Annotated in this window: 22 protein-coding genes and 1 pseudogene (2 of these 23 only partly in view); 6 read left to right on the plus strand and 17 right to left on the minus strand. The window is 72.6% G+C overall.

Going from position 1 to position 57671, the window contains the following annotated elements; all coding sequences use genetic code 11:
• Together OHS17_RS32925 and OHS17_RS32930 are read right to left on the minus strand one after the other, a co-directional pair.
• Positions 1 to 1193: the 5' portion of an acyl-CoA carboxylase subunit beta gene (locus OHS17_RS32925; protein WP_330315466.1), read on the minus strand. 427 nt of this gene lie to the left of the window's left edge; only the first 1193 of its 1620 coding nucleotides appear in the window; it begins with the start codon at positions 1191 to 1193; its stop codon lies off the left edge, out of view.
• An 857-nt stretch (positions 1194 to 2050) separates the two neighbouring features.
• Positions 2051 to 2245, minus strand: a complete 195-nt coding sequence (locus OHS17_RS32930) for a hypothetical protein (protein WP_330315467.1) — start codon at positions 2243 to 2245, stop codon at positions 2051 to 2053.
• Positions 2246 to 2399: 154 nt separating this feature from the next.
• On the opposite strand from OHS17_RS32930, the gene OHS17_RS32935 reads away from it, so the two are divergent.
• Together OHS17_RS32935 and OHS17_RS32940 are read left to right on the plus strand one after the other, a co-directional pair.
• Entirely contained in the window at positions 2400 to 3410 is a 1011-nt protein-coding gene (locus tag OHS17_RS32935; RefSeq protein WP_330315468.1) for a helix-turn-helix transcriptional regulator, read from the plus strand.
• A 118-nt stretch (positions 3411 to 3528) separates the two neighbouring features.
• A complete protein-coding gene (locus tag OHS17_RS32940; RefSeq protein WP_330315469.1) occupies positions 3529 to 4452 on the plus strand; it encodes an AfsA-related hotdog domain-containing protein in 924 nt (307 codons plus the stop codon).
• On the opposite strand, the gene OHS17_RS32945 is transcribed toward OHS17_RS32940, so the two are convergent.
• The 8 genes from OHS17_RS32945 to OHS17_RS32980 are packed head-to-tail and all read right to left on the minus strand — an operon-like array spanning position 4432 to position 15367.
• A complete protein-coding gene (locus OHS17_RS32945) occupies positions 4432 to 5292 on the minus strand; it encodes a 4'-phosphopantetheinyl transferase family protein (RefSeq protein ID WP_383168747.1) in 861 nt (286 codons plus the stop codon). The genes OHS17_RS32940 and OHS17_RS32945 overlap by 21 nt on opposite strands.
• A gap of 2 nt (positions 5293 to 5294) precedes the next feature.
• Positions 5295 to 5540, minus strand: coding sequence for an acyl carrier protein (locus OHS17_RS32950; RefSeq protein WP_330315471.1), 246 nt, complete (start codon positions 5538 to 5540; stop codon positions 5295 to 5297).
• On the minus strand, positions 5515 to 7443 hold the full coding sequence (locus OHS17_RS32955) for an HAD-IIIC family phosphatase (protein WP_330315472.1): 1929 nt from the start codon (positions 7441 to 7443) through the stop codon (positions 5515 to 5517). The genes OHS17_RS32950 and OHS17_RS32955 overlap by 26 nt, the downstream gene beginning before the upstream one ends.
• Complete coding sequence (locus OHS17_RS32960; RefSeq protein ID WP_330315473.1) at positions 7440 to 8486, minus strand: 3-oxoacyl-ACP synthase III family protein; 1047 nt, start codon at positions 8484 to 8486, stop codon at positions 7440 to 7442. Before OHS17_RS32960 ends, OHS17_RS32955 begins: the two co-directional genes overlap by 4 nt.
• Positions 8483 to 11485: a type I polyketide synthase gene (locus OHS17_RS32965; RefSeq protein ID WP_330315474.1), complete on the minus strand. Its 3003-nt coding sequence runs from the start codon at positions 11483 to 11485 to the stop codon at positions 8483 to 8485. The genes OHS17_RS32960 and OHS17_RS32965 overlap by 4 nt, the downstream gene beginning before the upstream one ends.
• The gene (locus OHS17_RS32970; RefSeq protein ID WP_330315475.1) at positions 11482 to 11772 is read right to left on the minus strand and encodes an acyl carrier protein; all 291 of its coding nucleotides are present in this window, start codon (positions 11770 to 11772) and stop codon (positions 11482 to 11484) included. The genes OHS17_RS32965 and OHS17_RS32970 overlap by 4 nt, the downstream gene beginning before the upstream one ends.
• A 35-nt stretch (positions 11773 to 11807) precedes the next feature.
• On the minus strand, positions 11808 to 13556 hold the full coding sequence (locus tag OHS17_RS32975) for an acyl-CoA dehydrogenase (RefSeq protein ID WP_330315476.1): 1749 nt from the start codon (positions 13554 to 13556) through the stop codon (positions 11808 to 11810).
• Entirely contained in the window at positions 13550 to 15367 is a 1818-nt protein-coding gene (locus OHS17_RS32980; protein WP_330315477.1) for a fatty acyl-AMP ligase, read from the minus strand. Before OHS17_RS32980 ends, OHS17_RS32975 begins: the two co-directional genes overlap by 7 nt.
• A 235-nt stretch (positions 15368 to 15602) precedes the next feature.
• Here OHS17_RS32980 and OHS17_RS32985 point away from each other — a divergent pair, with 235 nt between their 5' ends.
• The 3 genes from OHS17_RS32985 to scpA all read left to right on the plus strand — a co-directional run bounded on the left by OHS17_RS32985 (position 15603) and on the right by scpA (position 22335).
• Entirely contained in the window at positions 15603 to 18203 is a 2601-nt protein-coding gene (locus tag OHS17_RS32985; protein ID WP_330315478.1) for an AfsR/SARP family transcriptional regulator, read from the plus strand.
• Positions 18204 to 18281: 78 nt separating this feature from the next.
• Entirely contained in the window at positions 18282 to 20150 is a 1869-nt protein-coding gene (locus OHS17_RS32990; protein WP_330315479.1) for a methylmalonyl-CoA mutase family protein, read from the plus strand.
• Positions 20140 to 22335 carry a methylmalonyl-CoA mutase gene (gene scpA, locus OHS17_RS32995; RefSeq protein WP_330315480.1) on the plus strand — a complete coding sequence of 732 codons (2196 nt, stop codon included), beginning with the start codon at positions 20140 to 20142 and terminating at the stop codon, positions 22333 to 22335. Before OHS17_RS32990 ends, scpA begins: the two co-directional genes overlap by 11 nt.
• Positions 22336 to 22423: 88 nt before the next feature.
• On the opposite strand, the gene OHS17_RS33000 is transcribed toward scpA, so the two are convergent.
• The 7 genes and pseudogenes from OHS17_RS33000 to OHS17_RS33030 form a co-directional block, all read right to left on the minus strand.
• Positions 22424 to 23260: an alpha/beta fold hydrolase gene (locus OHS17_RS33000; protein WP_330315481.1), complete on the minus strand. Its 837-nt coding sequence runs from the start codon at positions 23258 to 23260 to the stop codon at positions 22424 to 22426.
• Positions 23254 to 24285, minus strand: coding sequence for a ketoacyl-ACP synthase III family protein (locus OHS17_RS33005; protein WP_330315482.1), 1032 nt, complete (start codon positions 24283 to 24285; stop codon positions 23254 to 23256). Before OHS17_RS33005 ends, OHS17_RS33000 begins: the two co-directional genes overlap by 7 nt.
• Positions 24286 to 24348: 63 nt before the next feature.
• A pseudogene (locus tag OHS17_RS33010) lies at positions 24349 to 38469 on the minus strand (SDR family NAD(P)-dependent oxidoreductase); the annotation flags it as partial.
• A 5-nt stretch (positions 38470 to 38474) separates the two neighbouring features.
• Positions 38475 to 41621 (minus strand): type I polyketide synthase, encoded by a 3147-nt coding sequence (locus tag OHS17_RS33015; RefSeq protein WP_330315484.1) that lies wholly within the window; start codon positions 41619 to 41621, stop codon positions 38475 to 38477.
• A gap of 28 nt (positions 41622 to 41649) precedes the next feature.
• Positions 41650 to 44796 carry a non-ribosomal peptide synthetase gene (locus OHS17_RS33020; RefSeq protein WP_330315485.1) on the minus strand — a complete coding sequence of 1049 codons (3147 nt, stop codon included), beginning with the start codon at positions 44794 to 44796 and terminating at the stop codon, positions 41650 to 41652.
• Positions 44797 to 44852: 56 nt separating this feature from the next.
• Positions 44853 to 45683 (minus strand): hypothetical protein, encoded by an 831-nt coding sequence (locus OHS17_RS33025; RefSeq protein ID WP_073865700.1) that lies wholly within the window; start codon positions 45681 to 45683, stop codon positions 44853 to 44855.
• 71 nt (positions 45684 to 45754) lie between these two features.
• The gene (locus tag OHS17_RS33030) at positions 45755 to 57412 is read right to left on the minus strand and encodes an SDR family NAD(P)-dependent oxidoreductase (RefSeq protein ID WP_443066181.1); all 11658 of its coding nucleotides are present in this window, start codon (positions 57410 to 57412) and stop codon (positions 45755 to 45757) included.
• A 206-nt stretch (positions 57413 to 57618) separates the two neighbouring features.
• Between OHS17_RS33030 and OHS17_RS33035 the strand changes: the two genes are divergently transcribed.
• A protein-coding gene (locus tag OHS17_RS33035) for a cytochrome P450 (protein ID WP_330315487.1) crosses the window boundary here: on the plus strand, positions 57619 to 57671 show its beginning. The gene runs 1159 nt beyond the window's last position; 53 of the gene's 1212 nt are visible here — the first part of the coding sequence; the start codon lies at positions 57619 to 57621; its stop codon lies beyond the right edge, outside the window.

Below are 57671 nucleotides of genomic sequence, written 5' to 3' on the forward strand. Positions count from 1 at the left end.
CCGTGTTCCTGGTCCACGCCCGGAAGGAATCCGGGCACGTCGACCAGAGTCACCAGCGGGATGCTGAAGGCGTCGCAGAACTGGACGAAGCGGGCGGCCTTCTCGCTGGACTCGATGTCGAGCACGCCGGCGAGGACGGCGGGCTGGTTCGCGATGATGCCGGTGACCCGGCCGTCGAACCTGGCGAGGCCGCAGACGACGTTCTGCGCCCATTGCCCGTGGACCTCGAAGAAGTCACCGTGATCGACGATCTCCTCGATCACCCGGCGCATGTCGTAGGACTGGTTGGGCTGGGAGGGGACGAGGTCCAGCAGGCGTTCGCACCGGCGGCCGGCGGGGTCGTCGGCCGGGGCGACGGGCGGAAGCTCGCGATTGTTCGAGGGGAGCATCGACAGGAGGTGGCGGACGTCCTCCAGGCAGCTCTCCTCGGTGTCGTAGGCGAAGGCGGCCACTCCTGAGACCGCGGCGTGCACATCGGCACCGCCGAGGCCGTTCTGGGAGATCTCCTCACCGGTCACCGACCGGACGACATCGGGGCCGGTGATGAACATCTGCGAGGTGCCGCGGACCATGAAGACGAAGTCCGTGAGCGCCGGGGAGTAGGCCGCGCCGCCCGCGCAGGGCCCGAGCATCACCGAGATCTGGGGGATGACGCCGGAGTTGCGGACATTGCGCTGGAAGATGCCGCCGTAGCCGGCCAGGGCCGAGACGCCTTCCTGGATACGGGCGCCGGCGCCGTCGCACAGGCCGACGACGGGGGCGCCGGCGGCCTCGGCGAGGTCCATGACCTTGTGGATCTTCTCCGCGTGGGCCTCGCCGAGGGCGCCGCCGAAGATCCTGAAGTCATGGGCGTACGTGAAGACGGTGCGGCCGTGGACGGTGCCCCAGCCGATGACGACGCCGTCGCTGTGGGGCTTCTTGTCCTCCAGGCCGAAGCCGGTGGCCCGGTGCCGGCGCAGGCCCTCGATCTCGATGAACGTGCCCTCGTCGAAGAGGAGGGCGACACGCTCACGGGCCGTCAGCTTGCCTTTGGCGTGCTGGGCGTCGGTGGCGCGGTCGCTCGGGCCGCGGGCCACCTGCTCCTGGAGGGCGTTCAGTTCAGCCGTGCGTTCGCGCAGGGTGGTGTTCGGAACGGGCTGGGGCGTCGGCGGGCGGTCCGCGGTGCGGACGGGCCTGTCCTCGACGATGCTCATTCAAGATCACCTTTCGACGCGGGTGTGCCAGTGGGCCGGCTGGCGCGCCACAGAGGTTCGGTGGACCCCCTAAAGCCGGGCTTGCGCGCGGGGCGGCGGAGCGTCCTGGCGGCCGGGGCGGGCGTACGGCCGCCGTGGCACCCGTACCTGGTGCGGGTGCATGTGTGGTTATCGCACGCGTCTGTTGATGACCTTATGAAGACGGCAGCGTGATCCGTTTCTCCACTGCCCGCGCCGGACGGAAAACCGGACGCCGGTCCTGTTTTCTCGCTCGCACTGGGTGCCACCCAATTAGCACTGAGCGACGGGCCCGCGATTCTCCGGAACTGCGGCGCGGGGAAAGCCGAGCCGCCCCGAGTCGCACTCGTGTACGTGGCAGTCCTGCGGGACCGAGCACACGTTCCCCGCGCCGACGTCCGGGCCGGACCGGTCGACCTGCCCCGAAGCGGTGGGGTCGTCGGGCACGCGACGCCCCTCCTTCTGACGGCCCGGGCTCGCGCACGGCCGGAATCGCACCGCGGCCGCGGAGCATCCGAATGCTTGAATGCTGTAATGCCCTCGCGGCCCGGACGGAAACCCGGACATTACCGAGGCAGCACGGAAGAAGCTGACACATTTAAAAGGATGGCCGCCAAATGAACGGCTTATTTTCTACGTGTGCACATGCGCGAGACATATGCGTGGAGCATTCGGGAAAACTGACGCGCATTCACGTGCGAAGTGGCGCACACCGTCGGGCGGAGCGGGGCGGAGCAAGTCCCCATCGGTCACGTGTTGCCCCAGGAACGGCAAAGCTCCCGCAACCGGCCATGTCGGCCGATCGGGGAGCGGACGCGCGCCTCCGACCCGGGTTCGAGTCAGGGGTGGGCAACACCCCACTGGTCGTCCAGGACGTGGAACTGCACGTGACCGGCGAGGGACGAACCGGAAATATCAACCTTCGCCTGAAGATCCGGAGTTGATGCTTCCGCCAAGCCCATTCCAAGACTTCCCCAAATTCCGAACGTTACGAGCAATCCCGAGAATATGCGCTTCGCCGCTACCTTGTTCATCGTTACCCCCTGTAGACATCCGTGCGGTGCGAGGTACACACTGCCAACGGCTCAAGTCACTTCCAAGCGAAACTCGATGACGTAAAGTGGCCTGGCAACTAGTTCCATGGCGTACGGGGGAGTGACCAAAGGGATGGCCGGGGAACCGCTTTACTTGCCGCACTCCGATGCCTTCGACGACGACTGTGCGATTGCTTATCAGCACGCCGTCACCCATGGCCGGTACACGCGGCACGGAGTGGCCGAGGCCCTCGGGATCAGCCTCGAAGAGGCCGCCCAGATCGAGAAGAAGCTGCAGACCCTGAGCCTGCTCCACCCCACGCCCGGCGAGCCGGGCACCTTCGTCCCGGTCAGCCCCGACGCGGCCGCCGCCGACCTCGTCGGGCCCACCGAGACACAGATCCGTGAGCTCCAGCAGGCCGTCACCGACGTACGCACACGGATGCGGGCTCTGGAGCCCACGTACTTCGAGAGCCGCCAGCGCCGCAACCAGGCCGAGGCCTTCGACATCATCAGCGACATCGGCGTCCTGCAGTCGATGCTCAACGACTGGGGCGCCCGGTGCCGCACGGAGGTGCTCACCGCACAGCCCGGCGGCCCCAGACCCAGCCACTTCCTCGACAACGCGCGGCCGCTCACACTGACGCGCCTGGCGCGCGGGGTGACGGTGCGCCACCTCTACCAGCACACCGTGCGCAGCGATCTGGCGACCACCGCGTACGTACGGGTCGTGACGGCCGCCGGGGGCGAGGTCCGTACGACGGACGAGCTGATCGACCGCATCGTCATCTACGACCGGGAGATCGTCTTCCTCCCCGAGCAGAACGTGGACGGACGCGCCCCGGGGGCGGTCGTGGTCCGCGAGCCGGCGCTCGTGGCCTTCCTCTACAAGGTGTACGAGCACCTGTGGACGGCCGCCACGTCCTTCTCACCGGGGGCCGAGGAGCCCACGGCCGTGACCGATGACCTGAAACGATCGATCGTCAGGCTGATGGCCCAGGGGCACAAGGACGAGGTGGTGGCGCGACGACTGGGCATGTCGGTACGGACCTGCCGGCGCTACATCTCCCAGATCATGGAGGAACTGGAGTCCACCAGCCGGTTCCAGGCGGGCGTGAGCGCAGCCGCGAGCGGGATGCTCGACGACCCCAACGGCATGACGTAAGGCATTACGTGCCGGGCCACTTGCTGCCATCACGGATGGCTGGTTCCGGCACCCTCCCTCAAGGCACCGTGGATCGGGCCGAGACCGTATCCGGTCCGGTTCTGAGGGGGTGTGACGTATGCGGAGTCCCGCAGTCCGTCATCTGATCCACCGGCCGAGGTCGTGGCAGCATCCGGTACCGGCCGTACCTGACACCGAGGAGGAGTTCGTCCTGGTCTGTGAGTTCCCCGCCGGGAACGCACAGGGGCGGCGCTTCCATGAGCTGCTGGACGTGGTCGGTGCGGTCCAGGAGGCCGCCGAGTTCATCGGGCGCTGCCACTTCGCCGTGAACCCCGACCGCGTGGCGGTCTTCTACCGCTTCGGGCTGTGGGCGGACGACATCGCGGCCCTGCACAGCCGGGTGCCGGACGGACGGCTCGACGTCCGGCTGAGCGTACGCCCGGACAAGGTCGTGGACGGCGTGCCGCGCGTTCTGGAGTTCCGCATGGCGATCCGGATCGACGGCAGTCCCTGCGGTGCCGGGGAAGCCAGCCTGGTCTTCCTGGCGCCCGGCGTGCACACCAACCACCGCCGCCACAGCCGCGCAGCGCTGCTCGCCGCCTGCGGCACGGCCGGCGGGGGCGGCGCGCCCGCCCCGGCGGGTTCTCCCGTCGACCCGGCCGACATCGGGTACGGGGACCCCCGTGACGTGCTGCTGCGCAACCCCGGTACGGCCGACGGGCGGCTCTCCGTCGACGTGGTGCTGCCCCCGCCCGTCGACGGGGAGGTCCCGGCGCGGGTCCTGCTGGAGGCCGCGCGGCAGGTGTCGCTGTACACCGCCGTGCGGGCGCACGGGCTGGCGGCCGGGCGGATCACGCTGGCCTCGCTGCGGGCGCACTTCCGGGGCTACGCGGAACCGGACCTGCCGCTGCGCTGCGCGGCGGTGTGGGAGCCGCTCGGCAAGGACGGAAGGGGGCGGCGACTGGCGCCGGTCTCCCTGAGCCTCATCCAGGCCGACAGGGCGATCCTGGAGACGACCACCTCAGTGGTCGAGGACCTGTGACCAGTAGTCATGCGACCACTCCCCTTCCAGCGCCTCGGTGAGCGCGGCCACCGCGTCGGAGTCGAGCATGGTGGTGATCTGGGCGTCCACGGTCCGGCCGAGCCCGGCGTCGTAGACGGCGGCGCTGACGCAGAACTCCAGGCCGTCGCTGACGAGGAGACATGTCCGGAAGGACCATTCGTCGCCCGCTCCCGGTGTCCCGTCCGGGCGCTGCACCTGGGTGGGCCGGCCGTCGGGGCCGAAGCCGAACTCGGTGAACCGGAACCGCATGCCCTGCCCGATGGCCTTGCTGTACGCCTCCTTGAGCGTCCACAGCCGCAGCAGGCTCGGGTTGCGCTCCTCCTCCGGCAGCTCGGAGACGAGCAGCCGCTCGTGCGGGGTGCAGATGTGCCGGTCGAGCCCGCGGCTGTAGATGCGCCGGTCGGATCGCTCCGCGTCCACACCGACCAGGCCGCGCGTGGTCAGGCCGACCAGCAGCAGGTCGTCGGTGTGGCTGAGGCTGATGTCGATCTGGTCGCAGCCGCGCAGGTACGGCCGGCCGGTGGGTCCGTACATCAGTTCCAGGTCCTGCGGCTCGGCCTCCAGCGCGGCGGCCGCGGCGTGTTTGAGCAACAGGCGGGAGGCGGCGAACTGGTCGCGTATCTCCTCGTGCGTGATGTCCCGGTAGCGGACCCAGTCCCGGCCGAGGGTGGCGCGCAGCGCGGCCCCTCCGGGGTCGGCGGGGCGCCAGTCGTCGAGGCGGCCGTGCACCAGCGCGGTACCGCGCGCCGCCAGTTCGGTGCGCACGGCGGTCCAGTTGGTACCCGCCACTGTCACGGCGAGGGGGTCGCCGATGGCCATGGTCACGGGGCGACCACCAGACGGTGGACCTCGGCGAGGTTGCGGGCCTGGAGCACCCGGGCGACCGGGACGGGCCGGCCGGTGGCCCGCTCGGCGAGCATGACCAGGCGCAGCAGGTGTACCGAGTCCCAGTCCAGCAGGGTGTCGAAGTCCGCGGCGGCATCCTGCGGGGTCAGGTCGAGACCGAGTTCCTCGCAGACGTGGGTGAGGAAGCGGGGCAGATCAGTGATGTTGCAGGTGGTGTCCATGGACCCTCCCTCCGAGTCGCGCGTCGAGTGTCAGATGGCCCGGTACGGGTGGCAGGGCGTCCAGCGTGTGCCGGAACCAGATGCCGTCGCCGTCCGTTCCGTCCTCCGGTGTGAAGCCGAGGGACGGGTAGAAGCCGCGCACCCTCGCGTTGCTGGGGGTCGGCCGGTAGCGGGCGCGCACGGCGGCCAGGCGCTGACCCCGGGCATGGGCCAGTACGGTGGCCAGGCAGGCGTCCTCGATGCCCCGGGCCAGTGCCCGGCAGCTGAGGAACACGTTGTCCACGGCCAGGGTGTTCCCCTCACGGCGGAGGAAGAGCGCGCCGACCAGGCCGCTGTCGCCGAAGCGGTCGCTGACGCGGACGGCGAGCACCTGGTGGCCCTCGGTGTGGTGGAAGGCGGCGACGCGGTCGGCCTGGACCCGTTCGCCGGTGAGGTTGAACTGGTTGGTGCGCAGCGACAGCTGGGAGAGCCGGCGGATCTCGTGCGGCTCGGGCTCGGAGAGGGTGACCTCGGTACGCAGCTCAGCCAGGTAGTCCTCGTAGGATCCGGTGCTCCCGCGGAACTCCTCGCGTGCGGCGGCCTCCTGGTAGCGAACGGTGCGACGGGTGTCGTCGTCGGTGATCTGCGGTGTGTCGAACCAGCCGTCCCGGAGCAGGGCGTGCAGGTGCAGGGCCGGTTCGGTGCCGAGCGGGACGACGGCGGTGCCCGGCAGATGGCGGCGGATCAGGACCCGCTCCGCGGGCGAGTCGTCGAGGAAGACGAGGGAGTCGGCGGAGATGCCCAGCCGCCGGGCGATGGCGTGGAGGCTGCCGTCCTTGGGCTCCCAGCCGGCGTGGACGGCGACGAAGTCCGCGGGGCGCAGGGTCATGTCGGGGTGGCCGGCGAGCACGTCGCGGACCGGGCCGGGGTCGTTCTTGCTGCTGACGGCGAGCAGCACCCCCTGGGCCGCGAGTTGTTTCGCCACCCGCTGGACGGCCCGGTACGGCTCCCCGATCAGGGTGCCGCCCGGCGCGATGCCGTCGGGCCCGTCCTCGCCGAGGACCCCGCCCCACAGGGTGTTGTCGAGGTCGAGGACGAGGCACTTCTTGGTCAGGCCGGACCGGGAGCGCAGCACGTGGGCCGCGTCGCGGGCGTAGGCGGAGAACAGCTCGTCGCTGAAGGGCGAGCGGGTGTAGAGGGCCAGTCGCGGATCGCCGGCCGGGCCCGTGGACGCGATGACCGGGTCGAGGTCGAGGACGACGAGGGCGGGGTGGCTCTCGGTCAGGCGCAGCAGCCGGGCGTTGAACTCGCGCCACACCGCGCCCAGCCGGGCGCGCCCGCTCTGGTCCACGAGCTGCTGGGCGCAGTGGCGGGGCAGCGGCAGGGTGTTGAGGACCAGGGTGCCGGTGCCGTGGGCGGTGTGCGCCTCGGCGACGAGGGTGAGGTGGGCGGCGAGTTCCGCGCAGGCGGTCTCGACGTCGTCGGGGCCCCAGGGCAGCGGGAGCCGGCCGAGGACCGCGTCGGCGTCCATGACGCACAGGGTGAGGTCGGGGCGGGCGGTGCGCAGCTCCCCGCCGGGGTCGGTGAGATCGCGCAGGTAGGCACCGTGGGTGCCGTGGACCTGGTGGGCCAGCAGGCCGTGCCGGGCAAGCTCGGCGGTCAGCGGGTCGGTGAGCTGGGCCAGCGTGGAGTGGCCGGTGACGGCGACGGTGACCACGGGCGTCGCCGGATGGCCGGCGAGGACGTCCTCGGTGCGCAGGGAGGCCAGGACGCGGCCGCAGCGGCGCAGTTCGGACAGCAGGTCGGTCTCCGTCCGGGACGGGTCGTCGGTGATCTCGGCCAGCAGGGAGCGGACCCGCGGATAGCGGGCGGCGAGTCTCCCGGTGGTGTGCAGTGCGCGGAGTTCCTCCAGCGGTGTGGTCACCGTGCGTCCTCCTTCTCCAGGGCGAGACCCGCCTTGATCCATTTGCTGGACTCGACGACGAGGGCCAGGGCCCGGTCTCCGGGGCGGAGCTCCGGTACGAGGCGGTCGAGCTGGACGAACGGCAGGGCGTTTCCGGTGTTTCCGGTTTCGGCGACGCAGGAGATCTCCCGGGGGCCGGGCAGCGCCAGATCCTCGACGATGCGCCGGGTCATCCGGCCGGAGAGCTGGGGCGGCAACAGGAAGTCGATCGTGTCGGAGCTCCAGCCGGTGGTCTCCAGCAGCTGCCAGAGGATCTCCCCCGCCATGACGGGCACGCCCTCCTCGATGGCCTTGTAGTCCTCGTGGAGCATGCGGCGGTCCGGGTCCCGGCGGGCGGGCCCCTCCCAGTCGATGGTCTGGCCCGGGGCGCGGCCCTGCCCGGTGAAGCAGTTGAGCAGCGCCCGTACGCCGATGGCCTCGCCCTCCGGGTCCGCGCTGACGACGGCCGCGCCCGCGCCGTCGCCGAACAGCACGTAGTTGATGAGCTCCTGGGTGGGCAGGGTGGCGGCGCCGCGCGTGGGGTCGAGGAAGCGTGCGGTGACGTCCCCGCCGACGACGAGTCCGGCCCGGTGGCCGGAGGCGATCAGCGCGCGGCCGAGGTCGAGGGCCTGGACGGCGCCCGCACAGCCCGCCTGGATCTGGTACACGGGCAGGTAGTTGAGCCCGAGCCGGTCCGCGACCTGGGTGGCCGTGGTCGGGAGCAGGGTGTCGGGGGTGGTGGTGGTGAGGACCAGGAAGTCGAGTTCGGAGGCGGCGAATCCGGACGCGTCCAGCGCCCGGCCTGCGGCCTCGGCGCACAGGTCGGCCAGGGAGTGCAGGACCTCGCCGGTGCCCAGGTCCCAGCCGAAGTGGCGGGTGCGGGTGCCCACGAAGAGGTCGATCCACTCCTCGCTGATGCCGAAGACCTTGCCGAGGGAGGCGTTGGTGACGGCGGGTCCGGGCAGGGCGGCGGCGGTGCCGGCGATGTGGAAGGCGGGTACGGGCGTGCCCGTGGGGCGGCTCATGGGGTGGCTCCTACGCTGATCCACTCGCCGAGGAACGCGGCGAGCGAGCCCACCGTCCGCAGGGCCGGGAGGATTTGCTGGACGGTGGCGCTGCCGGTCTGCGGCAGTTTCGATTCGACGCGGTCCTTGAGCTGCATGATCATCACGGAGTCGAAGCCGAGGTCGGCGTAGAACCGGGTCTCGTGGCCGACCCGGGCCGGGTCGTATCCGCCGACCTCGACGACGGCGGCGATCACGGCTCCGAGCACGGGGTCCTCGGGCCCGCGCGGCGCGGGGGCGGCCGGACCGGCAGGAGCTCCGGTACCGGCGTCGGCCGAGGATGCGGCCCCGGGCCCGCCGGGGGCAACGGGGTCCGGGGCCGCGGTCATGGTGGCGGCACGGGGCACCGGCGCGTGCCAGTACCGGTGCTCGGTGGCGAACGCGTACGGCACCAGCCGCTCCACGGTGCGGTGCGCGGGCTCGTACAGCTCCTGCCAGTGCGGGTCGAGTCCGCAACGGTAGAGGGCGGCGACGGTCTCGGCGAGGTCGGCGCCACCCGCGTGGATGCCGGGCGCGGGGTGCAGCAGCCGGACTCCCCCGGGCAGTCCGGTCCGGCCGGCGAGCTGGACGAGCTGGGGGGCGGGGCCGATCTCGATCAGCACCCCGGGCATCAGGTCGGCCATCAGGGCGTCCAGTGCCGCTTCGAACAGCACCGGTTCTCGGGCCTGTTCCCGCCAGTACGCGGCGTCCAGCGGCTCGTCGCCGAGCATGCGCCCGTAGCGGGTGGAGGCGAAGGGGATGCGGGGGGCGGCGCAGGCGACCCCGGCGGCGGACTCGGCGAACCGGTCCAGGGCCGGTTCGGTCAGCGGTGAGTGGAAGGCGTGCGAGACGCGCAGCCGGCTGCTGCGGATACCGGCCGCGCGCAGTGCGGCGGCGACGGTGTCGAGTGCCTCCAGGGCACCGGACAGGACCGTGCTGCCGGGCCCGTTGACGGCGGCCACGGCCACCGTGCGCCGGGTGGCGGGCGGGAGGGTCCCCAGCACCTCCCGTGCCTCGGCCGCGTCCGCGCGCACGGAGAGCATGCCGCCGCCTTCGGGGAGTTCCTCCATCAGCCGGGCCCGTACGGCGATCAGCCGGACGGCGTCCTCCAGGGTGAGCGCACCGGCGGCGACGGCCGCGGCGAACTCGCCGACGCTGTGGCCGAGCACGGCGTCGGGGTGGACCCCGAGGTCGCCCAGGGTGCGCCACAGCGCGTAGCCGACGGCGAACAGGGCGGGCTGGGCCCAGCCGGTGCGGTGGACGGCCGGGTCCTCGCCGAGGATCAGGTCGCGGACCGAGCCGCCCAGGTGCGGGGCGAGTGCGGCGTCGGCCTCATCGAGGTGGCGGCGGTAGGCGGCGCTGTCGCGGTAGAGACCGGCGGTCATGCCCGGTTCCTGGACGCCCTGGCCGCTGAAGAGGAAGCCGACGGCCGGGGGGTGCCAGGCCCGGTCGGCGATACCGGCCCGCAGCTGGGCATCGTCGGCGGCCGCTCTCAGGGCGGTCGCCAGTTCCGTGGTGTCGCGGGCGGTGATCGCGGCCCGGTAGCCCAGGCCGGTCTTGACCTGGTTGCTGGTCCAGCACAGGGCGGCGGCGTCGCCGCGCGGTCGGCGGTCGACGGCCTCGGCCTGACAGGCGAGGTTGCGGCGCAGCGCCTCGGGGGTGTTGCCGGAGACGGTGAACACGCCGACGGGGGCGGCGGTACGGGTCCGGCGAGCGGGTGCGCGGCGCACCCGCGGAGCTCCGGCGAGGACGACGTGGGCGTTGGTGCCGCCCATCCCGAAGCTGCTGACTCCGGCGAGGACTTCTCCGGCCGGGAGCCGCAGGGGCGCCTTGAGCAGGCTCAGTCCGCGCTCGGCGAGCCGGAGCTGGGGGTTCTCGCGGGCGGCGTGGCGGCTGGCGGGTACGAGGCGGTGGTGCAGGGCGAGCGCGACCTTGATGAGGCCGGCGATGCCGGCGGCGCCCTCCGTGTGCCCCAGGTTGCCCTTGACGGAGCCGATGGCGCAGGGCTCGGGGCGCTGCACGGCGTGGAGTTCGCCGAGGGCGGCGCACTCGATGATGTCGCCGAGCGCGGTGCCGGTGCCGTGGGCCTCGATGAACCGGATGCGGTCGGGGGTGACTCCGGCGCGCCGGTAGGCGGCGGCGACGACCTCGCGCTGCGACCACCGGTTGGGGGCGGTGACCCCGTTGCTGCGGCCGTCCTGGTTGACCGCGGAGCCCCGGATGACGGCGTACACGCGCTGTCCGTCGGCGAGCGCGTCCTCCAGCCGTCGCAGCACGACGGTGCCCGCTCCGTCACTGCGCCCGATGCCGTCCGCGTCGGCGCTGAAGGGCTTGCAGCGGCCGTCGGGGGCGGCCAGGCCCATCTGCGCGTAGACGCGGCCGAGGGCCGGGGTCAGCACGAGGTTGACGCCTCCGGCGAGCGCGGTGCCGCACTCCCCCGCCAGCAGGGAGTTGACGGCCAGGTGCACGGCGACGAGGGAGGAGGAGCAGGCGGTGTCGACGGCGAGGCTGGGGCCTTTGAGGTCGAGGTGGTACGAGATCCGGTTGGCGGCCATGCAGGAGCTGGTGCCGGCGCCGAGCTGCGGGGTGACCCGGGAGTGGTCGGACATGTGGAGCTGGGCCCACTCGCTGCCCATCGCCCCGACAAAGACCCCCGTGTCGCTGCCGGCGAGGGCGGCCGGGGACTGGCCGGAGTCCTCCAGCGCCCGCCACGCGCACTGGAGGAGCAGCCGGTGCTGCGGGTCCATGGCCGCGGCCTCGCGGGGCGAGACGGTGAAGAAGTCGTTGTCGAAGGTGGCGATGTCCTCGATGAACCCTCCGCGCACGGAGGCGTCGAAGCCGGTCCCCTCGCGCCGCCCGGCGGGCAGCTCGCCGATGCTGTCGCCGCCGCGGACGAGCAGCTCCCAGTAGCTCTCGGCACCGACCGCGCCGGGGAAGACGCAGTCCATCCCGACGACGGCCACCGCGCCCGCGCCCGTCACGGGCGCGTCCGGCCGGCCGGGACCCGGACGCCGCGCGAGGCCAGGTGCTGGGCCAGTGCGGCCACCGTGGAGTGGTCCCAGGCCATGGACGGGTCGACCGGGATGCCGAACTCGTCCTCCACGTCGCCGCAGAGGCTCAGTGCGCACACCGAGTCCATGCCGTACACGGCGAGCGGAACGGTGGGGTCGATGCTTTCGGGCTCCCGGTCCAGGTAAACGGCGAGCCGGTCGGTCAGCCACCCGTACAGCGGGGCAGCCGCGCTGCGCGGCGGCGCGGGCAGGGTCATGCCGGACTCCTTCGGTGCAAGGCCATGCCGGTCGGTCAGCCGGGAAGGGGGACGTTGTACAGGTCGTAGCTGCGCTGGTCGCCGAAGCGGGCGAGGACCTCCTGGTGGATCCGGGCCGTGCACTCGGCGGGCATGTCGACGCCGGGGGCGCCGAGGCGCCGGGCGATGTGGTGCAGGGCCAGGGCCGCCCAGGCGGGGTCGGCGAGGAAGGGGTCCCGGTCCGCGTCGCCGTGCCGCCACACGCCGAGGACGGCCGCGGCGGCGAGCACCAGGACGTACCGGTCGGTGAGCGTGAACCAGACGGGGCTCACAGGGGCTCCGCCACCGGGCGGGGGCAGGGCCAGCACGCGGGTGCGCAGGTCCCGGAGTTCGTCGACCATCTGCCCGGCGAGTTCGCGCAGGGCACGCTCGACGGGGCTCCGGCCGGTCAGCGTCCCCGCGGTCTCCACGAGGGAGGCGCTGAGGCTGTCGCGCCCGCAGGCCAGCGCCAGCTGGTCGTAGTCGAACGGGGGCAGCGGGGCGCCGGGCTTGAACAGGGCGTCGGATGCGGGCGGTTCGTTGAACCAGGACCGGGCGGCCAGGGCCGGGAGCTGAGGGATGATCGTCGCCTGGCAGGCGACGGTTCCCGCGTGTCCCAGGCTGACCACGGGCACGTCCCGCAGGTGCTTCTGGAAGACGCCGACGGTGCCGCCCCGGGTGTAGAGCTGCGAGCCGAGGACGGTGGACAGGTCGTACATCGTGTCGCTGAGCACGCGCGGCAGCAGCGACTTGACCGCGGCCGAGTAGACGCTGGTCTCGGCCGGGTGCAGGTGCAGGGCGCGGGTGGCGACGACGGCCAGGCAGTCGTAGAACAGCAGGTTCACGAAGGCGTTCGCCAGGGTGATCGCCGTGTGCTCGGGGTCGACGGGGGCGCCGTGCCCGGGTTTCTGGGTGCGGTCGACGAGGACGGCGGTACGCAGGCAGGTGTCCACGGCGGCGGCGACCAGGGAGGCCATGACGGTGCGGCTCATCTGGAAGGACCGCAGGGAGGTGGGCACGCCGCTGCCGAGCGGGCCGAGCAGGGCCTGCTCGGGCACCGGGCAGTCCTCGAACGCGACGGAGTCGAAGTGGCAGCCGCGCATGCCGGTACGGGGACGGCGGCGGGTGACCCGGTAGCGGTCGGCCGGCAGGGTCCGCGGATCCAGCAGGAGGGCGGAGTGGCTGCCGCTGCCGGGGCGGTCGTCCGTCCGGCAGAACAGCACGAGGGCGTCGGCCCGGTGCAGGTTGTTGACGACGGACTTGGCGCCGCTCACGGACAGGCCGGCCGCGGTGCGGGTGGCGGCCACCTGGCTGCGGACGAAGTCGTTCGTGTGGGCGGTCTCGTGCTGGGCGATGGCCGCTTTGGAGCCGGACAGCAGCAGCCGGGCGAGCCAGTCGCGCTGGTCCGTGCTGCCGCTCATCCACACGTCCGACGCGGCCATGAAGGTGCTCATGCCGTAGCCGGCGCCGAGGGCGGCGTCGCGCCGGAAGACGGGGCGCATCACGCGCAGCAGGGTCTCGGCGGAGTCGAAGCGCCCGCCGAGTTCGCGCGGCACGTACTCGGCGTTCAGGCCGAACTCGTCGAGGAGGGCTTCCGCGTCCGCGGACAGCGTGCCGCGCCGGTCGGCGACCAGCAGCTTCGCGTACCCGGTGGGGTTGCGGGCGTCGGTGGGGTCTCCCAGCAGGCGCTCCAGCTCGGCGGCCCGGTCCCCCGCCGGCGCACCGGGGGTACGGGGCCGGGGTCCGAGCGTGAGGGTGCTCACCACGGCAGGTCCTGGGCCCGGCGGGCCGCCGACGCGGGGACGGCCTCGTCGTCGGCCGGCAGAAGGGGGGCGTCCACCAGGGCGCGCACGGCGGGGTCGAGGACTTCGTGGAGGCTGGAGAGGCCGCCTCTCAGAAACAGTTTCCGCATCAGGGCGCGCTGGATCTTGCCGCTCGTGGTGCGGCGCAGGGTGCCGGGCCGGACCAGGACGACGTTGCCGACGGGCACGTCGAAGTCGCGTCCGGCCAGGGTCTGGATCCGGCGGGTCAGGTCCTGGAGCCGTGCCGTGTCGGTGTGGGGGACGCGCACCTCGTGCACGATGACGAGTTGTTCGCGGTCGGCGTCCACGGTGAAGACCGCGCCGCCGCCGGCTCCGAGCGCCGGGTCGATCTCGCGGACGGCCCATTCGACGTCCTGGGGGTAGATGTTGCGGCCGTTGAGGATGATGACGTCCTTCAGCCGCCCGGTGACGTACAGCTCGCCGTCCTCGACGACGCCCAGGTCCCCGGTACGCAGGAAGCCGGAGTCGCCGCCGGCCAGGACCGCGTGGAAGGTGTGCGCGGTCTCGGAGGGGCGCCGCCAGTAGCCCTGGGCGACGCTGTCGCCGCGCAGCCAGATCTCGCCCACCCGGCCGGCGGGCAGCGGGCTGCCGCTGACGGGGTCCACGATGCGCAGGTCGAAGTCCTGGTCGACCGGGCCGCTGGAGACCAGCGTGCGGGAGGCCTCGCCGGGCGCGGGGGCGCGCAGTTCGTCGCGTTCGAGAGCGGCCGGGTCGACGGCGCGGTGGCGGTACGGGGCGCCCGGGGTGGTCCCGGAGACGACGAGGGTGGCTTCGGCGAGGCCGTAGGCCGGGTACACGCTTCCGGGGCGCAGGCCCGCGGCGGCGAACCGGGCGGCGAAGGCGTCGAGGGTGTCGGCGCGGACCGGTTCGGCACCGTTGAGGGCGAGTCGCCAGCCGGATAGGTCGAGTCCGGCGAGCTGGGCGTCGGTGACCCGCCGCAGGCACAGGTCGTAGCAGAAGTTCGGTCCGCCGCCGACGGTCACCCCGTGTTCGGAGATCATCCGGAGCCAGTTGACGGGCCGTTTGACGAAGGCGGTGGCGGACATCTGGACGGACGCGGAACCCAGCCACAGGGGGTGCAGCAGGTGCGCGATCAGGCCCATGTCGTGGTAGTGCGGCAGCCAGCTGCCGAACCGGTCGGCGGGTGAGGTGCCGAGCGCCCGTCCGATGGCCGCCTCGTTGGCGAGGAGATTGCGGTGGCTGACCATGACACCACGGGGCCGGGTGGTGGAGCCGGACGTGTACTGGAGGAAGGCCAGGTCGTCGGGGCCGGTCGCGGGCGGTTCCCAGTCCTGCGCGGCCGAGGTCGCGCCGACGATGTCGGAGGCCAGGACGACGGCTTCGGCGCGGGTCTCCATGGCGAGCCACAGGGACACTTCGGCGGCGCTCGCCGCGTCGGTGAGGACGAGCCGCGCGCCGGTGTCCTTGATGATCCCGGAGACCCGGTGCAAGCGCTCGCCCCGGTCGCCGGGGAGCGGGGCGGGCACCGCGATGGCGCCCGCGTAGAGGCAGCCGACGAACGCCTTGAGGAATTCGGGGCCCTGCGGGTGGAGCAGCAGCACCGGCTGGCCCTGGGCGCCATGGGAGCGCAGCCGGACGGCCAGGCTGCGCGCGGCGGCGTCGAGGTCCGCGTACGAGAGCCGTTCCTCGACCGTGCCCGCGGCCGTGTCGCGCAGGAAGATGTGCGCGTCCGCCTCGCCCAGGGCCCGTGCCCGATCCATGATCAGCTCGGTGAACGTTCGGTACTCGGTCAACGTAGGCCCCCTCGTGGTGCGCTCGGGGCAGCAGCGGTACGCCCCTCGTCCGCTCCCACCTGGGCGCCCGCATCGTCCGTTCCGCGGCTAAAGCGGGGCTTGCAGCGTGCGTGTGCGGGGGTTGCGGCGCCCGGTTCAGGGGGGCGCCTGTCCGGAGCCGGGGTCGGTCGCGTGCCTAGCCTGGCGATCGAAATCAGCCGGGGGAGGGCGTATGCGTTTTCGAATACTGGGTCCGTTGGAGGTAGGCAGGGCCGGAGGGCCGGAGCCGGACTCCGGGGGGTCCGGAAACCTGACACCGCGCGCCGCGAAGATCCGGGTGGTCCTGGCCGCGCTCCTGGTACGGGCGAACGAGATCGTCTCCGTGGACACCCTGATCGACGAGCTGTGGGGCGAGGAGCCGCCCCGTACGGCCACCACCACGTTGCAGGTGTACGTGTCCCAGCTGCGCAAGCTGCTGGACGAGGCGGACGCCGAGTACGGCAGGGAAGCGCTGGTGACCCGGGCGCCCGGCTACGAACTGCGGCTGGACCCCGCGCAGCTGGACCTCACCGTCTTCCAGGAGCTGTACGAGCGCGGGCAGGAGCGGATGGAGCAGCGCGAGTACGAGGCCGCTTCGCGGCTTCAGCGCCAGGCCCTGGCGCTGTGGCGCGGCCCCCTGCTTTCGGACACCCCGCACGGTCCGCTGCTGGACGGCACGGCGGTGCGGATGACGGAGGTGCGGACGGCGGCGCTGGAACAGCGGATCCGGGCCGACCTCCACCTGGGACGGCAGCAGGCCCTGATCGGTGAGCTGCAGTCGGTGGTCGCGGAGTTCCCGCTGCGGGAGGAGTTCTTCGCCCACCTGATGGTCGCCCTGTACCGGTCGGGGCGGCAGGCGGACGCCCTCCAGGTCTTCGCCCGGCTGCGGCGCGGGCTGGTGGAGGAACTCGGCATCGATCCCGGCCTGGAACTCCAGACGCTGCACCGGCAGATCCTGGGCGGCGACCCGGAGCTGCTGCGGCCGACGGGGCACGGCGGCGCCGTCGAGGTCTCGGGAGCGGACCGTGCCCGGATCCAGGTCCCGGGTGCCGTGCCGGAACCGGGGACGCCGGACGGCCCCGACGCCCCGGCCGCGCACCGGTCCGTGGTGGAGCTGCCCGCGGCCGACCAGCTGTTCACCGGGCGCGAGGAGGAGCTGGGTGCCCTGGCCGCGCTGCTGGCCGCGCCCGGCGGCCGGATCGTGGTCCTCGGCGGCCAGGTGGGCGTCGGCAAGACCGCCCTGGCCACGGAGGCCGCGCACCGGGCGGGCGAGCGCTTCCCCGGCGGCCGGGTCCTGCTCCGGATGCGGCCCGACGCGCACGAGGGCCGCGAGGGCATGGACGGTCCGGCGGCCGTGGCGCGGATCGCCCGGCTGTACGGCGCCGAGGGCGCCCTGCCCGGGGACGCCCGCGCACTGCGGGACCTGCTGCGGGGGCTGACCGGCGGCCGGCGCCTGCTGGTGGTCCTGGACTCGGTGGACCGCGCGGACCAGGTCGAGCCCTTGGCAAAGGCCCTGCCCGAGGCCAGGTTCCTGGTCACCTGTCGGCGGGTGCCGCCCGGGCTGGACGGGCGGGTGCTCCTCCTCGACGTGCCCGCGCCCAGGGACGCGCGGCGGCTGTTGGTGGCCGCGCGCCGCGGTGCCGGGACGCCGGACGAGGCGGAGGCCACGGAGATCGCCGAGCTGTGCGGACAGCTCCCGCTGGCGCTGCGCGCCGCCGCCCGCGCCGAACCGTGCGCGGCGGCCCGGTTCCGTGGCGCGCCGGGGCGGCTCGTGGAACTGGACGCGGTGGACCCTGGGTTCCTGGACCGGCTGGGCACGGCGTACGAGGACGTCGACAGCACGCGGCAGCGGGAGTTCCGGCTGCTGGGACTGCTGCCCGAGGGCCCTTTCGGGGCGGAGTCGGCCGCCGCGGTCCTGGGCACGGACGCGGCCGGCGCACGAGCCGCGGTGGCGGAGCTGGTGGCGGCCGGGCTGGTCCGGGAGGAACTGCCGAGCGCCGGGCGCCCGGCGTACTACCGGCTGTCCGAACCCCTGCGGCTGCTGGCGGTGGACCGGCTCGCCGCGCACGAACCGGCGGACTCGGTGCGGACGGCCACCGGCCGGTTGTGCGCCGCGTACGAGGAGGCGCTGCGCGAGGTCTCCGGGCAGGTGAACGGGGCCCACTCCCTGGAGTGGCTGGCCCGGCAACGGCCCGCGTTCGTCACGATGGTCCGGCAGGCGGCCCGGTCCGGGCTGTGGGAGCAGACCGTACGCCTGACCGACGCGCTGACCGGTCTGCTGGAGACCCTCGCCGCGTGGGACGACTGGGAGAGCTGCCACCGGCTGGCCCTGGACGCCGCCCATCGGCTGGGCGATCTCCCGGCCCAGGCACGGCTGTTGCGCTCGCTGGGCGACCTGGCCTGGCAGCGGCGCGAACTGCCGGCCGCCGGTGAACTGTACGAACGGGCCCTGCTGGCCGCCGACATCGCCTCCGACCTGCTCGAACGGAGCCGCGCCCTGACGGGCCTGGCCGATCTGCGGCTGGACGCGGGCGCGGTCGACGGCGCGGCGGCCCTCCTCTCCCCCGCTCTGGACGCGGCCGCGCAGGACCCCCGTGCCCGGTTCGAAGCGCTGCGGGTGATGGGGTTGCTCGCGGTCGAGTGCGGGCGCCCGGCCACCGCCGAGGAGCACTTCGGCCAGTGCCTGTCCGAGGCGGTGGTCCTGGGTGACGCCCGTCTGGAGTCCTATGCCCGGCGCCGGCTGGCGGCACTGCGCACCCCGGCCCCGGACTGCTCGGAGGTCCGCCCGGGGGTCTGGCGGCTGCGCTCGGCGGCGTAGAGGGGGGCGGGATCGGCCGGGCCTGTGTCCTTCATTGGCTACGGCCCCGGTTTAGCGGGGCCCCCTAGCATCCGCGCCATGACGGTCCTGCCTGACGACGGGCTCTCCCTGGCCGCCGAGTTCCCCGACCCGACACATGAGCAGTGGCAGCGCCTGGTAGAGGGCGTACTGCGCAAGTCGGGCAGGGACGCCTCCGGCGACGCCGCGGAAGAAGCATTGTCCACCCAGCTCCAGGACGGGCTGACCGCCCGTCCTCTGTACACCGCGCGCGAAAGCCCGCCCGAACCCGGCGCCGTGGGCCTTCCCGGCTTCGCCCCCTTCGTCCGCGGGGGCAGGGCCGCGGGCAACGCCGCGAGCGGCTGGGACGTACGCCAGCGGCTCACGGGCACCGACCCCGCACGCGTGAACGAGGCCGTACTCGCCGATCTGGAGAACGGAGGCACCTCTCTCTGGCTCCCCGTCGGCACCGACGGCATTCCGGCCGGGGACCTCGCCCCGGCCCTGGCCGGGGTCCACCTGGACCTCGCGCCCGTAGTACTGGACGCCGGTGCCGACCACGCGGAGGCGGCACGCGCGTTCCTGGACCTGTGTGCCGAGCGCCGGATGCCCCCCGCGTCCGTACGCGCGAACCTCGGGGCCGATCCGCTGGGCCACGAGGCCCGGACCGGCGAGCCGCTCGACATCTCCGGCCCCGCCGAGCAGGCCCGGGCCCTCGCCTCGCGGTACCCCCTGGTCCGTACGCTGACCGTGGACGTCCTGCCGTACCACGAGGCGGGCGGCAGCGCCGCGCAGGAGCTGGGCCTGTCCCTGGCCACCGGGGTCGCCTACCTGCGCGCCCTCACCGAGCACGGCCTGGACGCGGAAGCGGCCCTGGGCCAGCTGGAGTTCCGGTACGCGGCCACCACCGACCAGTTCCTGACCATCGCCAAGCTGCGGGCGGCGCGCCGACTGTGGGCGCGGGTCGCCGAGGCCTCGGGCGCCCCCGAAGCCGGCGCCCAGCTCCAGCACGCGGTGACCTCGCCGGTGATGATGACCCGGCGCGACCCGTGGGTGAACATGCTGCGCACCACCGTAGCCGCTCTGGCCGCCGGAGTGGGCGGCGCGGACGCGGTCACCGTGCTCCCCTTCGACCACGGGCTGGGCCTGCCCGACGCGTTCGCCCGGCGCATCGCCCGCAACACCTCCTCCATCCTGCTGGAGGAGTCCCATCTCGCCCGCGTGATCGACCCGGCGGGCGGCTCGTACTACGTCGAGCGCCTCACCGACGAACTCGCGCACGCCGCCTGGGCGTTCTTCAAGACCGTCGAGAAGGAGGGCGGCCAGGTGGCCGCGCTGCGCTCGGGCCTGGTCGCCGAACGCCTCGCCGCCACCTGGGCCGAACGCCGGAAGGGCCTGGCCAAGCGCCGCGAACCGGTCACCGGAGTCAGCGAGTTCCCCCTCCTGGCCGAGAAGCCGGTGATCCGTGAGCCCGCGCCCGCGGCTCCGTCCGGCGGCCTGCCCCGCGTTCGGCGCGACGAGGACTACGAGGCGCTGCGGTCCCGCTCGGACGCCCATCTGGCGGCGACCGGGAGCAGGCCGCGCGTGTTCATCGCCGCGCTGGGCCCGGCGGCGGTGCACACCGCGCGGGTCTCCTTCGCCTCCAACCTGTTCCAGGCGGGTGGCATCGAGCCCGTCCACGAGCCGGTGTCCGTCGACCCTTCGACCGTCGCCGAGGCGTACCTCGCGAGCGGTGCGGACGCGGTCTGCGTGTGTTCCAGCGACGCGCTGTACGAGGAGCAGGCCGAGGCGGTCGTCGAGGCGCTCGTCGGGGCGGGTGCGCCGCTGGTGTTCCTGGCCGGCCGCCCGGGGACGTATCGCGGTGTGGACTCGTACGTCTTCGCGGGATGCGACGCGGTCGCCGTGCTGGCCCTTGCCCTCGACCGTATGGACGTGACCCATGAGCAGTAGGAACATCATCCCCGACTTCTCCGCCCTGGGCCTTGGCTCCCCCGCTCCCGTCGGTTCGGACGATCTGTGGCAGGCGGAGGTGAAGGAGACCACGGGGTCGGCCCCGGCCGATCTGCTGTGGGAGACCCCCGAGGGCATCGGCGTCAAGCCCCTGTACACCGGGCACGACCTGGAGGGCCTGGACTTCCTCGGTACGTACCCGGGCGTCGCGCCGTACCTGCGCGGCCCGTACCCGACGATGTACGTCAACCAGCCCTGGACGATCCGGCAGTACGCGGGTTTCTCCACGGCCGAGGAGTCCAACGCGTTCTACCGCCGCAACCTGGCAGCGGGTCAGAAGGGCCTCTCGGTCGCCTTCGACCTGCCGACCCACCGCGGCTACGACAGCGACCACCCGAGGGTGACCGGCGACGTGGGCATGGCGGGTGTGGCGATCGACTCGATCTACGACATGCGTCAGCTCTTCGACGGCATCCCGCTGGACCGCATGTCGGTGTCGATGACGATGAACGGCGCGGTCCTGCCCGTCCTCGCGCTGTACATCGTGGCCGCCGAGGAACAGGGCGTGCCGCCCGAGAAGCTGGCCGGGACCATTCAGAACGACATTCTGAAGGAGTTCATGGTCCGCAACACCTACATCTATCCACCGAAGCCCTCGATGCGGATCATCTCCGACATCTTCTCGTACACCTCGCAGAAGATGCCGCGCTACAACTCGATCTCCATCTCCGGCTACCACATCCAGGAAGCCGGGGCGACGGCCGATCTGGAGCTGGCCTACACCCTCGCCGACGGGGTCGAGTACCTGCGCGCCGGACGCGGCGCGGGCCTCGACGTCGACGCGTTCGCACCCCGGCTGTCCTTCTTCTGGGCGATCGGCATGAACTTCTTCATGGAGATCGCGAAACTCCGCGCCGCCCGGCTCCTCTGGGCCAAGCTCGTGCAACAGTTCGACCCGAAGAACCCCAAATCGCTGTCGCTGCGGACACACTCGCAGACGTCCGGGTGGTCGCTGACCGCGCAGGACGTCTTCAACAACGTCACCCGCACCTGCGTCGAGGCCATGGCCGCCACCCAGGGCCACACCCAGTCACTGCACACCAACGCCCTGGACGAAGCACTGGCCCTGCCCACCGACTTCTCCGCCCGCATCGCCCGCAACACCCAGCTCCTCCTCCAGCAGGAATCCGGCACCAACCGCGTCATCGACCCCTGGGGCGGCAGCGCCTACGTCGAGAAACTGACCTACGACCTCGCGCGACGCGCCTGGCAGCACATCGAGGAGGTCGAGGCCGCAGGCGGCATGGCCAAGGCCATCGACGCCGGCATCCCGAAACTCCGCATCGAGGAAGCCGCCGCCCGCACCCAGGCCCGCATCGACTCCGGCCGCCAACCCGTCATCGGCGTCAACAAATACCGCGTCGAGACCGACGAACAGATCGACGTCCTCAAGGTCGACAACACCTCCGTACGCGCCCAGCAGATCGACAAACTGCGCCGCCTGCGCGAGGAACGCGACGAGCAGACGTGCCAGGCGACGCTGAGTGCGCTGACCGCCGCCGCCGACCGGGGCGACGGCAACCTCCTCGCCCTGGCCGTGGACGCCGCCCGCGCCAAGGCCACCGTCGGGGAGATCTCCGACGCGCTGGAGAAGGTCTACGGCAGGCACGCGGGCCAGATCCGCACCATCTCCGGTGTGTACCGCCACGAGGCGGGCGGGTCTCCTCGCGTCGAACGCACCCGGGCCCTCGTCGGCCGGTTCGAGGAGGCCGAGGGGCGCCGTCCCCGCGTCCTGGTCGCCAAGATGGGCCAGGACGGGCACGACCGGGGGCAGAAGGTCATCTCCACCGCCTTCGCCGACCTGGGCTTCGACGTGGACGTCGGCCCGCTCTTCCAGACCCCGGGCGAGGTCGCCCGGCAGGCGGTCGAAGCTGACGTGCACATCGTGGGCGTCTCGTCCCTGGCCGCCGGCCACCTCACCCTCGTCCCCGCGCTGCGTGAGGCACTGGCGGCCGAGGGCCGCGAGGACATGATGATCGTCGTCGGTGGCGTCATTCCCCCCGCCGACATCCCCACGCTCCTCGACATGGGCGCCACCGCGGTCTTCCCGCCCGGGACCGTCATCCCCGACGCGGCCCATGATCTGGTGGGGCGGCTCGCCGCCGAACTCGGCCACGAGCTGTAGCGGGCCGCCGGCTGTTCCCCCACACGACGACTGCCGCTCGTGGTCACCTGGACGGTGATCACGAGCGGCAGTCGCTTTCCCGGAGGGGTCAGGACGCGGTCAGGACCTCGTGGAGGCGGGCCGCGAAGCCCGTGGGGTGGGTCTTGAGGCCGTTGTGGCCGCCGGGGACGGATTCCAGCGGGGTGCCCAGACGGTCCGCCAGGTTCCGGGCGCAGCGGTAGGACCAGCTGCGCTCGGAGGGGCGGCCGGCCAGCGGGACGACGCGGGCCGGTCCGGACTTGAGGGCGTCGAGGTCGGCGTCGGACATCAGGTGGTGGCGGTAGGAGCCGATCTCGTGGGCGAGGAAGAACTCGATGTTGGCGAGCTGTTCGGGGGTCATGGGCGCCGGTACGACGTCCGGTTCGGCGTCCTGGGCGGTCACGTCGATGTCGTTGAACCGGGCCATGTGGCCCAGCGCGGGGCCCCAGCCGGAGGTGCGGTAGTCGCTCTCGGCGGCGGCGATCAGACCGGCGGCCGCCTCCCGGTCGGCGCCCGTGAGCAGGGCCAGTTCGGACGGCTCGTGCGCCGCGTACACCGACACCAGGTCGGGCCGGCGCGCGGTCAGGTGCAGTCCGATGACTCCGCCGACGCTGTGGCCGAACAGCAGCGAGGGTCCGTCCGCGAGGGCCTCCATCAGCAGCGCCAGGTCCTCGGTGTGCACCTGCGGGCCCAGTTCCGGGGCGGGGTCGCCCACGGCGGAGCGGGACATGCCGCGCCGGTCGTAGGTGACGACCGTGTACCGGTCCGCGAGCCGCTCGACGAGGGCCGCGGTGCGGCGCGCGTCGCCCCCGCCGCCGTCCATCAGGAACAGCAGCGGACCGGTCCCGGTCTTCTCGTAGTAGAGCTCGGTGCCCGGTACGGACACGTGGGCGGTCGTGGTCACCATGCGGGAACTTCCTTGATCGTCACGACGCCGGCGGAGCTGATCCAGCCGGGTCCCTGGGAGAGCAGCAGGACGTGGTCACCGGGCGCGAGCTCTCCGGTGCGCACCAGGTGGTCGAGGGAGATGACCAGGTCGGCGGCGCCGACGTGGCCGACGGAGCGGCCGAAGTCCCAGCTGGAGCGGGACATCGGAAGGCCGAGGGGGGCCATGACCGAGAACTCGATCATGCGCCCGTCCTGGTTGATGGGGATGACGCGGGCGATGTCGGAGGCGTTCAGCCCGGCGTCGACCAGCGAGCGGTGCACGATGTCGAGGTCGAACGCGCCGATCCGTTCGACGGTCTCCGCGAGCGACATCTCCCGCTCGTTGAACAGGGCGGCCCGCTCGGCCACGGCCAGCCGCTCGCCCGCCCCGTCCTGCGGCGGCAGCAGCGACTCGTCGCCGCGGTGCCACGCCTCGAGTTCGGGCAGCGTCCCGGAGTTGACCGAGCGCAGCTCGGCGAAGCCGTCCTCGCTGCTGAGTACGGCCGCGGCCGCCCCGTCGGCGAGGATGTAGGAGTCGCCGAAGCCGCGCCAGCGGTCGATCAGCGGGGTGGAGAAGTTCTGCGCGGTGGTCAGCAGCGCCGTCTCCACCTCGGCGGCGCCGGTCATCTGCCCGACCGCGACCTCCATCGCGGCGAGCATGCCGTTGCAGCCCTGCCGGATGTGCAGCGACGGCACCCGGCCGACCCCGAGTTCGCGCAGGACGTACGCGGGCGGGTAGGACCCGTCGGGCCCCTGGTAGTAGACGCCGCTGTGCACGTGCGACTCGACGTCCTCGGCGTCCAGGCCGGACCGTTCCAGTGCCTGCCGGGCGGCGGTGACCGCCATGTCGAGCGCCGGTATCCCGTCCGACACATGGGTGCCGGTCAGACCGCTCGCCTTGTACACCTCCTCGTCGTAGAGGCCGTCCGCGACCGCGTCCTCGGCACTCACCCGGCGGGGCAGGAACACCCCGACCGAGCTGATGTACACGCCTTCCACTCTCACGCCATGTCTCCTTGGTGACTCGGCTGTCTATCGGCCGAAGATCTGCTGCTTGATGTGCTGGGCCAGCTCAGCCGAGGTGGGCTGGTCGAAGACGACACCGGGCGGCATGCGCAGCGCGGTGACGTCGTTGAGGGCGTTGCGCAGGGCCAGTGCCGAGAGCGAGTCGAAGCCCATGTCCCGGAACTTGCGGTCCGCGTCGATGGCGTCGCCGGAGCCGTGGCCGAGCACGTTCGCCGCGTGCTCCCGGACGAGGTCCAGGAGCAGGGCGTCGCACCCGGCGGCGTCGAGGGCGAGCAGCCGCTGCTTGAAGCCGCCGGCCCCGGCCGGGCCCTCCTTGACGGTGCGTCGGGCCGGTCCGCGGACCAGGCCGCGCCACAGGGCGGGCAGCCGGCCGGCCGCGGCGAGCGCGGCGAGCGCCTCGAAGTCCGGCTCGGCCACGACGACTCCGGCCGCGCCGACCGCCGTCGCGGCGTCCAGCAGCTCCCCGTCGACGGGCCCGGCCGTCCCGGGGCGGCCGGACAGGGCCACGGCCGCGGTCCCGCCGCTGCGCAGCGCCCGCGCCCAGGCTTCCAGGAAGGCGCCGGAAGCCCCTTCCTCCTCGGAGAGCATGACGTAGGCGGCGTCGGGCCCGGCCGCCTCGCGCAGGGCCGGCGCGGTACGGGCCGTGTGGGCCGCCTCGGCGGATACGTCCTCCTGCGGGTCCACGGCGTGGACGACGGCGATGACCGGGTGGGCCGGGGGGACCGCCGCGAGGGCGTCCGCCAGGGCCGTCGGGTCGGCCGGGTCGACCGGGGCGACGGTCACCCGGGCTCCGGCGGCGGTGAGCCCGGCTTCGAGGTCCGCCGTGTCCCGCGTGCCGACCAGCAGCAGGTTCCGCACACCGTGCCGCTCCGCCAGCCGGCGGGCGTACGGCTCGGCCTGCCGGCCGACGACGAGGACCGTGCCCTCGGGGTCGTACGCGGGCCACGTGCCGGCGACCGCCGGGACGAGCCGGGGCACCTTGAGCGTGCTGCGACGCAGGGCCAGTTGGTCGTGCCCCGCGGCGAGGGCCTTGACCAGGGAGCGCCACGACGCCTTGCTCCCGTCGGTGTCGGCCAGGACGAAGCGGTCCGGGTCCGTCTCCTGGGCGGCGCGGACCAGACCCCATACCGCCGCGGCGGCGGGGTCGCCGCCCTGCGGCGCCGAGGCCGCGGTGGCGTCCTTGGTGAGGAACACCAGCCGGGAGCCGGCGAACCGGGCGTCCGCGAGCCAGGTGCGGACGCGCTGTGCCGCCTCCGCCACCTCCCGTCGTACGGAGGTGGCGACGTCTCCGTCCGCGGTGGCCGCCACGGACACCAGGACGACCTCGGGCGCGGGGGCGCCCTCCGCCTCGATCCGGGCCGCCAGGGCGTCGAGACCGGGGTGGGCCTCGGCGTACGTACCTGCGGCCATGAGCCCGGAGCGGGCCCGGAAGGCGTCCTCGCCGACCACCGCCCAGCTGTGCGGGGCCGCTGCGGCCACCGGGGCGGGCTTCTCGTCGGTCCACTCGACGGTGTACTGCCCGCCGCGCTGGGCGGACGCCGCCTGCCGGATCCGGTCGTCGGCCCCGTCCTCCAGCAGCATCGCGCCGACGGTGGCGACGGGCGCCCCGCTGCCGTCCGCGATCTCGATGGCGACGCCGAGGGGTGCGTCGGCGGTGGGCACGACGCGCACGCGCAGGGTGGTGGCGCCGACGGCGTGCAGAGTGACGTCGCGCCACTCCACCGAGGTGGCCCCGGCCGGGAGACCGGTCAGGACGGCGGAGCCGAGCGCCGCCTCCAGCAGGGCGGGGTGCAGGGCGTACCCCGCCGGGTCGTGCCCCTCACCGGACGCGATCTCGGCGTACAGCTCTCCGTCGCGCCGCCAGGCCGCCCGTATGCCGGGCAGCGAACCCGCGTCGAGCGGTTCGGCGTCGAGCGGCGGCCAGGCCTCCAGGTCCCATCCCGGGGCGGGCTCGTCGGCGGCCAGGACGGCCGTGGCGTGCCGGGTCCAGGCGGTGCCCGGAGCCCTGCCCTCGCGGCGGGAGTGCACGGACAGCCTGCGCAGCCCGTCGTCCTCCGGCTCTCCGACCTCGACCCGCAGCTGCACGCCGCCCCGACGGGGTACGACGAGCGGTTCGTGGAGCGTGAGTTCGTCCACCCGGCCGGTACCCGCCTCCTCTCCGGCCCGCAGGGCGAGCTCCAGGAACGTGGCACCGGGCAGCGTCTCCGCGTCGCCGAGCCAGGGCTGGGCGGTGAGCGAAAGGCGCCCCGTGTAGAGCAGTGATCCGGAGCCCGGCAGCTCGACCGCCGCGCCGAGGAGCGGGTGCGGGAGGGCACCGGGGCCCAGGTCGGAGACGGTGGGGGTGGCGGCGTGGGAGGCGGAGAGCCAGTAGTGCTGACGCTGGAAGGGGTACGTGGGCAGGTCGACGGGGTGGCTGACCTCGGGAAGCTGCGGGGTCCAGTCGACGGGGACGCCGTGGGTCCACGCCTGGCCGACGGACAGCAGGAACCGCTCAAGCCCGCCCTCGTCCCGGCGCAACGACGGCACCGCGAGCGCCGCGACCGCACCGGCGGCCTCGAAGGTCTCCTGAAGACCGATCGTCAGAACCGGGTGGGCGCTGGACTCGATGAACGTGGTGAAGCCGTCCGCGAGCAACTTCCACGTCGTCTTCTCGAACTCGACCGTCTGCCGCAGGTTCCGGTACCAGTACCCGGCATCCAGTGCCGCGCTGTCGACCACCTCGTTCGTGACGGTCGAGTAGAACGGGATCTCCGGAACGCGAGGCGCGACCGGCGCCAGGAGCTGCGCCAACTCGGCCTGGATGGACTCCACGTGCGGGGAGTGCGAGGCGTAGTCCACCGCGATACGGCGGGAACGCACCCCGTCCGCGTCGAGCACCGCGACCAGCTCGTCCAGGGCGCTGTCCGTACCCGAGACCACGGTCGAGGACGGGCCGTTGACCGTAGCCACACCCAAGTCGTCCGGCCACCGCGTGAGATACGGGCGCACCGCGTCGGCGGGCAGCGCGACCGACAGCATCCCGCCCCGGCCCGCCAGCGCGATGATCGCCCGGCTCCGCAGAGCCACCACCAGCGCACCGTCCTCCAAGGACAGCGCACCCGACACCACAGCCGCCGCGATCTCGCCCTGCGAGTGTCCGACGACCGCATCCGGCACCACGCCATAGGAGCGCCACGCCTCGGCCAGGGACACCATCACCGCCCACAACGCGGGCTGGATGACATCCACCCGCCCGAGCAGCCCCTCGGGGTCGCCCTGGAGCAGCACCGGCAGCAGATCCCAGTCCGTGTACGCGGACAAGGCACGCGCGCACTCCTCAAGCCGGGACCGGAACGCCGGCGACGCCTCGAACAGGCCCGCCGCCATGCCGATCCACTGCGAACCCTGCCCCGGGAAGACGAACACCGTGCGACCCGTGACCGCCTCACCCGTCACCACCGAGCCGGCCGCATCGCTCCCGGCCAGGGCGCCAAGGCCGGCAAGGAGCTCCGCGCGCCCGCTGCCGAGCACCACGGCCCGGTGGTCGAAACGCTCACGTGAATCGACCAGAGCGGCAGCCACCGCCCCGGCCGACTCCTGCGGATTGCGCTCGACGAAGCCCGCGAGCCGCACCGCCTGCTCACGCAGCGCCGACGGACTCTTCGCGGAGACCACCCACGGCACGTTCGCCGGCGCCTCCGTGTCGGCCCGGTACTCCTGCTCCGGGGCCTGCTCCAGGATCATGTGGGCGTTCGTGCCCGAGATACCGAACGACGACACGGCGGCGCGGCGCGGACGCTCCAGCTCCGGCCACGGCCGCTGCTCGGTCAGCAACTCCACCGACCCCTGGGACCAGTCCACGTGCGACGTCGGCGTGTCCACCCCCAGGGTCTGCGGAAGGACTCCCTCGCGCAGGGCCAGCACCATCTTGATGACGCCGGCCGCACCGGAGGCGGCCATGGTGTGGCCGATGTTGGACTTCAGCGAGCCGAGCCACAGCGGCTGTTCGGCCGAGTGCTCCTGCCCGTACGTCGCGATCAGCGCCTGCGCCTCGATCGGGTCACCGAGCTTGGTGCCCGTACCGTGCGCGTCCACGACGTCGATGTCCGTACCCGTCAGACCGGCATTGGCCAGCGCCTGGCGGATGACGCGCTGCTGGGAGGGGCCGTTCGGCGCGCTGAGGCCGTTGCTCGCACCGTCCTGATTGACCGCCGAGCCCTTGATGAGAGCGAGCACCGGGTGGCCGTTGGCCCGGGCATCCGACAGCCGTTCCAGCAGCAGGACGCCCGCGCCCTCGCCCCACGCCGTTCCGTCGGCCGCGTCCGCGAACGCCTTGATGCGGCCGTCGGTGGCCAGGCCGCGCTGGCGGCTGAACTCGGTGAACATGCCGGGCGTGGCCATCACCGAGACGCCGCCCGCGACGGCGAGCGAGCACTCTCCGCCGCGCAGGGACTGCGCGGCCTGGTGCAGGGCGACCAGCGAGGAGGAGCAGGCCGTGTCCACGGTGATCGCGGGGCCTTCGAGGCCGAGGAAGTAGGCGAGGCGGCCGGATATGACGCTGGTGGTCTTGCCGGTGAGCAGCAGGCCGTCGACTCCTTCCGATGCCTCGTGCATGAGGGAGCCGTACTCCTGGAAGAGCGCGCCGACGAACACTCCGGCCTGGCTGCCCTGCACCGACTCCGGCGGGATGCCCGCTCGTTCGAACGCCTCCCAGGCCGTTTCCAGCAGCAGACGCTGCTGCGGGTCCATGGCGAGCGCCTCACGCGGCGAGATCCCGAAGAAGTCGGCGTCGAACTCGGCCGCCTCGTAGAGGAAGGAGCCCTTGCGGACATAGCTCTTGCGGGAGCGGTCGGGGTCGGCGTCGTACAGGGCCTCCAGGTCCCAGCCGCGGTCGTCGGGCAGGTCGGCGGCGGTGCCGGCGCCCGCGGTGAGCAGTTCCCACAGGTCCTCGGGAGAGGACACCCCGCCGGGCAGCCGGCAGCCGAGGCCGATGATGGCTATGGGGTCGTCGGCGGTCCCGGCGCCGTCGGTCGGCGGGCCCTGACGGACGGCTGCCGGGGCCGCGGTCGTGTCCTCGACGCCGAGCAGGCCGCGCAGGTGGGCGACCATCGCGTCCGGGGTCGGATGGTCGAAGACGGCGGTGGCCGACAGGCGCAGCTTGGTCGCCTCACCGAGCCGGTTGCGCAGTTCGACGGAGGAGAGGGAGTCGAACCCGAGCGTCTTGAACTTGCTGTCGGGCCCGATCGACGCCGGGGAGGAGTGACCCAGCACGGTCGCCGCGTTGGTCCGTACGAGATCCAGCAGGGCCCGGTCCAGGTCGCTGCCGGTGAGTCCGGCGAAGCGGTCTGCGGCCCCGGTGGTCGCGGCGGCCGACGCCGCGGCCCTGCGCGCCGTGCGGGCGCGGACGAGTCCGGAGAGTACGGGCGCCAGCGCGCCGCTGTCGGCCTGGGTACGCAGCCGGGCGAGGTCGAGACGGGCCGGGACCAGGGCGGCGCCGGGGTCGGTGAGCGCCCGGTCGAAGAGGGCCAGTCCCTCGGACGAGCCGAGGGGCACCAGACCGGCCCGCGTCATGCGGGCGAGGTCGGCCTCGTCCAGGTCACCGGTGAGTTCGCTGCGCTGGTCCCAGAAGCCCCAGGCCAGCGAAGTGGCGGGGAGTCCGGCGGCCCGGCGGTGCGCGGCGAGGGCATCCAGGTAGGTGTTGGCGGACGCGTAGTTGGCCTGGCCGGCGCCTCCGATGGCGCCCATGACGGAGGAGAAGAGGACGAAGGCGGCGAGGTCGGTGTCGCGGGTGAGTTCGTGCAGGTGCCAGGCGGCGTCGGCCTTGGGGCGCAGGACGGTGTCGAGGCGCTCGGGGGTGAGTGCGGTGACCGTGCCGTCGTCCAGGGCGCCCGCGGTGTGGATGACCGCGGTGAGGGGGTGGTCGGTGGGTACGGCGGCCAGGAGCGCGGCAAGCGCGTCCCGGTCGGCGGCGTCGCAGGCTGCCAGGGTGACGGTCGCACCGAGGGCTTCGAGTTCGGCCCGCAGGGTGTCGGCTCCGGGGGCGTCGGGGCCGCGTCGGCTGGTCAGGAGGAGGTGGCGGGCTCCGTACGCGGTGACCAGGTGGCGGGCGAAGAGCGCGCCCAGGGTGCCGGTGCCGCCGGTGATCAGGACCGTTCCCTCGGGGTCGAGAGCGGGCGGCACGGTCAGGACGATCTTGCCGACGTTCTGCGCCTGGCTCAGGAAGCGGAAGGCTTCCGGGGCCCGGCGGATGTCCCAGGCACGGACCGGCGAGTGGTGCAGTGCGCCCGACTCGAAGAGGGCGACGATCTCGGTCAGCATGTGCCGGAACTTCTCGGGGTCCCGGTGCGCGACATCGATCAGGTCGAACGCCTGGTAGGCCACCCCGGCATGGGCGGCGGCGACCTCGTCCGCGTCGCGGATGTCGGTCTTGCCCATCTCGACGAAGCGGCCGCCGCGCGGCAGCAGCCGCAGCGAGGCGTCCACGAACTCCCGTGCCAGGCAGTCGAGTACGACGTCCATGCCGCGGCCGTCCGTCGCCTCCCGGAACCGCTCCTCGAAGTCGAGGGTGCGCGAGGAGGAGATGTGCGCGTCGTCCAGGCCGGAGGCCCGCAGCGCGTCCCACTTGGTGGGGCCGGCGGTGCCGTAGACCTCGGCGCCCAGGTGGCGCGCGAGCTGCACGGCCGCCATGCCGACTCCTCCGGCGGCGGCGTGCACGAGGAGGGTTTCGCCGGACCGCAGCCCCGCGAGTTCGACCAGGCTGTAGTAGGCGGTGCCGAAGACGATGGGCATGGCGGCCGCGTCCTCGTACGACCACGTGTCGGGGATACGGACGACGAGCCGGTGATCCACGACCGATACGGGTCCGAAGGAGCCGGGCAGCATGCCGGTGACCCGGTCGCCGACGGCGAGACCGGTGACGTCCGCGCCGGTCTCGGTGATCACACCGGCGCCCTCGGTGCCCATGGACGCCTCGCCCGGGTAGACGCCGAGCGCGATCAGCACGTCACGGAAGTTGAGCCCAGCGGCCCGGACCGCGACCCGCACCTCCAGCGGCCCGAGCGGGGCGGCCGCCTCGGCGCCGGTCACCAGGGTGAGGGCCTCCAGCGTGCCGCGGGCGGTGACGTCCAGGTGCCAGGGCTCGTCCCCGGCCGGGGGGAGCAGGAGGTCGGCGCGCCCCGCCGCACGGGCCAGGCGCGGGACGAGCACCTTGCCCGCGCGCAGGGCGAACTGCGCCTCGCCACAGGCGAGTGCGGCCGTCAGGCCCGCAGCGGAGGCCGGGTCGTCGTCCAGGTCCACGAGGACGAAGCGTCCGGGGTTCTCCGTCTGAGCGGTACGCAGCAGGCCCCAGACGGGTGCGTACGCGGGCGCCCCGGGCGCGGTCGCGGAGTCCGTCGCGACGGCCCCACGCGTCACGACGACCAGGCGGGCGTCGGCGAACCGGTCCTCGGCAAGCCACTCCTGGACCGCGGTGAGCACCTGGTGGACGGCGGCCCGGGCGGCGTCCGGCGTGCACCGGTCGTCCGCCGCGTCCGCGGTCAGGAACAGCAGGGCGTCGGCGGAGTCCCCGTCCGTCCGCGCGTCGCGGAGAGCGGTGAGGTCCGCGTAACGGGTGGCCCGTACGGAAGCGGGCCCGGCCCCGACGACGACGAACGGCCGGGCTTCGGTGTCCTGGGCGGCCTGCACCGGGGTCCAGTCCAGGTGGTACAGCGCGTCGTCGGCGCCAACGGAGCCCTGCCCCAGCTGGGCGGGGTCCACCTCGCGGAGTGCGAGGGAGGTGAGGGTGGCGACGGGTTGTCCGGTGGTGTCGGTGATGTGGAGGGTGATGCTGTCGGTGGGGGTGGGGGTGATGTGGACTCGGACGGTGGTGGCGCCGGTGGCGTGGAGGTGGATGCCGGACCAGGCGAAGGGCAGGCGGGGTGCGGGCAGTTCGGTGCCGGGGGTCAGGAGTGCGGTGTGGAGGGTGGCGTCGAGCAGGGCGGGATGGATGCCGAAGGTGTCGGCATCCTGGTGCTGGTCCTCGGCGAGGGAGACCTCGGCGAAGACATCTTCCCCGTTGCGCCATGCGGCCTGGACACCCTGGAAGGCGGGCCCGTACTCGTAACCCGCCGCCGCCAGTTCCTCGTACAGCGTGCTCGTGTCCAGCCGGACCGCCCCGGCCGGCGGCCACACCGCATCGGCGGACACCCTGGGGGTGTTGCCGTGGCCGAGTTCGCCGGTGGCGTGCCGGGTCCAGAGGGCGCCCTCGGTGTCGGGGCGGGAGTGGATGCCGACGCTGCGGCGGCCGTCCTCGTCGGGCTCGCCGACCTCGACGCGCAGGAGGACGGCAGCGGAACCGGTGAGGACGAGGGGGGCTTGCAGGGTGAGCTCTTCAAGGACCTCGCAGCCGGTCTCGTCGGCCGCGTGCAGCGCGAGGTCGACGAAGGCGGTGCCGGGCAGCAGGACCGTGCCGGAGACGGCGTGGTCGGCGAGCCACGGGTGCGACTTCAGCGAGAGCCGACCGGTGAAGACGGTGCCGTCGGAGCCGGCCAGGTCGATCACGGCACCCAGGAACGGGTGCGCGGCGGTGGTGAGCCCGGCGGTGGAGACGTCACCGGTCGTCTTGACGGGGTCGAGCCAGTAGCGGGTGCGCTGGAAGGCGTACGTGGGCAGGTCGAGCGGGTGCTGGGGCTCGGGGAGGGCTGTGGTCCAGTCGACGGGGACGCCGTGGGTCCATGCCTGACCAACGGAGAGCAGGAACCGGTCCAGGCCGCCTTCGTCCCGGCGGAGCGACGGCACTGCGAGCGCCGCGACCGCTTCGGCGGCCTCGAAGGTCTCCTGAAGACCGATCGTCAGGACCGGGTGAGCACTCGACTCGATGAACGTGGTGAAGCCGTCCGCGAGCAGGGCCCGGGTCGTCTTCTCGAACTCAACCGTCTGACGCAGATTCCGGTACCAGTACCCCGCGTCCAGGACCGCGCTGTCCACGACCTCGTTCGTGACGGTCGAGTAGAACGGAATCTCCGGCACCCGGGGAGCGACCGGGGCCAGGAGCTGCGCCAGCTCGGCCTGGATCGACTCGACGTGAGGGGAGTGCGAGGCGTAGTCCACCGCGATACGACGCGAACGCACCCCGTCCGCGTCGAGCACCGCAACGAGCTCGTCCAGAGCGCTGTCCGTACCCGAGACCACGGTGGAGGAGGGGCCGTTGACCGTGGCCACGCTCAGGTCGTCCGGCCACCGCACCAGGTACGAGCGCACCGCGTCGGCGGGCAGCGCGACCGAGAGCATCCCGCCCCGGCCCGCCAGAGCGATGATGGCCCGGCTCCGCAGAGCCACCACCAGGGCGCCGTCCTCCAAGGACAGCGCACCCGAGACGACAGCAGCCGCGATCTCGCCCTGCGAGTGCCCCACCACCGCATCCGGCAGGACCCCGTAGGAACGCCACGCCTCGGCGAGGGAGACCATCACCGCCCAGAGAGCGGGCTGGATCACGTCGACCCGTTCCAGCAGGCCCTCCGGGTCACCGTCCAGCAGGACCGGCAGCAGATCCCAGTCCGTGTGTACGGACAAGGCACGCGCACAGTCTTCGAGCCGGGCCCGGAACGCCGGCGACGCCTCGAACAGGCCCGCCGCCATACCGATCCACTGCGAACCCTGCCCCGGGAACACAAACACCGTACGGCCCGCGACCGCCTCGCCCGCCGCTCCGGCATCCGCACGCAGCGCGTCCAGCAGTTCCTGCCGGGTGCTGCCGACCACGGCCTTGCGCTGCCCGAACACCGTACGGTGCGAGACCAGGGCGGTCGCAACAGCGCCCGGCGTGAGCTCCGGGGCACTCTCCACGAACTCCGTCAGACGAGCCACCTGATCACGCAGGGCCTCTTCAGTCCGACCGGACAACACCCACGGCACCACACCACCGACGGAAACCTCCGGCAGCGACGCCTCCGGGGCCTCCTCCAAAATCATGTGCGCGTTCGTGCCCGAGATCCCGAACGAGGACACAGCCGCACGGCGCGGGCGGTCCAGCTCGGGCCACGGCCGCTGCTCGGTCAGCAGCTCCACCGAGCCCTGGGACCAGTCCACGTGCGACGTCGGGTCGGTGACATTCAGCGTCTGCGGGAGGATTCCCTGACGCATCGCCATGACCATCTTGATCACACCACCCACGCCTGCGGCGGCCATGGTGTGCCCGATGTTCGACTTCAACGACCCCAACCACAAAGGCTGTTCGGGGGCCCGCTCCTGCCCGTAGGTGGCGATCAGGGCCTGCGCCTCGATCGGGTCACCGAGCTTGGTCCCCGTCCCGTGCGCCTCCACCACATCGACGTCCGTGCCGCTCAGACCCGCATTGGCCAGGGCCTGACGGATGACACGCTGCTGAGAGGGGCCGTTCGGCGCGCTGAGCCCGTTGCTCGCACCGTCCTGGTTGATCGCCGAACCCTTGACGAGAGCGAGAACCGGGTGGCCGTTCGCCCGGGCATCGGACAGCCGCTCCAGGAGGAGGACGCCCGCGCCCTCGCCCCAGGCCGTGCCGTCCGCACTGGCGGAGAACGCCTTGCACCGGCCGTCCTGCGACAACCCCTGCTGCCGCGAGAACTCCACGAACATCCCCGGCGACGACATCACCGTCGCACCACCGGCCAGGGCAAGCGAGCACTCACCACTGCGCAACGACTGAGCCGCCAGATGCAGAGCGACCAGAGAAGCCGAGCACGCCGTATCGACCGTGACCGCCGGGCCTTCCAGGCCGAGGGTGTAGGAGATACGGCCCGAAGCAACACTCGCCGTGTTGCCGGTGAGGAGGTACCCCTCCGTCCCCGCAACCGGCTCCGCCAGGCGCGGACCGTACTCCCCGGTCATCGCACCGACGAACACACCCGTCCGACTGCCCTTGAGCGACTGCGGAACAATTCCGGAACGCTCCAGCGCCTCCCACGCCGTTTCCAGCAGCAGGCGCTGCTGCGGGTCCATGGCGAGCGCCTCACGCGGCGAGATCCCGAAGAACTCCGCGTCGAACCCGTCCACCCCCTCCAAGAACCCGCCGTACCGGGCGTAGGACTTGCCCGGCACGCCGCGCTCGGTGTCGTACAGCCCCTCGACATCCCAGCCACGGTCCTCCGGCCAGTCCCCGATCGCGTCCCGGCCTTCAGCGACCAGCCCCCACAGCCCTTCCGGGGAGACCACTCCACCCGGATAGCGGCAGGCCATGCCCACAATCGCCAACGGCTCGTCGGAGCCGGAGGCAGAAACGGCGTCGGGGAGGTCGCGCGCATCGCTGGTGCCGAGCAGCGCCGTCACGATGTGGCGGGCCAGCACGAGCGGCGTCGGGTAGTCGTAGACGAGCGAGGACGGCAGAGCGATGCCGAGGTCGGCGGCCAGGCGGCTGCGCAGCTCGACGGACGACAGGGAGTTGTGGCCCAGCTCCTTGAAGGGCAGGGCGGGGTCGAGCACGTCGGTCGCGTCGTACTCCAGCACCTCTGCGGTGTGGCGGCAGATGAGGTCCGCGATCAGCGCCTCCCGCTGCCTCTCGTTCAGCCCGCGCAGCCTGCCGGCCCAGGTCGTCCCGTTCTCGACCTCGTCGGCCTCCTGCTCGGGGGCGGGGGCGGAGGACGCCTGGGGTGCGTCGGGGACGTCGATCCAGTAGCGCTTGCGCTGGAAGGCGTACGTGGGGAGCTTGACCCGGTTCCCGCCCGGCAGGAAGGCGGTCCAGTCGACATCGGTCCCGCTGGAGTAGGCGGTGCCCAGCGCCCGGAGCAGTGTTTTGGCCTCGTCACGCTCACTCTTGAGTGCGGAGGCTGCGGTGGGGGTGTCCAGGGTGTTCTGAACGAGGGACGTCAGGACGGGATCCGGGCCGAGTTCGAGGTACGTGGTGATGCCCTGGGCGTCCAGGGTGCGGATGCCGTCATCGAAGCGCACCGCCGCACGGATCTGACGCGCCCAGTAAGCGGGGTCCGTCAGCTCGTCCGCGACCTGGCCGGTGACGTTCGATATGACGGTGATGTGCGGCTCGTTGAACGTGAGGGAGCCGATCTCCTGCTCGAACTCGGCCAGGGCCGTGTCCATGTGGCCGGAGTGGAACGCGTGCGAGACCGTGAGGCGCTTGACCTTGACCCCACGGCTACGGAACAGCTCCTCCAACGCCTCAACCGCGTCCGCGTCACCGGAGACGACCACCGCTGCCGGACCGTTCACCGCAGCCAGCGACACACCCTCGACCAGCTCCGGGACCACATCGGCTTCCGGCGCGGCGATCGCGAGCATCGCCCCGCCCGCACGCGCGGCCTGCATCAGCCGGCCTCGTACCGCGACCAGCGCACACGCGTCCTCCAGCGAGAACACCCCCGCCGCGAACGCGGCGGTCACCTCACCGATCGAGTGACCGATCAGCGCATCCGGACGCACACCCCACGACGACACCAACGTGAAAAGAGCCGACTCAAGCGCGAACAGGGCGGCCTGCGTGAACCGGGTCTGATCCAGCACCGGATCGCCCCCGAACACCACATCCTTCAACGACCGGCCCAGAGGCACGTCCAGATGCGCACAGGCAGCATCGAACGCCTCGGCGAAGACCGGGTACGCCTCATACAGCTCCCGGCCCATCCCTGCCCGCTGGCACCCCTGCCCCGTGAACAACAACGCCGTACCCGCAGCACCCGCCACCGGCCGGCCGCCCCGCACCGACTCCAGACCCGCGACCAGCTCCGCACGATCCGCACCGATCACCACCGCGCGGTGCTCGAAAACCGTGCGCGACGAGGCCAGCGAGTACCCGACATCCAGCAGCGACGGGTCAGAGCCGCGTACGAACTCGGCGAGCTTGTCCGCCTGCGCGCGCAGTGCCTCCGCGCTGCGCCCCGAGACCACCCACGGCACCAGGACCGGGTCCGCACCCTGCACGGCAGGGGCCCGCTCGGGGGCCGGGCGGAGAATCAGGTGGCAGTTCGTCCCGCCCATACCGAACGAGGACACACCCGCGATACGGGATCCCTCCCACACACCCGTCGATGTCTGGACCCGCAGATTCAATTCATCAAGATCAATCGCCGGATTCACCGACTCGAAATTCAGACTCGCCGGCACCACCCCATACCGCACCGACATCGCGGCCTTGATCAGACCGACAATCCCCGCCGCACCCTCCAAATGCCCGACATTCGTCTTCGCCGAACCCACGAGAAGCGGCTCGGCGCGCCCCGGGGCATTCCCCAGCACCATTCCCAGAGCCGCGGCCTCGACCGGATCACCCAACGCCGTCCCGGTCCCGTGCAGTTCCACGTAACCGACCTCGCCCGGCGCCACACCCGCCCGCTCACAAGCAAGCCGCAACACCCCGGCCTGACCCTCCACACGCGGAGCCGTCAGACCATCACCACCACCATCATTGTTGACCGCACCACCCGCGATCACACACACCACATCATCACCATCAGCGACCGCATCCTCCAGCCGCTTCAGAACAACAAGACCCCCACCCTCACCCCGCACATAACCATTCGCCCGGCCATCGAAAACAAACGCACGCCCATCCGGCGACAACCCACCGAACTTCGACACCGCCACCGAGGACTCCGGCGCCAGCATCAAATTCACCCCACCCGCCAACGCCAACGACACCTCACCACGACGCAACGCCTCACACGCCTGATGCACCGCCACCAACGCCGACGACTGACCCGAATCCACCACCAACGACGGACCCGTCAAACCCAACAGAAACGACACCCGATTCGCGATCACACTCCGCGCAAGACCCGTCGACGTGAAAGCACCGATCCCCTCCACACCACCTCGACGCGCCAAAACCGCATAATCGTCCGCCATCGCCCCCACGAACACACCCGCGGCAGACCCCCGCACCGAACCCGCCACCACACCGGCGTCCTCGAACGCCTCCCACGCCAACTCCAACACCAACCGCTGCTGCGGATCCATCGCCACAGCCTCACGCGGCGAAATACCAAAGAACCGCGCGTCAAAACCATCAACCCGACTCAAAAACCCCGCACGCCGAGCCACCGACTTCCCCGCCACCGACGGATCGGGGTCATAAAACCCCTCACCGTCCCAACGATCCGAAGGCACCTCGCCCACCGCATCGAGCCCACCGACCAGCCCCTCCCAGAACTCCCCCGGGCCACTCTCGGCACCCGGGAATCGGCACGACATTCCGACAACGGCAATGGCCATGGACTCGTTCATCTGGTTCAGCCTCGATCCGTGTTCATGAGCGAGTCCACATAGCTCGCCAGCGCTTCGAAAGTGGGGTGGTCGTAGACGACCGTGGCGGGCAGGTCGACACCGGTCGACTCGATGACCTTGTTGCGGAGGTCGACCGCCATCAGGGAGGTGAAGCCCAGTTCCAGCAGCGGGGTCTCGACGTTCACCTCGGACGGTGAGTCGAGGCCCATCACCTCGGCCGCGACCTCCAGCACGGCGGCCAGGATGAGCGCGGGGCGGTCCGCCGCCGGGGTCGCCGCCAGGCGGGCCGCGGTGGACGGTGTGCTGTCCTCGGGGACCTCGTCCGCGGGCACCGGCACCGCGGTGTCGGTGCGGGCGCGCCCGGGACCGGCGGTGACCCGGGGCGCGACCTCGTCGAGCCAGTACCGGCGGTGCTGGAAGGCGTACGGGGGAAGGGCGACCGTGCGGGGGGCGGAGCCGGCCGTCGCGGCCGGCCAGTGCACGGAGCGGCCGCCGACGTGCAGGCGGGCCAGGGCGGCCAGGAAGGCGAGGGGCTCCTCCTGGTCGCGGCGAGCCAGGGCGATGACACCGGCGCGGGCGCTGTCGGAGGTGTCCGCGAGGATCTCGGTGATCATCGAGGTCAGGACGCTGTCCGGGCCGGCCTCCAGGAAGGTGGCGACGCCCAGTTCGGCCTGCCGGCGGATGCCGGAGGCGAAGCGGACGGGGCGGCGGACGTGGTCGGCCCAGTAGCCGGGGGTGAGGAGTTCGTCCCCGGCGACGTCCCCGGTGAGGTTGGAGACGACGGGAATGGTGGGCCGGTGGTAGATGAGCTGCTGGGCGACGGTCTCGAACTCGGCGAGCATCCCGTCCATGTGCGGGGAGTGGAACGCGTGGCTGACCTTGAGCAGCTTGGTGCGGCGGCCCTGCGCGGTGAAGGCGGCGCCGATCTCCCGTACGGCTTCGGGGTCACCGGAGATCACCACGGAGGAGGGGCCGTTCTCGGCGGCGAGGGAGACCTCGTGCTCCCGGCCCGCGAGGAGCGGTTCCGCCTCGGCGGCGGTCGCCTCGACGGCCAGCATGGCGCCGCCGCCGGGCTGGGCCTGCATGAGGCGGCCGCGGGCGGCGACGAGGACCGCCGCGTCGGACAGCGACCAGACACCGGCGACATGGGCGGCCGCGAGTTCGCCGACGGAGTGGCCGGAGACGAAGTCCGGGGTGACGCCGAAGTGTTCGAGCAGGCGGTACAGGGCCACCTCGACGGCGAAGATGCCCGCCTGGGTGTAAGCGGTCTGGTGGACGAGTTCGCCGTCGACCGCCGGGTCCTCGCCGAGGAGCACCGTACGCAGGGGGATGTCGAGATGGCGGTCGAGCTCCGCGCAGACCTTGTCGAAGGCCTGGGCGAACGCGGGGAAGCGGGCGTACAGCTCGGCGCCCATCCCGGGCCGCTGGGAGCCCTGTCCGGAGAACACCACGGCCAGCGGTGCCTTCGCGGCAGGGTCGGGGGCGCCCTTGGTGAGGCCGGGCGCACCGGCGCCGCGGGCGAGCTTCTCCAGGCCCTGGATCAGCTGGGCGGGCTCGCTGCCGACGAGGACGGCCCGGTGGGCGAAGGGGGTGCGGCCGGTGGCCAGGGTGTGGGCGACGTCGACGGTGGCGGTGGGGGTGCGGTGCAGGTGCGCGGCGAGGCGGGCGGCCTGGTCGCGCAGCGCCTTGGGGGTGCGGGCGGCGAGCGGCCAGGCGACGGCGGTGTCGCGTGCGGCGGGGCGTTCGTCCTCCTGCGGGGCCTCCTCCACGATCACATGGGCGTTGGTGCCGCTGATGCCGAAGGAGGAGACTCCGGCGCGGCGCGGACGTGCCGGGTCGCGCGGCCAGGCGACGGGTTCCTGGAGCAGGGCGACGCTGCCGGAGCTCCAGTCGATGTGGGAGGTCGGGTTCTCGGCGTGCAGGGTGCGCGGCAGGAGTTGGTGGCGCAGGGCCATGACGGTCTTGATGACGCCGCCGACGCCCGCGGCGGCCTGGCTGTGTCCGATGTTGGACTTGAGGGAGCCGAGGCGCAGCGGGCGGCCGGGCTCCCGTCCGGGGCCGTAGGCGGCCTGGATGGCCTGGCCCTCGACGGGGTCGCCGAGGGTGGTGGCGGTGCCGTGGGCCTCGACGGCGTCGATCTCGCCGGGGGTGAGCCGGGCGTCGGCCAGGGCCTCCTGGATGACCCGCTCCTGGGCGGGGCCGTTGGGGGCGGTCAGGCCGTTGCTGGCGCCGTCCTGGTTGACGGCGCTGCCCCGGATGACGGCGAGGACGGGGTGCCCGGCCTTCCGGGCGTCCGAGAGGCGTTCGAGGTAGAGGACGCCGACACCCTCGGCCCAGCCGGTGCCGTCGGCCTCGGCGGAGAAGGAGCGGCAGCGGCCGTCCGTGCTCAGCCCGCGTTGGCGGGCGAACTCGGTGAAGACGGTGGGGGTGGCCATGACCGTGACGCCGCCCGCGAGGGCGGAGGCGCACTCGCCGCGGCGCAGCGACTGGACGGCGAGGTGCAGGGAGACCAGCGAGGAGGAGCAGGCCGTGTCCACGGTGAGGGCGGGACCGTGCAGGCCGAGGGTGTACGAGATGCGGCCGGAGGCGACGCTGGCGGCGCTGCCGCTGCCGATATAGCCCTCGAAGCCCTCGGGGGCGGGGTTCAGCCGTGCGCCGTAGTCGTTGTACATGACGCCGACGAAGACCCCGGTGCGGCTGCCGCGCAGGGACCGGGGGTCGACACCGGCCTGTTCAACGGCCGCCCAGGCGTGTTCGAGCAGCAGGCGCTGCTGGGGGTCGATGGTGAGGGCTTCCTTGGGGGTGATCCCGAAGAGCCCGGCGTCGAACGAGGCGGCTCCGGGCAGGAAGCCACCGTGGCGCGTGTAGCAGGTGCCGGGGGACTCGGGGTCGGGGTCGTAGAGGGCGTCGAGGTCCCAGCCGCGGTCGGCCGGAAAGTCTCCGACGGCGTCGGTGCCGGAGGCGACCAGGTCCCAGAGGTCGTCGGGCCCGGCGACGCCCCCGGGGTAGGCGCAGGCCATGCCGACGACGGCGATGGGCTCGTGGTGCCGGTCCTCCAGGTCCCTGATGTGCTGCCGGGCCTCGCGCAGATCGATCGTCATCCGCTTGAGGTAGTCGAGCAGCCTGGCGTCTTCGCCGGTCGCGGTCGTCATGTCTCCCCCTTCCCTTGTGGGTGGTGCGTCACTGGTTGTTCGTCTTGCGGATGCGGGCCGCGAGCCGGGCAGGTGTCGGGTCGGCGTACAGGTCGGCCATGGCGAGGGTTGTTCCGGTGGTGTCCTCGACCCGTTGGACGAGCTGGGCGCCGAGCAGCGAGTGACCGCCGTGCGCGAAGAAGTTGGCGTCGGCGTCGATGTCCGTGCGTTCCAGGAGCTGCTGCCAGAGGGCGATGAGCGCGACGGTGAGCTCGTCGCCCTGGTGGGTGGTGCCGCCGGTGTCCGTGCCGCGTTCGTCGCGGAGCCGGGCGGCGAGGCGCTTGAGGGCCAGGTAGTCGGTCTTCTGGCTGACGGTGGTCGGGAACGTGTCGACGGCCAGGAATTCCTGGGGCACGGCGGCGCCGGGCAGGCCGGCCCGGGCGTGTTCCCACAGCAGGTCGGCGAGGGCGGCCGGGCCGGTGTCCTGGGCGGGCTCGACGAAGGCGACGAGCAGCGGCCCGCCGGGGGCTTCGTCGTCGACGACGACGGCCACTCCGCGCACCTGCGGGTGCTCCAGGAGTACGGCTTCCACCTCGCCGAGTTCGATGCGGTTGCCGCGCAGCTTGACCTGGCGGTCGGCCCGGCCGTGCAGGGCGAGGCGCCCGTCGGGGAGCCAGCAGGCGAGGTCGCCGGTGCGGTAGTGGCGGCCGTATGAGGGGTGGGTGGCGAAGCGTTCGGCGGTCAGCTCGGGGCGGCCGTGGTAGCCGAGGGCGACCCCGGTGCCGGCGATGCAGAGTTCGCCTCGGACGCCGACGGGCAGTTCGCGCCCGTCCGGGTCGGTGATGAAGGCCCGGGTGTTGTTCATGGGGCGGCCGATGTCGATGGCGGTGGCGCCTTCGGGGACGGTGCCGCAGGTGGAGTAGATGGTGGTCTCGGAGGGGGCGTAGGCGTTGCGCAGGGTGCAGCCGGCTGCGGTGATACGGCGGGCCAGCGCGGGCGGCATCGGTTCGCCGCCGGTGACGCCGCGTCGGCCGGCCAGCCAGTGGCCCGCCTTGTCCGCGATGAGCCGCCAGGTGGTGGGGGTGGCCTGGATGATGCCGACGTCGTGGCGTTCGAGGACGTCGAGGAGGGCCTGGCCGTCGCTGCGGGCCGCTTCGGGGGCGACGGCGATCCGGCCGCCGGTGACGAGGGGGAGGAAGAGCTCCAGGGCGGAGATGTCGAAGGTGAAGGTGGTCAGCCACAGCGTCACGTCGGCGGCGCCGGCGCCCAGTTCGTGGCGGAAGTGGTGGATGACGTTGGCGGCGCCCCGGTGGGTGATGACGGTGCCCTTGGGCTTGCCGGTGGAGCCCGAGGTGTAGATGAGGAAGGCGGTGGCGTCGGGGGCGGGGAGGTCCACCGGCTCCCCGACGGTCGGGTCCGTGCCCTGCGACGGCGTGGCGGGGACCACGGCCGCCATGGGTTCCACGGTCACGGCGGACCCGGCGGCCACGTCGATGCCGGGCGCGGCGAGGACCACGGCGGCGCCGGAGTCCTCCAGCAGATAGGCGGTGCGCTGGGCCGGGTGGTCGGGGTCCAGGGCGAGGTAGGCGGTGCCCGCCAGCCAGGCTCCGAGGACGGCGGCGGCGAGCTGCGGGCCGCGTCGGGCGGCGAGCGCGACGATGTCGCCGGGGCGGGCTCCGGCGGCGCGCAGCAGGTCCCGGTCGGCGAGCGCGGTGTCCCACAGCTGCTGGTAGGTCGTGGTGTGTGCGCCGTCCTCGACGGCGACGGCGCCGGGAGTGGCGGCGGCCGTGGCGGCGACGGCCTCCAGCAGGGTGGCGGGGGTGACCTCGGTGCCGGTGGCGTTGGCGGTGTCGATGACGGCCCGGTCCCGCGCGCCGTGCAGGGGCAGTTCGCCGAGCGGGCGGTCGGGGTCCTGGCCCAGGGCGACGAGCAGGGCGTCGTAGCGTTCCAGCAGGAACTCGGTGTCGTCGCGGGAGAGGACCTCGGTGTAGAAGACGCCGCGGACGCGAATCTCCTCGGGCGAGGCGAGGAAGAAGAATTCCAGGTCGAACTTGCTGTAGCCGTTCTCCACGAGCAGCCGCCGGGCGGGGACGCCGTCGATGTCGAAGCTGGTCAGCCCGGCGTTGGGCACGTAGTTGAACAGGTGCCGGAAGACGGTGTTGCGCCAGGTCGCGCCGGTGTGCTCGATCTCCGGAAGCAGGACGTCCACCGGCACGTCGGCGTGGGTGATGGCGCCGAAGAAGGCTTCGCGGGCCTCGGCGGCGAGGGTCCGGAAGCCGGCGCCCATGTCGACCCGGGCGCGCAGGGGGAGGGTGTTGACGTGGTAGCCGACGGTTCCGGCGGCGTGGGCGGGGCGGACGTTGGCGGGCGAGCCGACCACGAGGTCCGGCCCGGCGCCGTGCCGTGCGAGCAGCAGGTAGTAGGCGGCGAGGAGGACGACGGCTTCGGGGGCCCGTACCTCCCGCTGGAGGCGGCGGACGGCCTCGTGGGCCTCGGCGGACAGGGTGTGCAGGACCGAGTCGCCGGTCAGCGTGGGGTCGGGCCGGTCCTCGGTGCCGCAGTCCAGTCCGAGGGCCGAGGGGTCGAAGCCCTTCAGGTGCTCGCGCCAGTAGGCGAGGCTCTCGTCGGTGGGGGCGGCGGTGGCGAGGGCCGGCTGGGGGGTGGCGAGGTCCTCGGGCACGTCGAGACCGGCGGCGACGGCCTCGTAGACGCGGGTGAGCTCGTCGAGCAGGATCGCGGCGGAGACGGTGTCGAAGACGATGTGGTGGACGACCAGGCAGAAGACGTCCCCCTCCGGGCCCTGGAGGTGCCCGGCGCGCAGCAGCGGCTGCCCGTCGAACGTGAAGGGCCGGGCGACGAGCGCGGCCACCGCCGCGTCGGTGCCGCCGGCCGCGACCGCCATGGTGCTGACGGTGGCGGCGAACCGGTCGGCCGGGACGGTCTGCTTGACGAGTCCGCCGTCCGTGCCGTGGAAGACCGTGCGCAGCGCCGGGTGCCTCCGTACCAGGGCGTCCAGGGTCTGCTGCAGCTCCCACTCCCCCAGCGGCTCCTCGGTGGTGAAGACGACCGAGAGGTTGTTGACGGCACCGGAGGGGACGAGCTTTTCGAGCAGCCACAGCGCCTGCTCCTTGCGGCTGGCCGCCGTGAGTACGGCGTGGGCCGGGCCGTTCCCCGGGGTCTGGGCTGAGGTGAGCATTCCGGATTCCTGTCTGTGACCTGGGAGAGGGAGTACGGCCGGCCGTGCGCGCGGGGTCAGGAAGCGAGCAGGAGCTCGGTGACGGCCTGGGCGACCACGGGGCTGCTGAGCAGTTCCACGTGCGGGGTGTCGAAGCGGAGCTCGTCCGCGACGAGGGCGGCCTTGTGGTCCGGGTTGAGCATGCGGAACCCGTTGAGTCCGCTGGTCGCGGTGGCGGAGGTGATGGCCGTGGAGCGCAGCCAGGCGGCCGCCGGTTCGATCTGCTCGGCGGTCGAGAGGTAGGTGAGGAACGCGCCCGCGGTCTCCGTCATCTCCGCGCGGCGCCGGTCGTCCAGGCCGAGCTTGTCGCAGGCCGTCTGGGCGAGGGCGTGGTAGAGCAGGAGGAGCCGGCGGGCGAGGTCGCCGAGGCTCACGCAGGTCTCCTGGGCGCGCTGCGCCGAGTCCTGGACGCGGCCGACCTCGGCGGCGCCGACGGCGGGCTCCATCTGGCCGACGGCCTTGTGGAACTGCCAGTACATGCTGGCGGCCGCGGCCCGCTCCGGGTCGAAGAGGATCGTCTGCGGGAAGGAGCCCTGCCACTTCTCGACCTCTTCGGCGATGGCGGCCGCGTAGACGCTGCCCGCGCAGAACGCGAGGACGGCCTTGACCCGCTTGCCGCTGGTGCGGACCTCGTCGACCCACTGCTTGACGTACGCGTCGGCGGGCAGGTCGGGGCGGGAGGCCACGGCCGCGGGAAGGGTCTCCCAGACGGTGAAGCCGGTTCCGAGGAGCGGGACGAAGTCGCTGAAACGAGCCTCGCCACGGCCTGTGGCGTCGAAGTCGACGGCGAGGACGACCTCGTCGGTGTCGCCGGCGATGAGCTCTTTCCACGTGCTGAGGCTGGTCATGGGTTCCGGTTCCGTTCTGTGGTGAAGGGTCGGTCGGTTCGGGTGCTGCGGCCGGGCAGGGGGCTCGGGAGCTAGAAGCTCCCGCCGAACTCCTGGTCGATCAGGTCGAGGAGCTCGGTCGCGGAGGCGGACTCGATGTCGGCGGCCTCCCGGGCCGCCGCGCCGTCCGCCGCTCCCGCCCAGCCGGCGAGCAGCTCTTCCATCCGGGCCGCGACGGTGCGGCGCAGGTCGTCGCCACCGGCATCGGCGGCCAGGTTCCCGAGCGATGCCTCCAGCCGGTCGAGGTCGGCGAGTACGGGCTGCCTGTCGACGACGGGTTCGGCCAGCTTGTGGACGTACTCGGTGAGTTCGCGGGGGTTCGGGTGGTCGAAGACGAGGGTGGAGGGCAGGGCCAGGCCGGTGGCCGCGCCGAGCCGGTTGCGCAGTTCGACGGCGGTCAGGGAGTCGAACCCGAGGGACTTGAAGGACAGGTCGTCCTCGATCCGGGCCGTGTCGGCGTGGCCGAGCACGACCGCGATGGTCGTACGGACCAGCTCCCGGACGATCTCCTCCTGTTCGGGGCGGGCCAGTCCGGTGAGCCGGTCGGTGAGCCCCGTCTCGGCCGAGTTCTGCGCACCGGCCGCACGCCGGGCGGGCGTACGGGCCAGGCCGCGCAGCCGGTCCGGCAGGGTGTCCGCCTCGGCCTGGGCGCGCAGCGCCGCCGGGTCGAAGCGGGCCACGACCGGTACCGGGGCCGGTACCGCGAGCGCCGCGTCGAACAGTCCGAGCCCTTCGGCGGCGGACAGCGGCAGCAGGCCGCCGCGTCCGGCCCGGGCCAGGTTCGCCGCGTCGAGGCGGGTGGCCAGTCCGGTGCCTTCGCCCGAGGTCTCGCCCCACAGGCCCCACACCAGGGAGACCGCGGGCAGCCCCTGGGTCCGGCGCTGTTCGGCGAGGGCGTCGAGGTAGGCGTTGGCGGCCGCGTAGTTGGCCTGCCCCGCGTTGCCCGCCTGGCCGGCCAGCGAGGAGAAGAGGACGAAGGCGTCCAGTTCCAGATCGGCGGTCAGCTCGTGCAGGTGGCGTGCGGCGTCCGCCTTGGGCTGCCACACGGCTGCGAAGCGTTCGCGGGTCAGCCCCTGCACGATGCCGTCGTCCAGGACGCCCGCGGTGTGGACCACCGCGGTGAGCGGGTGGTCGGTGGGTACGGCGGCCAGGAGGGCGGCGAGGGCGTCCCGGTCGGCGGAGTCGCAGGCGGCCAGGGTGACGGTCGCGCCGAGGGCTTCGAGTTCGGCCCGCAGCGTGTCGGCCCCGGGGGCCTGTGCTCCGCGTCGGCTGGTGAGCAGCAGGTGGCGGACTCCGTACGCGGTGACCAGGTGGCGGGCGAAGAGCGCGCCGAGCGCTCCGGTGCCGCCGGTGATGAGGACCGTGCCCTCGGGGGTGAACCGCATGGCCTCGGCAGCCTGGTCCGGACGGATCGCGGCGAGCCTCGGGCGGGCCGCCGCTCCCGCGTGCAGGAGGAGTTCGGGCTCCCCCGCGGCCAGGGCGGACAGCGTGTCGTGTGCGGTGCCGGTGCCGGTGTCGATCAGGACGACGCGGCCCGGGTTCTCGGATGCGACGACCCTGAGCAGGCCCCACATGGCCGCCACCGCCGGGTCCGTTCCGTCGGCGGCCCCGCTGCTGAGGAAGACGAGTGTGCTTCCGCCCAGGCCGTCCTCGGCGAGCCAGTACTGGACGAGTTCCAGCAGCCGGTACACGGCCGTGCCCGGGTCCGCGTCGGCGGGCGGGGTCGTCAGGATGTACTGCGGCGCGGTGCCGCCTCCGGCCACGGCCGCCGCGAGAACCCGTATGTCGTCGTACGGCTCCCGGGCGATGCCGAGCGCGCCGCGAAGCCCCGCCGGATCGGCGCCGAGCCACACGGCCCGGTCTGGGGCGCTCTCGGCGACGGGCAGCTCGACGGGCTCCCAGCGCACGTGGTGCAGCGGCAGCCGGTCGGTGCGCAGCGCGGCGAGAGCTGCCTGATCGGCGGCCCGCACGGTGAGCGTGTCGACACCGCCGAGCGGAGCACCCGAGGTGTCGGTGAAGAGCAGCCGGACGGTGTCGTCCCCGGTCGGGTCGAGCGTCACCCGCAGCGTTGACGGCGCGGTGGCGGGTGCCGTCAGCCCGGTCCAGGAGTACGGGACGCGCAGCCGCAGGCCGTCGTCGCCGGCCTCGGCCAGGGCGGTCACGACCAGCGGGTGCAGGGCCGAGTCGAGGAGCGCCGGGTGCAGGGCGTACCCGGCGGTGGCGGTGCCGGGAGCGAGTTCGACCTCGGCGTACAGCGTTCCGCCGCTCTGCCAGAGAGCGGTCAGGCCCTGGAAGGCGAGGCCGTACTCGTATCCCTGGTCGGCGAGTTGCCCGTAGGCGTCGGCGAGGTCCACCGGAGTGGCCCCGGCCGGCGGCCAGTCGGAGCCTGCGGGTGCCGGGCGGTCGGGTGCCTCGACGAGGAGGCCCTGGGCGTGCAGGGTCCACTCGGCGGCATCGGCGTCGGAGGAGGTCTCGGGGCGGGCGTGGACGGAGAGTTCGCGGCGGCCGGAGGAGTCCGGGCCGTCAACGGTGAGCTGGATCTGCACGGCTCCGGTCGCCGGAAGGGCGAGCGGGGCATGCAGGACCAGGTCGTTGACGGCGCCCCTCTCGCACTGGGCCGCGGCGAACAGGGCGAGGTCGGCGAAGGCCGCGCCGGGCAGCAGGACCGTGCCGGCGACCGTGTGGTCGGCGAGCCACGGATGAGTGGCCAGGGACAGCCGACCGGTGAACAGCACCGTCTCCGACCCGGCCACGGCCACGGCCGCTCCGAGAAGGGGGTGCGTGGTGGCGGCGAGACCGGCGGTGGAGACATCGCCCGTGGTGGTGGCGGATTCGAGCCAGTAGCGGGTGCGCTGGAAGGCGTACGTGGGCAGGTCGAGCGGGTGCTGAGGCTCGGAGAGGGCCGTGGTCCAGTCGACGGGGACGCCGTGGGCCCATGCCTGCCCGGCGGAGAGCAGGAACCGTTCCAGGCCGCCTTCGTCCCGACGGAGCGACGGAACGGCGAGCGCCGCGACCGCACCGGCGGCCTCGAAGGTCTCCTGGAGGCCGATCGTCAGGACCGGGTGAGCGCTCGACTCGATGAACGTCGTGAAACCTGCCGCGAGCAGAGCACGCGTCGTCTTCTCGAACTCCACGGTCCGGCGCAGATTCTGGTACCAGTACTCCGCGTCCAGTGCCGCGCTGTCGACCACCTCGTTCGTGACGGTCGAGTAGAACGGGATCTCCGGCACCCGGGGAGCAACCGGGGCCAGGAGCTGCGCCAGCTCGGCCTGGATGGACTCCACGTGCGGGGAGTGCGAGGCGTAGTCCACCGCGATACGACGCGAGCGCACCCCGTCCGCGCGAAGTACCGCGACCAAGTCGTCCAGGGCACTGTCCGTGCCCGACACGACCGTGGACGACGGGCCGTTGACCGTGGCCACGCCCAGGTCGTCCGCCCACTGCGTCAGGTACGGGCGCACCGCGTCGGCGGGCAGTGCGACCGAGAGCATGCCGCCCCGGCCCGCCAGAGCCTTGATCGCCCGGCTCCGCAGAGCCACCACCAGGGCGCCGTCCTCCAAGGACAGCGCGCCCGAGACGACAGCCGCCGCGATCTCGCCCTGCGAATGCCCCACGACCGCGTCCGGCACGACCCCGTAAGAGCGCCACACCTCGGCCAGGGAGACCATGACCGCCCACAGCGCGGGCTGGATCACGTCCACCCGCTCCAGCAGGCCCTCCGGATCGCCCTCCAGCAGCACTGGCAGCAGATCCCAGTCCGTGTAGGCGGACAGAGCCCGCGCACACGCCTCAAGCCGCTCCCGGAACGCCGGCGACGCCTCGAACAGACCCGCCGCCATACCGACCCACTGCGAACCCTGCCCCGGGAAGACGAACACGGTCTTGCCCCCCGCGACCTCACCGGTCACGGCGCCCGCGCTCTGGTCGCCGGCGGCCAGTTCGCGTACCGACCGGAGCAGTTCCTCGCGGTCCTTGCCGACGGCGACCGCCCGGTGTGCGAAGGGCGTACGCGTGGCCACCAGCGCGGCGCCCACCTCGGACACGGCCGCCTCCGGGTAGCTGTCGGCGAACGCCACGAGTCGCGCGGCCTGCTCGCGCAGAGCGGCCGGGCTCTTCGCCGCGATCACCCACGGCGCGATCCCGTCGGCCACGGGCACAGCGGACTCGTCCGCCGCTGCCGGAACCTCGGGAGCCTGTTCCAGGATCACGTGGGCGTTCGTCCCGCTGAAGCCGAAGGACGAGACGGCCGCGCGGCGCGGGCGGTCCAGCTCGGGCCACGGCTGTTCCCGGGTCAGCAGCGCGACCGCGCCCGCCTCCCAGTCGACGTGCGGAGTCGGCTCGTCCACGTGCAGCGTGCGGGGCAGCACCCCGTGCCGCATGGCCTGCACCATCTTGATGACGCCGGCGACACCGGCAGCGGCCAGGGTGTGCCCGATGTTGGACTTCAACGAACCGAGCCACAGGGGCTGTTCGGGAGTGCGCTCCTGCCCGTACGTGGCGATCAGGGCCTGCGCCTCGATGGGGTCGCCGAGCTTGGTCCCCGTACCGTGCGCGTCCACGACGTCGACGTCCGCGCCGGTCAGGCCCGCGTCGGCGAGGGCCTGCCGGATCACCCGCTGCTGCGAGGGGCCGCTGGGAGCGGTCAGACCGTTGCTGGCACCGTCCTGGTTCGTCGCCGAACCCCGGAGGACGGCCAGCACCTGATGTCCGTTGGCCTGTGCGTCGGAAAGCCTCTCCAGGAGGACCAGGCCCACGCCCTCGCCCCATCCGGTGCCGTCGGCCGTGGAGGAGAACGCCTTGCAGCGGCCGTCGGGCGACAGGGCCCGCTGCCTGGAGAACTCCACGAAGTTGATGGGTCCCGCCATGACCGTCGCACCGCCCGCCAGGGCGAGCGAGCACTCGCCCCGTCGCAGCGCCTGCGCCGCCAGGTGGAGTGCCACCAGGGAGGAGGAACAGGCCGTGTCCACGGTCAGCGCCGGGCCCTCCAGGCCGAGGGTGTAGGAGACCCGGCCGGAGGCGACGCTGGTGGTGGTGCCGGTGGAGACGTAGCCCTCCAAACCCTCGGGGAGCCGGTCCAGCCGGGTCACGTAGTCGCCCGTGATGACGCCCGCGAACACTCCGGTGTCGCTGCCGCGCAGTCGGTCCGGGTCGATCCCGGCGCGTTCGAGCGTCTCCCAGGCCGTTTCCAGCAGCAGGCGCTGCTGCGGGTCCATGGCGAGCGCCTCACGCGGGTTGATGCCGAAGAAGTCGGCGTCGAAGGTGTCGGCGTCGCGCAGGAAGGCACCCTGCCGGGTGTACGAGGTGCCGGTGGCCTCCGGGTCGGGGTCGTAGAGGCCGTCGAGGTCCCAGCCGCGGTTCTCCGGGAAGCCGCCGACGGTGTCCACGCCGCCCTTCACGAGCTGCCAGAGGTCTTCCGGTGTGGTGATCCCGCCGGGGAAGCGGCAGCCCATGGAGACGATGGCGATGGCCTCGTCGGCACCGTCACCCGTTGTGGCCTTGGTGACGGGGGCCGCCGCCGCGGCCTGTGTGCCGAGCAGCGTGTCGCGCAGGTGGGTGGCGAGCGCGCCGGGGGTGGGGTGGTCGAAGATCAGGGTCGGGGTGAGCCGCTGTCCGGTGGCGGCGCCGAGCCGGTTGCGCAGCTCGACGGCGGACAGCGAGTCGAAGCCGAGGGTGGTGAAGGTCCTGCTCGGGTCCAGCACGGCGGCGTCGGACCGGCCGAGTACGGCGGCCACCTCCTCCCGGACCAGGTCCAGCAGCAGCCGGTCCTGCTCAGCGGCCGGCAGTGTGGCGAGCCGCTGGGCGAGCGAGGTCGCACCGGCCGCCCCGGCCCGGGCGGCCGCGGCCCGGCGCACCGGTGTACGGACCAGGCCGCGCAGGAGCGGAGCGAGTGAGCCGCTCTTGGCGCGGGCCCGGAGGGCGGTGGTGTTCATCGGCACGGCGAGGAGCGCGGGCCGGTGGTGGCCGAGCGCGGCGTCGAAGGCAGCCAGGCCCTGCTCGGGCGTGATGGCGGCGGTTCCGGTGTCGGCGAGCCGGGCCAGCGCCGTCTCGTCCAGCTGCCCCGTCATCGTGCTCGCCTGGTCCCAGAGTCCCCAGGCGAGGGAGGTGGCGGGGAGTCCTTGGGTGTGGCGGTGTGCGGCGAGGGCGTCGAGGAAGGTGTTGGCGGCGGCGTAGTTGGCTTGTCCGGCGTTGCCGAGGATGCCGGCGGCGGAGGAGTAGAGGACGAAGGCGGCGAGGTCGGTGTCACGGGTGAGTTCGTGGAGGTGCCAGGCGGTGTCGGCCTTGGGGCGCAGGACGGTGTCGAGGCGCTCGGGGGTGAGGGTGTCGATGGTGCCGTCGTCGAGGACGCCTGCGGTGTGGATGACGGCGGTGAGGGGGTGGTCGGTGGGGATGGTGTTCAGGAGGGTGGCGAGGGCGTCGCGGTCGGCGGTGTCGCAGGCGGTCAGGGTGACGGTGGCGCCGAGGGCTTCGAGTTCGGTGCGCAGGGTGTCGGCTCCGGGGGCGTCGGGGCCCCGTCGGCTGGTCAGGAGGAGGTGGCGGACGTTGTGGTGGGTGACGAGGTGGTGGGCGAGGAGGGTGCCCAGGGTGCCGGTGGCCCCGGTGATCAGGACCGTTCCCGCCGGATCCAGCTCACGCGGCAGTGAGAGGGCGACCTTGCCGACGTGCCGGGCCTGGCCCAGGAAGCGGAAGGCGTCACGCGCGTACCGGACGTCCCACGACCGGACGGGCAGCGGGTGCAGAGCGCCCGCCTCGAACAGGTTCCTGAGCTCGTCCAGCATCTCCTGGATGCGCTCCGGACCCGCCTCCATGAGGTCGAAGGCCCGGTAGGCGACGCCCGGATGCTCCTGGGCCACCTGCTCCGGGTCGCGGACGTCGGCCTTGCCCATCTCCAGGAAGCGGCCGCCGTGGGGCTGGAGGCGCAGGGTGGCGTCGACGAATTCCTTGGCGAGGGAGTCGAGTACGACGTCGAAGCCGTGTCCTTCGGTGGCGGTGGTGAACTGCTGCTCGAAGTCGAGGGTGCGGGAGTTGGCCAGGTGGGCGTCGTCGAAGCCGAGGGCGCGCAGGGTGTCCCACTTGCCGGTGCTGGCCGTGCCGAAGACCTCGGCGCCCAGGTGCCGGGCGATCTGGGTGGCGGCCATCCCGACCCCGCCCGCCGCGGCATGCACCAGCAACCGCTCGCCCGCCCGCAGCCCCGCCAGATCCGTCAGACCGTAATACGCCGTCAGGAAGACGATCGGGGTCGCCGCCGCCTCGGTGAACGTCCAACCGGCCGGAACGCGGCCGAGCGTGCGGTGGTCGGTGACGGCGACGGGGCCCGCGCCGTCGGAGAACAGGCCCATCACCCGGTCGCCCACGGCGAGGGAGGTGACTCCGGGACCCGTCTCCAGGACGACGCCCGCGCCCTCGCTGCCCATCGGCGCCTCACCGGGGTAGCTGCCGAGGGCGATGAGGACGTCGCGGAAGTTGGCGCCCACGGCCCGTACGGCGACCCGGACCTGGCCTGCGGCGAGCGGCCCGGTGGCGTCCGGTGACGGGACCAGGGCGATGTTCTCCAGGGTGCCCTTGCCGGTGCTGCCCAGGCGCCACGCACCGGTGTCCTCGGGCGGGGTCAGTACGCCGTCGGCAGCGGCCCCCCGGGTGAGCCGGTTGACGTACACCGCGCCCTGGCGGACGGCGAGTTGGGCCTCGTCGTCGGTGGCGGACACGGCGACGGCCAGTGCGGCGGCGTCGGCCGGATCGGCCGGAGCGAGGTCCAGCAGGACGAACGCGTCCGGGTTCTCCGTCTGCGTGGCCCGCACGAAGCCCCACACGGCGGCACCGGCCAGATCGTCCAGCAGGTCGCCGCGGTGGGCGGCGACGGCGCCGGTGGTGACGACGACGAGCCGCGAACCCGCGGACCGGCCCTCGGCCAGCCACTGCTGCGCGGCCTCCAGGACGTACGCGAGAGCGCTGCGGGTCTCCTGGCCGGCCGCAACCGGCAGGAACACCGTCTGCGGCAACGGGCCTTCGGCGGCGAACAGGGCCGCCAGGTCCGGGTGACGCACGGTCTCCTCGCCGAGTCCGGCGGCGAGCTCCGGACCGGGCGTGCCGATCACGGCCGCCGCGACCGGGGCGTCCGAGGTCCCCGTCCCGTCCGCCCGTACCGGGGCCCAGTCGACGCCCAGCAGGATTCCCCCGTCAGCGGCCGGCTGCTCGGCGCTGATCGGCCGGAGCGCCAGCTCCTCGATGGTCACCACTGGCTGCCCGGTCTCATCGGCCGCGCTGATACGGACGGTGTCGGGGGTGGTGGGGGTGAGGTGGACGTGGAGGGTGGTGGGGTGGGTGGCGTGGAGGGTGATGTTGTTCCAGGCGAAGGGGATGCGTTGGGTGGTGGTGGGTTCGTTGGTGGTGTTGAGGATGAGGGGGTGGAGGGCGGCGTCGAGGAGGGCGGGGTGGAGGGTGTGGTCGGTGGGTTCTGTGTGGGTGGGGAGGTTGATTTCGGCGTAGAGGTCGGTGCCGTGGTGCCAGAGGGCGGTGAGTCCTTGGAAGGCGGGTCCGTAGGTGTAGCCCTGGTCGGCGAGGTGGTCGTAGAGGTCGGTGAGGTCGTGGGGGGTGGCGCCGGTGGGGGGCCAGGTGGTGGGTGTGGGGGGTGCGGGTTGGGTGTGGGGGGTGAGGGTGCCTGTGGCGTGGGGGGTCCAGGTGTCGGTGGTGTCGGTGCGGGAGTGGATGGTCAGGGTGCGGTGGCCGGTGGGGTCGGCGGGTTCGACGGTGACCTGGAGGCGTGTGGGGGTGTGGGGGGTGAGGGTGAGGGGGGCGGCCAGGACCAGGTCCTCGATGGTGGCGAGGCCGGTGAGGTGGGCGGCGTGCAGGGCGAGGTCGACGAACGCGGTGCCGGGCAGGAGGGTGGTGCCGGCGATGGTGTGGTCGGTGAGCCAGGGCAGCCGCTGGTCGGACAGGAGCCCGGTCAGGACGAGGTGTCCGGTGTCGGCGATCTCGACGGCGGCCCCGAGCAGGGGGTGCCCGCCGGCGTCGAGTCCGGCTGCGGTGACGTCGGTCTGGTGGATCGGGTGGAGCCAGAACTCCTCGTGCTGGAACGCGTAAGTCGGCAGGTCGACGCGGTTCCCGCCGGGCAGGAGAGCCGTCCAGTCGATGTCCGTCCCGCTGGTGTAGGCGGTGGCCAGGGCCTGGAGGAGAGTACGGGCCTCGTCCCGGCCGCCCCTGAGCGCGGAGGCTGCGGTGGGAGTGTCCAGGGCGTTCTGGACCAGGGACGTCAGGACGGGGTCCGGGCCGAGTTCGAGGTACGTGGTGATGCCCTGGGCGTCCAGGGTGCGGATGCCGTCGTGGAATCGCACCGCCGCGCGGATCTGACGCGCCCAGTAGGCCGGGCTGGTCAGCTCATCAGCAATCTGACCGGTCACGTTGGATATGACGGTGATCTGGGGCTCGTTGAACGTGAGGGAGCCTATCTCCTGCTCGAACTCGGCCAGGGCCGTGTCCATGTGGCCGGAGTGGAACGCGTGCGAGACCGTGAGGCGCTTGACCTTGACCCCACGGCTACGGAACAGCTCCTCCAGGAGCTCGATCGCATCCGCGTCACCGGAGACCACGACCGCTGCGGGGCCGTTCACCGCCGCGAGCGACACACCGTCACCCAGCTCGGGCAGGACATCGGCCTCTGGGGCGGCGATGGCGAGCATCGCCCCGCCCGCACGGGCGGCCTGCATCAGCCGGCCCCGTACCGCCACCAACGCACACGCGTCCTCCAGCGAGAACACACCCGCCGCGTACGCGGCGGTCACTTCGCCGATCGAGTGACCGATCAGCGCATCCGGACGCACACCCCATGACGACACCAGCGTGAACAGGGCTGATTCGAGCGCGAACAGGGCGGCCTGGGTGAACCGCGTCTGATCCAGGACCGGATCGCCCTCGAACACCACCTCCTTCAGCGATCGGCCCAAAGGCACGTCCAGATACGCACAGGCAGCGTCGAACGCCTCGGCGAAGACCGGGTACGTCTCATACAGCTCGCGCCCCATCCCCGCCCGCTGGCACCCCTGCCCCGTGAACAACAACGCCGTCCGCGCCGGCCCGGAGACCGGAGCCGAGGAGGCCGCCGACAGGCTGTCCCGGATCGATTCCAGGCCCGCGACCAGTTCCGCACGGTCCGCACCGATGACCACCGCACGGTGCTCGAACACCGTCCGCGCCGACGCCAGCGAATAGCCGACATCCAGCAGCGAACCGCCTTCAAAAGCAGCCAGATTCGCCGCCTGCGCACGCAGCGCTTCCGCGCTCCGCCCCGACACCACCCACGGCACCAGCCCCGGCCGCACGCCCTCCGTGGGCGCGGGCGCAGGGGTGTTCTCAGGGGTCTGCTCCAGGATGACGTGGGAGTTCGTACCGGAGATGCCGAATGAGGACACCGCCGCGCGGCGCGGGCGGTCGACCTCGGGCCAGGCGCGCTGTTCGGTCAGCAGTTCCACCGCTCCCGCGGACCAGTCGACATGCGAGCTCGGCTCGTCCACGTGCAGGGTGCGGGGCAGGACCCCGTGCCGCATGGCCATGACCATCTTGATGACCGCCGCGACACCCGCCGCGGCTTGCGTGTGACCGATGTTCGACTTCAGCGAACCGAGCCACAACGGCCGGTCCGCCGAGTGCTCCTGACCATAGGTCGCGATCAGGGCCTGCGCCTCGATCGGGTCACCCAGCCTGGTCCCCGTACCGTGCGCCTCGACCACGTCCACGTCGGCGGCCGACACCCGGGCGTTCGCCAGGGCCTGCCGGATCACCCGCTGCTGCGAAGGACCATTCGGCGCCGTCAGACCATTGCTCGCACCGTCCTGATTGACCGCCGAACCCTTGATCACCGCCAGCACCGGATGCCCATTGCGCCGCGCGTCCGACAAACGCTCCAGAACCAGCCACCCCACACCCTCGGAGAACCCGGTGCCATCCGTGTCGTCCGCGAATGCCTTGCAGCGGCCGTCCGGGGAGAGCCCCCGCTGGCGGCTGAACTCCACGAAGATGCGCGGCGTGGACATCACGGTGACGCCGCCGGCCAGGGCCAGTGAGCTCTCGCCGCGCCGCAGGGACTCGGCCGCCAGGTGCAGGGCCACGAGGGAGGCGGAGCAGGCGGTGTCCACGGAGACGGCCGGACCTTCGAGACCGAAGGTGTACGCGATGCGGCCCGAAGCGACACTGGTGAGGACGCCGGAACCGACGTAGCCCTCGACATCGGCGGGGACCTTGTCGACCTCGGGCGCGTAGTCCTGCGGAATGGCCCCGGCGAAGACTCCGGTGTTGCTGCCCTTCAACGCCTCGGGCACGATCCCGGCCCGCTCGAACGCCTCCCACGCCGTCTCCAACAGCAAACGCTGCTGCGGATCCATCGCCAGGGCCTCACGCGGCGAGATACCGAAGAACTCCGCGTCAAAACCCGACGCCTCGTACAGGAACCCGCCCCGACGCGTCATCGACTTACCCGCCACGGACGGGTCCGGATCGAACAGACCCTCCACATCCCAGCCACGGTCCGACGGGAACTCACCAACCGCGTCCCCACCTCGCTCGACCAGATCCCACAAGCCCTCCGGAGACGTCACACCCCCAGGGAACCGACACGCCATACCCACGATCGCCAACGGCTCATTCGCCCGCTCCTCCACATCGGAGAGGCGGCGGCGTGTCTGCTGAAGATCAGCTGTCACACGCTTGAGGTAATCGCGAAGCTTGTCTTCATTCGGCATGCAGAGCCATCCCCTTGGGCTACCGGGCCACCCGTTCGGCTCGCCACCCTCCTCCGCACTGCTTGCCTTGGCCTTAATCAGACCTAAAGCGCTGCCGCTTTTAGCGGCAATTAAGCCCCAGCGCCTACCTTCCGGCGCGAAGCGCTCTGTCTCGAGAGGTCACCACCATGTCCGATACCGATAGCTCCGACATACCGCCCTTTCCCTTCGCCCGGACCTG

It is taken from the genome of Streptomyces sp. NBC_00523 (assembly GCF_036346615.1).
Lineage (GTDB): Bacteria > Actinomycetota > Actinomycetes > Streptomycetales > Streptomycetaceae > Streptomyces.

Bases quoted from the DNA above. Each gene is read 5' to 3' on its own strand.
- OHS17_RS32930 (WP_330315467.1), bottom strand. From the start codon at position 2,245: ATGAACAAGGTAGCGGCGAAGCGCATATTCTCGGGATTGCTCGTAACG.
- OHS17_RS32940 (WP_330315469.1), top strand. From the start codon at position 3,529: ATGCGGAGTCCCGCAGTCCGTCATCTGATCCACCGGCCGAGGTCGTGG.
- OHS17_RS32945 (WP_383168747.1), bottom strand. From the start codon at position 5,292: ATGGCCATCGGCGACCCCCTCGCCGTGACAGTGGCGGGTACCAACTGG.
- OHS17_RS32950 (WP_330315471.1), bottom strand. From the start codon at position 5,540: ATGGACACCACCTGCAACATCACTGATCTGCCCCGCTTCCTCACCCAC.
- OHS17_RS32960 (WP_330315473.1), bottom strand. From the start codon at position 8,486: ATGAGCCGCCCCACGGGCACGCCCGTACCCGCCTTCCACATCGCCGGC.
- OHS17_RS32970 (WP_330315475.1), bottom strand. From the start codon at position 11,772: ATGACCCTGCCCGCGCCGCCGCGCAGCGCGGCTGCCCCGCTGTACGGG.
- OHS17_RS32990 (WP_330315479.1), top strand. From the start codon at position 18,282: ATGACGGTCCTGCCTGACGACGGGCTCTCCCTGGCCGCCGAGTTCCCC.
- scpA (WP_330315480.1), top strand. From the start codon at position 20,140: ATGAGCAGTAGGAACATCATCCCCGACTTCTCCGCCCTGGGCCTTGGC.
- OHS17_RS33000 (WP_330315481.1), bottom strand. From the start codon at position 23,260: ATGGTGACCACGACCGCCCACGTGTCCGTACCGGGCACCGAGCTCTAC.
- OHS17_RS33015 (WP_330315484.1), bottom strand. From the start codon at position 41,621: ATGACGACCGCGACCGGCGAAGACGCCAGGCTGCTCGACTACCTCAAG.
- OHS17_RS33020 (WP_330315485.1), bottom strand. From the start codon at position 44,796: ATGCTCACCTCAGCCCAGACCCCGGGGAACGGCCCGGCCCACGCCGTA.
- OHS17_RS33025 (WP_073865700.1), bottom strand. From the start codon at position 45,683: ATGACCAGCCTCAGCACGTGGAAAGAGCTCATCGCCGGCGACACCGAC.